The following is a 55,700-nucleotide window of genomic DNA, read 5'->3' as shown; positions in this document are numbered from 1 at the left end:
GCCATCAGCCGGGAGAGGGTCAGGAAGGCCATGGCGCGCTCGGTGACGGTCTCGTACCGACGCAGGATCCGAAGGGTCTCGTCCCAGGTCGCGTCGTAGTCGACGGCTGTCTCGTCCATGCTGCTCTCCGTACGGGCTCAGGGTTGTCCACCCAGTTTTCCACAGTCTCGGAGCCCCTGGGGACGCTCCGGGCGTGAGCATGCACATCGCCGGGAGCGACCGGTCGTCGTCCCGTCACCGGACCGTCATGGGAGCGTCGCCGGGACGCCCCGGGATCCCTCGCATCCGGTGAGAATCGCACCACAATCGGGCTGACCAGCGCCGCGTCCGTTGACCCCCCGTGTGCCCGAGCCTAGGATCGTGCAGTCGTCGCTGTGCCGCCCCCTGGGTCGGCGGAGTCGCACGGATCCGGGCCCCACGTCGGCCCCGGACACCGGAAGCGCCCGCCCCCGTGATCGCGCAGCGGCCCCAGAGCCACCGCGAGAGGCACGCCCCTGTGCCGCGATCGAGGAGAACCGATGACCAAGCGTACGTTCCAGCCGAACAACCGCCGCCGCGCCCGCAAGCACGGCTTCCGCGCCCGCATGCGCACCCGCGCCGGCCGCGCCATCATCAACGCGCGCCGTTCGAAGGGCCGCTCCGAGCTCTCGGCCTGAGCCTCGGCTCGACCGGTGATCTCGGAGGCAGGGCCATGAGCTGGTCCCGCCACCGGCTGCACACGGCGCAGCAGTTCCGCACGGCCACCCGCCGAGGAGCCCGCGCCGCACGATCCCACGTGGTCGCCCACCTGGTCCTCCGCACGGAGGAGGCCCAGGAGGCCCGCGTGGGATTCGTCGTCTCCACGAAGGTGGGCAACTCGGTGGTGCGCCATCGGGTGGCCCGTCGTCTGCGGGAGATCGTGCGCAGCCACCTGACCGAGATCCCCGAGCGCTCCGACCTGGTGCTGCGGACCCTCCCCGGGGTGCAGGACGTCCCCTTCGCCGACCTCGAGGAGCAGGTGACGGGCGCGATCGCGAGCGCCCGCCGCAAGCTCGAGAAGCGCTCGGCGCCGAGAGCCTCGGAGAGCACCGCGTCCGGGACGCCGACCACGGCGGTCGCGCCGTGATGACCCTGGCGGCGCTCCCGCGCCGGGTGCTCATGCTCCCGATCCGCGCCTACCAGGTGGGGATCTCGCCCTACACGCCGCCGGCGTGCCGCTTCGACCCCGTGTGCTCGCAGTACGGCATGGACGCCCTGCGCAGGCACGGAGCCGTCAAGGGACTGCTGCTGACCGCCTGGCGGATCGTGCGCTGCAATCCCTTCACCCGGGGCGGGATCGATCCCGTGCCGGCCCCCGGGATGTGGACGAACCCACGTCCCGGCCATCGCTCGCGAGGGCGGCGCCCAGCCCGATAGGGCCTACCCTTGTCCGAGACCCCGACCCGCAGCCGTCACACCGCATGAACGACATGCGCCTACGGACGGCAGGAAGATCAGGCCGATGCCCAACATCCTCTATCCCATCGAGTGGGCCGTCGCATGGATCATGGTGCTGTTCCACCGGTTCCTCGACCTCTTCATGGACGGCAGCTCCGGCTGGACCTGGCTGCTGTCCATCGTGGGACTCACGATCGTCGTCCGCACCCTGATCACGCCGCTGTTCATCCGGCAGATCCGCTCCTCGCGCGCCATGCAGGCGGTCTCGCCGCAGCTCAAGGCCGTGCAGAAGAAGTACAAGGGCAAGACCGACCAGGCGTCCCGGCAGGCCATGAGCGAGGAGACCATGGCCATCTACCGGGAGGCCGGGGCGAACCCGCTCTCCTCGTGCCTGCCGCTCGTGCTGCAGATGCCGATCTTCTTCGCACTGTTCCGGGTGCTGTTCTACAAGCTCAAGGATGCGGCGAACGGGGAGGCCTTCGGCCCCCTGACGCATGACCTGGCCTCCAACGCGTACCACGCGACCCTCTTCGGCCACGTCACCATCGCGGACAGCTTCCTGAACTCCGGCGCGGGCGGCATCGGCACCAAGATCGTCGCGGGCGTCATCATCGCGCTGATGTGTCTGGGCAACTTCATCACCCAGAAGGAGCTGACGATGCGGAACATGCCGCCGTCGGCCCTCGAGGGCCCGATGGCGAGCACCCAGAAGATGATGATCTACATGCTCCCGTTCATCTACGTGATCACGGGACCGGGCCTGCCGATCGGCGTGCTCACCTACATGCTGACCACCACCTTCTGGACCATGGCGCAGCAGGCGATCGTGGTCTACACGTACCCGACGCCCGGCTCGCCCGCCGAGGCCTCGCACCAGAAGCGAATCAACGCCAAGCGCGAGAAGAACGGCCTCGAGCCCCTCGACTTCACGCCCAAGAAGCCCGTGGTCGTCGACGACGACGCCCCCATCCGGGTCCAGCCCAAGGCCAACAAGGGCGGGAAGAAGATGACCGACGCCGAGCGCCTCGAGGCGGCTCGCGAGGCGCGCCGCAAGGCCCAGGAGGAGCGGCGGGCGCGCGGCCAGGCCGGTGGCGAGCAGGCCCCCGATCTGTCCGGCAAGAAGCCTTCCAACGCCCTGAACAAGGGCAAGAAGCGCAAGCGCTGAGTCGTTCCCCGCACGATCCCGCAGGGGCGGATCGCCCCGCCCCTGCGGATCCGATGCACGGCCCACGGCCTTATCCATCCCCCGAGGAGAGCACCATGACCGAACCCAGCACCTCCGACGACGCGGTCGAGACGCCCGAGGTCCCCACGAGCACCCCGGTCGTCGAGACCGGCGACGCCCCCGAGGCCCGCGCGCCCGAGGCCGAGGCTCCCGCGGCCGACGCCGCGGCGAGCACGGCCCCCGAGACCGAGGAGCGGTCGTCCGACGCGTCCGCAGCCGATGAGGGCACGGCCGACGAAGACGGCGCCGGCGCGGATGCCGCAGACGAGGCCCCGGCGCAGGAGCGCGCCGCATCCGAGGACTCCGACGAAGAGCCCGCTGCGCCCCGTGATCCGGCCGAGCGCGTCCGCGAGCTCGAGGAGGAGGGCGACATCGCCGCCGACTACCTCGAGGAGCTTCTCGACATCGCCGATCTCGACGGCGACATCGACATCGATGTGGACGGGGACCGCGCGTCGGTCGAGATCCGCGGCGCCGACCGCCTCGCGCAGCTCAACGGCTCGCGCGGCGAGCTGCTCGACGCCCTGCAGGAGCTCGCCCGCCTCGCCGTGCAGTCCCGGACCGGCAACCGCTCGCGTCTCATGCTCGACATCGGCGGCTTCCGCGCGCAGCGCAAGGACGACCTCGAGCACCTCGCCGAGGATGCCGTCTCGACCGCCCGCGAGAACGGCCGTCCGGTGCCGCTGCGGCCGATGAACCCCTTCGAGCGCAAGGTCGTCCACGACGTCGCGAAGCAGGCGGGCTTGCGCTCCGAGTCCGACGGGGACGGCAAGGACCGCCACGTCGTCATCTACCCGGCGTCCTGATGGGCGTCGGTCCCGCGGGCCCCGAGGGCGCCGTCGGCAGCGATGACACGGCGCCGGCGCTGCCCGAGCACCTGCGGCCCGTCGCCGAGCGGCTGCTCGGTGACCGGCTGGGCCTGGCCGAGCGCTTCGTCGGCATGCTCGCCACCGACGGTCTCGAGCGCGGCCTCATCGGCCCGCGCGAGGTGGACCGGCTCTGGGAGCGCCACCTGGTCAACTGCGCGCTTCTCGCCGACGCGATCGACGAGGGGACGCGCACGCTGGCCGACGTGGGCTCCGGTGCGGGGCTGCCCGGTGTGGTCCTCGCCATCGCCCGGCCGGATCTGCGGATCACCCTCATCGAGACCATGCAGCGTCGGGCGAGCTGGCTCGAGGAGGTCGCCGAGGAGCTGGGGATCGAGGTCGAGGTGGTCCGTGCCCGCGCAGAGGATCTGCATGGGGAGCGGACCTTCGACGCGGTGACGGCGCGGGCCGTGGCGGCCCTCGAGAAGCTCGCGAAGTGGACCCTGCCGCTCGTCGCCCCCGAGGGGGAGCTGCTGGCGCTCAAGGGGAGCTCCGCGGCCGAGGAGATCGAGCGCGCGCAGACGGTGCTTCGTCGCCTGGGCGGAGTCGATCCCCAGGTGCTGGAGCTCGGAGTGGGAGAGGTCGAGGTTCCCACTACAGTGGTCAGGGTGCGCCGCGCCCCGCAGGGCGGGAGCGCGAGCACTGCACGGACGAGGAAGGGAGAGGCACGTGGCTGACGGCCGCAGCCGTTCCACCGGTCCCACCGGGAGCATGGACGACACCCCTCTCATGCGCCAGCTCGCCCGGGACCATGCTCGTCGACGGGAATTGGAGGGACTCGTGTTCGACGCTCCCGAGAGCACGCGCGTGATCACGGTGGCCAACCAGAAGGGCGGCGTGGGCAAGACGTCCACGACCGTGAATCTCGCGGCCGCCCTGGCCATGGGCGGGCTGAAGGTCCTGGTCATCGACATGGACCCGCAGGGCAACGCCTCGACGGCGCTGGGCGTGGACCATCAGTCCGAGGTCGCGAGCATGTACGACGTCCTCGTGGAGTCGACCCCTCTGGACGATGTCGTGCAGGAGGTCGACGAGGTCGACGGCATGCTGTGCGCCCCGGCCACCATCGACCTCTCCGGTGCGGAGATCGAGCTGGTCTCGATGGTCGCCCGCGAGAACCGTCTGCGCGGCTCGATCCGGGACTATCTCGCCGCTCGCGAGTCCTCGGGACGCGAGCGCCTGGACTACGTGCTCATCGACTGCCCGCCGAGCCTGGGCCTGCTGACCGTGAACTCGCTGGTCGCCGCCCGCGAGGTGCTCATCCCCATCCAGGCCGAGTACTACGCGCTCGAGGGCCTCACGCTGCTGCTGAAGAACATCGATCTGCTGCGTCAGCACCTGAACCCGGAGCTCGTGGTCTCCTCGATCCTGCTGACGATGTACGACGCCCGCACCCGGCTCGCGGCGCAGGTCGCGGAGGACGTCCGCACGCACTTCCCGGATCAGACCTTCGGGACGACGATCCCGCGCTCCGTGAGGATCTCGGAGGCGCCGAGCTACGGCCAGACCGTGCTGTCGTACGATCCGACGAGCAGCGGCGCGCTTGCCTATCGGTCGGCCGCGCACGAGCTCACCACACGAAGCGTCCCCTGACCTGCAGCGGGACGCCGCACAAGACCCTGAACCCATGAACGGCTCGAGAGGCGAGGACGCCCCGGAGGCCCGCACGATCACTGAGCAGTGAGGACGGACATGACGCAGAAGCGAGGACTCGGACGCGGTCTGGGTGCGCTGATCCCCGGGGGGTCCACGCCTCCCGCCGAGCAGCCTCTGCGCACGCGCAGCCATCCGCGCACGTCCGCCGAGCCCGGGGAGAGCGGAGCCTCCACGCGCCCCGTCGACATGTTCTTCTCCGGCGAGCCGACGGACGGTCAGTCCTCCGAGCGCACCCGCGCCGCGCGCGGGGACATCGCCGGCGACATGGCACGCGATGCGCGTGAGCGCCGCGCCGCCTCCCGCACCCCCCGCTCCTCCCGCGCCCGCGGCGGTGTGGCAGCTCGCAGCGTCGCCTCCCCCTCGGAGACGCCGGTGCAGGAGGCTCCGGTGCAGGACTCTCCCGCGGCGACGGACGGCGCCGACGAGTCGACCGAGGCGGTGGCGTCCTCGGCCCCTGCATCGAGCGTGGAGTCGTCGTCCGAGAAGTCGTCCACCACGAAGTCCACGTCCAAGGCGCCTGCGGCCAAGAAGTCCACGGCCAAGAAGCCTTCGGCGTCGAAGGCCGCAGCGTCGAAGTCCTCTTCCTCGAAGGCCTCCTCTTCGAAGAGCAGCTCGTCCAAGAGCTCCTCCGCGAAGGATGCCGCGTCCACCTCCGGATCCACCAGCGGAGCTGCGAAGCCGGCGTCGGATGCGTCCGCGACGAGTTCTGCGGAGAGTGCTTCCGCGCAGCCGAAGAGCGCACCATCCACGCGGTCCGCAGCGTCGGCGAAGCGGTCCGGCGCTCCCACGAAGTCCCCCGTGGCCTCCACGTCCACGGACCATGCCGACCAGGAGAAGCCGCAGCAGAGCGCTGAGGACGGCGCGCAGCCGACCTCAAAGGTCAGCACCCCTGCGCACGAGGAGAGCGTCCCGCTGGACAGCACCGCTGCGGGGGCCGTCGGGCCGCGGCGCGAGGACAGTCCGGTCGTGGACGTCGAGCCCGGCCACCGATTCCCCGCTCACGAGGAGACCGTGGAGACGTCGCCACAGCGCGAAGACCCCACGGACGTCTCCGCCGGCCCGACAGCGGGCACCGATGACGGGCTCGAGCCCGACGACGCGGAGGACGACTCCCTCGACGGCGGCGACGCGGACGACCAGAGGGGACTCATGCCGGTCCCCGGTGCCGAATTCGCCGAGATCCCGATCCACGAGGTCCGGGAGAACCCGCGCAACCCCCGTACGGACTTCGACGATGACCAGCTCGACGAGCTCGCGTTCTCCCTGCGCGAGGTCGGCGTGCTGCAGCCGGTCGTGGTGCGCCCCATCCCCGTCACCGACGATGGCGAATCCTTCGAGCTCGTCATGGGTGAGCGGCGTTGGCGTGCCGCCCGTCGCGCCGGGCTCGCGACGATCCCCGCGATCATCCGTGCCACCAGCGACGATGACCTGCTGCGGGACGCTCTGCTGGAGAACCTCCACCGGTCGCAGCTGAATCCTCTGGAAGAGGCTGCGGCGTATCAGCAGCTCCTCGAGGACTTCGGCTGCACTCAGGACGAGCTCGCCGATCGCATCGGGCGCTCTCGTCCCCAGATCTCGAACACGCTGCGTCTGATGCGCCTTCCGGCCCTCGTGCAGCGGCGCCTGGCCAGCGGTGCGCTCTCCGCGGGCCACGCGCGTGCTCTCCTCGCGGTCGAGGATCCGCGCCTGCAGGAGGAGCTCGCGCAGCGCGTCGTCGCAGACGGGCTCTCCGTGCGGGAGACCGAGCGCCTCGCCTCGCGCGGGACCGAGCCGGCGGCGAACCGCCCCGCTCCCCGACGCACGAGCTACAACCCGCGCGTGGTCGACCTGACAAGTCGACTGTCGAACCGTCTGGAAGCCCCTGTGAAGATCGACGTGGGCAAGCGCAAGGGTCGGATCACGATGGAGTTCTCGAACCTCGACGACCTCGAGCGCCTCGCGGCGAAGATCGGACTGGACCTCGGCGAGGCCTTCGGCTCGCAGGAGAGCTGAAGGCCTCCGCGCCTTCTCTACGAAGAAGCCCTCCCCGCGTCGAGCGGGGAGGGCTTCTTCGTTCCTTCTGTGAAACGTGCAGAGACGTGCGGTGCACCCGAGCTTGGGGTTGGCTGCGGCTCCCAGGGCCGACCGGTGGGAGGCGTCCGGACAGGCCACGACGTGAACGCCCGTGGTATCACAAGAGTCACTCACGTCTTGTGACGTGAGCGGCGGGCGACCCAAGGCCTATGGTCTTCCGGGCAGCGCTCGCAACGGTATGTATCACATGAGCGTAATACAAACAGGCAATGCCTGGAGTGAGAGCGCATCCGCTGTGCCCAGAGCAGGTTCCCGTGGGCTTCCACATCTGTGGACGTGGCTGTGGAAGAAGGCCCAGCATTGGGTCTCGTGCAGTGGTTGGGTACCAGGCTTCGTGTTCCACGTGGAACGGGATCAGCACACCGTCGGCGTCCAAGGTGCAGTGCTACTGATGCTTCGCCGCACCGCGCCGTCTTCACCCCGAAGAAGCATCGAAACTCAGCCGCCCGCTACCCCGGGCGGGGTCGGATGGGCATGTGAACGGCACGTTTCCCGTGAAACGCCTGCACTGCACTAGCCATTGCCCCGGGCTCTCCTAGGACATGGAGCTCAACCTGCGCTTGGGACGCCGCATGCACTGCTTCACGTGAAACCTGCGGGTGGTTCCAACTGTTGACTGCTACGGATGCGGAATGCGGTGCCGCGAGGTTCCATGTGAAACCCGGTGCAGTGACAGCCCGTTGAAGGGACGCGCACGAATGGCGTCGCTGCTCTTCGCGGCTTCGGGCCACGGCTGGGGTCTCTGGCGACCGTACGGGACTGTCGAACGCGCCCTGGACCTGGAAACGCAGCCGCGCGAGAACGTGCCGTTGCACGTGGAACCTACGCACGTGGCAGAGCTGAGCTGGATCTTCGATTGCCGAACGCTGAACTTCGCTCGGTACGAGTAGACGCGTTGCACGTGAAACCTGTGCAAGCGGAAGGAGCTGCGCCAGGAGATGGCCTGCCGAGCCCGAGTTCCGATTGATGGGAGTAGACGCGTTGCACGTGGAACCTACTGCCTCGCAGTCTGGAGCGACCCGTCGTGGACGGTACGACGGCGCGACTGACTGGGACCGGGGCGCACGTTTCACGTGCAACAGTCGTGGTGCCCGAAGCGTTGGCCGTTGAGTTCGGTGCTGGCGGGAATGTCTCCTCCTTGCGGCACAGATCATTCCGATCCTTGCGGGAGACTCTCGTGGGTGCGCTATGCGAGCGATGACGCGAAGAGGAGTGTATGGTCGAGGGCCTCCGTGCTCACATGGCTTCTGTACTGCCCGGGACAGACATGTTTCCCGTGAAACGCTCTCACCAAAGGTCCGTTGGGTAGGAGGAGATGCCGTCGCTTTCGCGCATTGCCGCGGCAGATCGTCGCGAACACCCCCGATGTTCCACGTGGAACGGGAAGCATCGCTCCGAGAGACTGTATTCGCCTCCTTCTCGCCACTGCCCCCAGGATCATGCACAGACTGCACGTCGGAGTCGTTCCACGTGGAACGCAGCCCAGGAAGAGCGTTGTGACCTGCGTGTTTGTCTACCTGTCACCGACTTGATGGGTGCGAGAAGGATGGCGTCTGAGGGATGACGCGGCCTGGGGCGGCGCCAAGCACCTCCACTCCCGGTGCGATCTGGCTGCCGAGGTTCGAGAGGCGGAACGGCGTGGACGAGCACATGCGCCGCTTCACGTGAAACAAGAAGGCTCGGCCAAGGATGGCGGCCTCTTCGGCTACTGCCAGTGGCCGCGCGCCTCCTCGGGCGTAGACGCTGCCTGCAGAAGACTCCCGGGCGAGGCAGAGCGCATCGGGCGGGCGCCTTGAGGGGGCAGCGACGGAAGTTCACGTCGGCGACACGGACTCCGGGCTCTCAGAAGGACAGGCCAGTCGGAGCCACCCCGACGGTCCATGTTTCGCGTGGAACGCGAACTGACGAGCCAGTGCACGCTGGCGTGAGGGCAGCAAGCCCACGACAGCACTGGACCGGGAAGACGTGAGGGTGCGGTCGGAGTTTCGCGTGGAAATGCACACTGTGCACGAGCATGTGGACAAGGCGCCTCCAGCAGCGCACACCGGTGGACGTGCGGGTGGACAAGCGCTCGAGGCAGAATGGGAGCTGCGTCACAGCGGGTGACACGCCGACATAAACCCACAGGTCAGAAACCTAAAGCTCCTTCACCGCAGGTCGCGGCGGGAGACGGTGTGGCAGCGCCACGCCGACGGCCACTGTGGATAACTCTGTGGAGAAGTGCGCGCGTGGCTGTGGACAACGATGTGGACATGTGTGGATCGGGGCATGGGTCTCGGCATCAGCGCTCGTGAGCTCGGCGTGGCGATGCACGAGTCCCGGAATTGTTCGGTGCCGTGAATCGGGCGCGCCGATGGGGCACCTTCGTGAAACACACACTCTCCGACCGATCGCCGCCCATGAGATCGGCGGAAGCTCACCGGGTCAGTTGTCGTGAGACCGCCTGTGAGGTGCATCAGAAGTGCCCGTCGGGCTCACGGCGGCAGCCCGATCAGCGTCGTCGGCGCTCGCACCGCTGAGGTGACCACCACTGTGCGCCGCGCCGCCGTCGGATCCGAGAGCGTCTGCAGAGGATGCCGTGCTCTCAGGCGCGTCGGAGTGGTCCACGAGGGCGAGGATCTCGAGCTTCGGTACAGCTCCGACGCGACGCGCGACCTCGCGCCAGTCCCCGCCCAGCACCAGTCCCCGGCCATCCAGACTCTCCCCCGCGAGCGCGCCGGCGGGGACGGCGCTGTCATCTGGAGCATCCGGCATGACCTGGACGTGGGGCGCCGGCTCGCCTTTTCGGGCCTCGGGGTGCAGAAGGATCCAGGTGGGCAGCTGCTCCACCGCAAGACGTGCCAGCACAGGAACGCCCGCATGGCCCTCCGACGTACCGACCACTGCATCGTCGAGGGTCTCGTCCCCTGTATCGCGGGTGTTCTCGGAGGTGCCGTCGGACGTGTTGACGACGGTGCTGTGCGTCGGCTCCGCATCGGCGTCGAGGACCAGGGGAAGGACCCGGTCTCCCCACCTTCGCTGCAGCTCCTGAAGCAGGGTGCGTGCGGGACGGCACGGGAGACACCACGAGGCCGTCACCAGGACGATGACGGCCTCGGGGTGAAGCGTGCGGGCCTCAGGCCTCGCGGGCACCGGCGGTCGCGAGCTGCTCGGGCTCGTCATCCTGCAGGGCGAGCCAGCGCTCGGCATCGAGGGCCGCCTGGCATCCGCTGCCCGCAGCCGTGATGGCCTGGCGGTAGGTGTGGTCCACGACGTCGCCCGCCGCGAACACGCCCTCGACCGAGGTGTGCGTCGAACGACCCTGGACCACGATGTAGCCCTGCTCGTCGAGCTCGATCTTGTCGCGGAAGAGCGCGGAGCGCGGCTCGTGGCCGATCGCCTCGAACACGGCGGAGGTCGGCAGGGTGCGCTCCTCCCCGGTCGCGGTGTCCTTGACCGTCACGGACTCGACCTGCTCCTGGCCGTTGATGCCGACGACCTGAGCATTCCACTCGAAGTCGAGCTTGGGATCGTTCTCGGCCCGTCGGGCCATGATCTTCGAGGCGCGCAGGGCGTCGCGGCGGTGCACGAGCGTCACCTTCGTGGCGTAGCGGGTGAGGAACGTGGCCTCCTCGACCGCGCTGTCACCGCCGCCGACGACCACGATCTCCTTGTCCTTGAAGAAGAAGCCGTCGCAGGTCGCGCACCAGCTGACGCCCTTGCCGGAGAGGCGCTTCTCGTCCTCGATGCCGAGCTCGCGGTACGCCGAGCCCGTCGCGATGATCAGCGAGCGGCCCCGGTAGACGGTGCCGTCCTCCAGGGTGACGGTCTTGACCGGGCCCTCGAGCTGCACGTCGATCGCGTCCTCGAAGAGGATCTCCGCGCCGAAGCGCTCGGCCTGCTCCTGCATGGTCCCCATCAGCTCGGGGCCCATGATGCCGGTCGCGAAGCCCGGGTAGTTCTCGACATCGGTCGTCGTCATGAGGGCGCCGCCCGCATCGAGCGCGCCCGCGATGACGACGGGGTGCATCTCGGCGCGCGCCGCGTAGATCGCCGCGGTGTAGCCGGCGGGGCCGGAGCCGACGACGAGGACCTCGTGGACGGTGTCATCGCCCGAGGAGCCGCCGGTCGGAGGGGCGGCCGGCGCCGTGGTGTTCGCGGCGGGCGCGGTGGATCCGGCGCCGCCGAGGATGTTGAGGGCCTGGATGGGCTGGGTCATGGATGGGTCCTTCCGATGTGGAGCAGGCGTCGAGGACGGGCAGCGACGCGGAGGTCAGACGGGAGCGGGGAGGCCCGCAGGGCGGTGGACGGGGCGATCAGACGCTGCCGATGTTCGTCGACCCGTTCCACACCAGCGTCCCCGCGGCATCGGCGTTCTCGGTGCCGCAGGTGGGACGGACCACGGTGATCTGCACGATCCCACCGTTCGCCCGCAGGGAATCGCGCTGGTAGGGGCCGTGCACGATCATCCAGTACTGACCGGAGTCCGCTCCCCATTCGATCTCCTCCATCACGATCGGCGCGTCCGTGACGCCCTGCTGCTCGAGGCACCGGTTGAGGTCGAAGGTCGCCGGCGCCTGGAACGTGCCGCCCGAGGCGACCAGCCGCTGCGCCTCGCTCCCCAAGGTGCTCTCTGTGAGAACGGGCAGACCCGAGGAATTCTTCCCGGGTGCGTTGCCCGTCTCAGGAGACGCCGCCGCGCTGCCGCGCGCCACCTCGGTGGTCGACTGCTGGAGGGCCTCGGAGAGCATGAGCCCGACGAGCGACGCGAGCACGAGCGCGAGAACCACCACCCAGGTCTTCACGCCCTGGCCGGACGTCGGCCCGGGCCCGGCACCAGGGCGCCGATGGCGGATCCCGGGCGCGGTCATTCCGCCTTGATCTCCTGGATGCGGGCACGGAAGCCGTCGCCGGTGGTGCTGTTGGGCAGCTCGGCGATCCACAGCTCCACACCGTCGGCCTGGACGGGCTCATCCAGGGTGAACTCGACGTCCCCGCCGTCGGTGAACTCGCCGTCCCCGAGCTTGTCGCCGCGGCTGCCGTCCTCCTTCAGGGCGTACAGCTCCATCGAGCCGCCCTCGGTATCGGCCGTGCTCACGGTGATCTTCTTCAGCGTCGAGGTCTTCTCGAAGGGCAGCTTGATGCCGATGCCGTCCTTCAGACCCGAGTAATCCGCGCTCTGATAGATCTTCGAGGACCAGTAGGAGTCCTTCGACCCGTCCGTCAGGCGGCTCGAATCCTCGGAGTGGTCCGCGTTGCCGTTGCCGCCCTCGGCGAAGACCTCGGGCTCGCCGAAGGTGGGAGGCGGACCCTCGGTCGCCGACTCCGTGGTCTCCGTGGGCTGGACCTGCGCGTTCGTCTTCGATTCGGTGGGCGCGGGCTGCGTCGTGGCCTTCTCGTTCGGACCCGTTGCCGCCTCGCGCAGCCCCGAGGTGACACTCGTGATCGCGAAGACCAGGGCGATGATCACGACGAGAGCGGCGCCGATGAGGATCCACTGCGTCTGCCGGGAGCGCTGCTCGTCGGGCTCCGCCGTGGTGGTGTACACGTTCGAGCTGTCCTCGGCGCTCATCGCGACACCCACGACGTCGCGCACGAGCGCGCTGCCCCGGTGAGGCGTCGCCGCCCAGGCGTCCTGGTCCTCGTCGCCGTAGGTGACAGGGCGCCCGCGCACGATGATCGGCCCGGGTGAGGCGTCCTCCTCCTCCACGGGAGTCTGTGCGACGGAGTCCGTCCACGAGGCCTCGTCCGCATCGCGGGAGGTGCCGGGCAGCACGGCTCCGCGGCCCGCCGCCGCCGGCGGGATCGTGGCCGCGGCCAGCGGGTTCTCCTTCTCCTGGACATCCAGGTGCCCGGGGAAGGCGGCCTTGTTGCGGGTCTCGGAGAGGTGCAGGTCGCGCACGAACTCCGCGGCTTCGGTGCCCGTGGTGTCCTCGGGCGGGGCCTCGGCGGTGGCCGCGTCCTGCGAGCCGGGCGCTGCCGACGGAGAGGCACCGGGATCCGCCGACGACGCACCGGTCGTGCTCGGCTCGGAGCTGTTCTTCGTGGTCGCAGCCGTGTCGGCGGGCGTCGCGCCCTTCGTGTCGGCGCCTGCGCTCGCGTCGCCGGTGGTCCTATCCGCACCGTCGGACGCCGCGCCCGCGCGGCCTTCGGTCGCACCGGCCTCGGCAGAGGCCGCGCCTGCGTCGCTGGACGCCGCGCTCGCGTCGCCGGAGGTCGAGTCCGATCCGCCGGCCGCCGCTCCCGTGGCGCCTGCTGCGGCACCGGTGGCCGCTCCCGCGGCAGTCGCAGCGGCCGCGCGGCGGGCGGTGCGGCTCGTGTGCACCTTCTCGATGTCGGCGCGCGGCTCCTGGTCGAGGTCGAGGCGTCCCGCGGAGCCCTCGTGCGCGGATCGGGCTCCCGCATCGCCGCAGGCGCCCGGAGAGGGCGTGCTCGAATCCTTCGCCGGATCCTGCTCAGCGGACGCCGAGGAGGAGGTGTCCTCGGCTCCGGTCGACGGTCTCGCCGCGTCGGCACCGTTCGGGGCCGCGACGGGGGCGGCCTGTGCAGCTGCCGCGGCGTCACGTGCGTCGGCGGTGGTCGACTGCGCGTCCTGGGAGGTGCGCGAGGGGTCCTGGGGGTCGTAGGCCTCGAGCGTGACGGGGATGGACTGCCAGGGCTCGAGCTCGGCGATGAGGTCGCGCGTGGTCTCCGGCACGGGCTGATCGCCCTCGGTGAGCACGAGCTCGCACAGAATGTCGAGATCCTGCGGGATGTTCCGCGTGCTGATCCGCGACGGGCGGGCCAGGGGCCCGTCGGCGGCCGACGGGGAGGCGCCCGTGAGCGCCCGGTACAGCAGGGCGACCAGCGCGGTCACGTCCAGGAACGAGGCGAGGCGGCCGTCGTGCTCGGAGTCGTGATGGGCGGCGGCCTCGACGCCCGCGCCCAGCACCGCCACCTCCCCGCTCGCGGTGTCCACGAAGACTCGGTTGGAGTCGAGGTGCTGATGGCGCAGCCCGCGGCGGCGGGCGGCCTCGAGCCCCGATGCGGCCTCGCCGATGATCGACCGTGCAGTCTCCGGGCGCAGCGCACCCTGGGCGAACAGCGCGGCGAGGGGCGGTGCCGGCGGGGCCGGGTACTCGACGACGGTCAGCGGAGCGCCCCCGTTCGCCGCCCCGAAGCCCTCACCGGAAGCCCCCTGGGACGCATCGCCGGAGGCGCCGTCGGCCGATCCCTCGCCGGTCCCGCGCGGATCCCCGAACACGGTCACGTCCAGCACCGGGAGCAGGCGCGGGTTCTCCACGAGATAGGCGCGGCGCGCGGCGTCGGCGACCTCGAGGGCGAGGTCCCCGTGGACCATGAACAGGGTGACGAGCTCACCGGAGCGCACGGAGCGGGCGCGATGCCAGGACGCGCCCTCGGCGACTCCCGACAGCGGGATCTTCGCCTCGACGCTCCAGCGCTCGCGCACCGCGTGCTCGTGGTGTCGTTCGTTCACCTGTGTCCGTCCCTCTCCGACATCCTGATGCCCTGCGGCCTGTCACATGCTACGGGTGCCCGCTGACCGGCGGCCGCCACCGGGCATCCGCGCGCGCACCATCGCCATCAGCGATCGCAGCTCCTCGACGCGCAGCGCCCACGCGACCGCCACGAACACGGCGCTCGCCACCGCCCCGACGACCAGACCGAGGACGACGGTGAGCACGCGGTTTGTCCACATCGCCCCGCCCATCAGCGAGACCAGACCGTCGCCCACCAGGAAGGCCACCACGGCCGCCACGAGCAGCCGGCCCAGCAGCAGCATCGCCTTCGCGCCGCCGTCCAGCGAGGCCCCGAGCTCACGCGCTCGCCGCCGCAGCATCCACTGCCCGTACGCCCAGCCGACGACGTTGCCGAGCGACACCACGAGCGCCGCTGTCGCCGCCTGCCAGTGCGGATCCACGAACAGCAGCACCGGCGCCACGCCCAGCAGAGGCAGAGCCGAGGTCGGGATCTGCATCCAGAAGGGGGCGCGAGCATCCTCGTACGCGTAGAAAGCGCGCTTGGTCAGGTAGTTCGCGGAGAACGGCACCAGTCCCAGCATGTACGCGGCGAGGACCCACGCGCTCGCCTGCGCCCCGGCGACGCTCGAACCGCCGTCGATGACCCACATGATCGGGCCGGCCAGGGCGATGAACACGGCGGCGCACAGCATCATCGGCACCGCGAGGATCCGGTTGGTCTGCTGATACCGGTGCAGGGCGCGCTCGTGGTCGCCCTCGGAGGCGCTCCGCGAGATCGAGGGGAACGCGGCGGTGACCAGGGTGACTGCGAGGATCCCCTGCGGGATCATGAAGACCGTGTAGGCCCAGTCCATCGTGCCCAGGCCCGGGTAGAGCCTCGAGGCGTCGGTGCCCTGGCTGGTCTCGGCCGCCTCCACGGCGCCGCCCACGCTCCAGCGCCCGGCGTACAGCGCGAGCTGGCCGACGATCAGCATCCCGAGGCTCCACATGCCGATGCGGCTGAGCTTGCCCAGGCCCAGACCGCGGAACCCCCACTTCGGGCGCAGCGTCAGCCCGAGCTTGTGCACGAAGTAGGCCAGGAAGACGACCTGGATCGCGGAGCCGCCCACGTTCATCGCGGCCAGGGCCACGACCATCGGCACGGTCCAGGCCGTCGGATCGCCCTGGCCGCCCCAGATCGCGAGGAAGATCAGCGCGCCGACGATCGCGACCAGGTTGTTGAGCACGGGGGCCCACTGGTAGGGCCCGAAGGAGTCGTGCGCGTTCAGCAGCTGGCCGAGCATCAGGTAGAGCGCCGAGAACAGGATCTGCGGCATCATCCAGTACACGAGCTGCACGGCCAGGGCGTAGGTGTCCGGCGGCAGCGAGCCGTTGGTGAGCACCATGAGCAGCGGCGCGAGCGCCATCGCGAGCAGGGTCACCCCGCCCGCGCCGACCGTGACCAGGGTGAACAGGCGCGAGGTGAAGTCGCTGCCGCGGTCGGGACGCTTCGCGGCCCGCACGATCGCGGGCACCAGGATCGCGTTGAGCGTGCCGCCGCCGATCATGATCCAGATCGTGTTGGGCACGACGTTCGCGGAGCTGAACGCGCTGCCCACGGAGCTGCTGATGCCGACGAACATGGCGCCGAACAGGAAGTTGCGGACGAACCCGAGCGCGCGGGAGACCGTCGAGCCCAGGGCCATCACGGCGGTCGCGCGCATGAGCCGCGCGCGGGTGCTGGTGAGCTTCGGGGCCGGTGCGTCGGCCGTGTCGTCCGCACCGTCGGTCGTGCCGTGCGCACCGTCAGCGGGGCCGCCAGCACCGTCGGTCGGGCCGTCACCGCTGCCGCCGTCCAGGCTCCTGCCGCTCTCCGCCTCGGGGCCGGCGGGCGTGCCGGAGCGCCTCCTCGCGCCGGCTGCGGAGCCGGTGGCGATCTGCTCGGTGATCGGGTCGAGCGACCCCGTCGTCTCGTCGAGGGTGGCGACCGCTCGTTCGAGGTCGGCCGCGTGCGCAGCGGCCGCATCGTCGGAGACCGGCGCGGTGCGGCGCGCGGGAGGCGGAGTGCGTGAGGAGAAGACCTCCGCCGAGTCGGAGCTCGGGGCGGCGGGCGTCGGCCGTTCGGGGGCCGACGGCGCGGGGCCCGACGGTGCAGGGTCCGAGGGGACGGTCGACGCGGGCGTCGACGCGGGAGCCGGCGTGGCCTGCGCGGCGGGTCGTGCCGGGGCCGGGCGGGGCCGGGCCCGGGCCCGGGGCGGGCCCGGACGCAGATGCCGCGGCCGGTGCTGGATGCGTCGTGGTGCGCTCATGGTTTCTCCTCGTCGGCCGCATCCCCTGCGGCCTCCCCCTCACCGTCGTCCGTCAGCTCTGCCGCGGCGGCGCGGCGGCGCGAGCCCGTGCGCCGGGCCCGCAGCACGCCCACCACCACGAGCACGCCCATGGCGCCCACCAGCACCATGGTCGTCCAGTTCTCCCATGCCGGGTTCACGCTCAGCGGGACCGACACGGGTGCGGCGAGCTCCTCCCCGTCCTCGGAGCGGACGGTGGAGGTGAGGGTCACGGTCCCGTTCGCGATCGCGTCGATCGGGACCGTTACCTCCTTCTTCTGCCGCGCGGGCACCTCGACCGTGGTGGGCTCGCCCACCCGCACGATCGGTCGGTCCGTGCTCACCTCGACCTTCACCGTGATCGGGCTGTCCAGGTCGTTGGTCACCGTGATCGGCACGCCCGCCGAGTCGGAGACCAGGTTGTAGCCGGAGGCGGGCACCACGTGGATGGCCTCGCGCATCGCCGCGACGTCCTTCTGCGCCGTCTTCGCGCGACGGGACGCCTCGTCATGGTCCTTCGCGAGCGTCGTCGAGGTCGTGGTGAGGATCAGCGTGCGCGTCGCGGAGAACGGGGCGTCGTCCTCGGCGACCGCGGCGACGGTGCTCATCGAGCGCAGCGAGCGCTGCAGGGACTCCAGGGTGCCCGTGTCGACCTCGTCGCGGGAGCGGGCGCGCGGCAGGTGCGCCCAGGTGCCGTCCTCGCCGGGGCCCGACGGGCGCACGTCGTCCGCATCGAGCTCGCCGAGCGCGTAGAGGCCGTCGCCCTCGGTCCCCGTGTCGGTCACCATGTCGCCGCCCTCCGCCGCGTCCAGCAGGTCGGAGACGGGCGCCTGCGTCATCCAGGGCGCGTCGTCGAGGGCGTCGAGGGTCGAAGAGACGGCCCCCGCGTCCATGTCCTCCCCGAGCTGCGGGGCGATGAGCACCTGGCGCTGCGTGCTCGACTGCTCCGAGGCGATCACGGCGGTCTCCGCGAGGATCCGCTGGCGCACCTGCTGCACGTCCTCGCCGGTGCGCAGCTCGGAGACCTCGTCCGACAGCGTCGGGTCCGGCGCCAGCACGGGCACGGTCCGGTCGCCCGCGGTGAAGGTGCCGACGGACGACGGCGTCACCGTCCCCGCCGGGTCGGCGCGCAGGGACGAGGAGGGCACCACGAGGAGATCGGCGCCGCTGGTCACGGCCTGCGAGAGGGTCTTCCCGCTCGCCTCCTTGCCCGGGATCGACACGGCCTCGCCGAGCGGGTCGATGTGCGCGTCCTCCCACACCTTCTCGCTGCGCGCCGCGAGCGCGTCGGAGAGGTCCGTGGTGCCGGCCTGCTCGAGCCCGATCGTGTCCGACTGGGCGTACGGGAGCCCGATCACGTCGCGGTCCTCCGCCCCCGAGGTGAGGGTGTCGGCCAGGTGCTTCGTGGCGTCCGGTGTCGTGAAGCGCGCGGGCGGGGTCTGCGCGGAGTCGCCGTCGTCCCCGCCGTCGTCCCCGTCCTCCGCGTCCGCCGAGGAGTCGGAGCCAGACGACCCCGAGCCCGCGGAGTCGCCGGCGTCGGCGTCCGAGAGCGCCGGCGGATCCAGCAGCGCGGGATCCAGCATCCAGTCCACGTCGTCGCGCGCGGCGAGGCCCTCGAGATCCTTGAGGCGGCCGCTCTCTGCCGACGCCTTATAGGCATCGGGATCGCTGACGGCGGCGCCGGGGTCGCTCGCGGACAGCGGCAGCAGCACGCTCCCGGCGATCTTCGCGTCGGCGTCGTCGGGCCGCCACACGGTGAAGGAGCGCAGGGAGGCCAGGGGACCGTCGGCATCGGTGGCCGTCACCGACAGGCGCCGTGCGCCCCACAGGTAGGAGGCGGTGGAGAGGCCCAGGTCATCGGCGTCGACCGAGAGGGTGAACTCGGCGGAGTCGCCCGCGTCGAGGCTCGCCGGGCCCTCCTCGGTGGCGGCCGGGACGCCGTAGGTGTCCGGGCCGTCCTGCTGCTGCCACTGCGCGAGCGTGCGCCGGTCCGTGACGCGATCGGTGCGCACCCGCAGCTCCAGGGCGGGATCCTCGATCGCCGTGGTGCCGCGGTTGGTCAGCCGCACCGTGAGCGTGAGCTTCCCCCCGGGCTTGAGGGTGATGTCCCCGCCGTCGACCAGGTCGAGGCTCACTCCGCCGGTCGCCTCGGGCTCCGCCGGCTGCGGGGCCGAGGGCCGGGCGCTCGCGGACGAGGCAGAGGCCGACGAGGCGGTGGCCCGGGTGCTCGAGGTCTGCCCGGTCGTCACGGACTGCGAGCCGGCCGATGCGGACTTCGAGCCTGTGACCTGGGCGATCGCGGGCCCCGTGGGCATCAGGAGCGCCGGGGCGAGGGCGAGCATCGCCACCAGCAGGAGCCGCGGGGCGGCCGTTGCGAGGGCCCTGGGTCCGGGGAGCGGCGCGCGCGGGCGCACGGACGGGCTCGGCTCGGACATGGGGACACTGTATGCGGCCGATACGGTAGAGCCCGGCAGGTGACCGGGCCTGCCGCGAGATCTCCACAGGGCATCCCTCACGGCCGTCGGCCCCTCGGAGCCCTCGCCCCGGGATCTCGGCTCCCTGCGCCCCTGACATGACAGGACTTCCGTGACCGACCTGCAGCACCCCGACGAGCGCGCCGCTCGTCTCACGGCCGCGCGCACCCGCGCGGCCTCGATGTTCCAGGCTCTGCCTGCACCCATCCACGAGCTCGGACGCCTCTTCGAGGAGGCCGGGCAGGAGCTCGCGCTCGTCGGCGGTCCCGTGAGGGACGCTGTGCTGGGCCGCTCGAGCGCCGACCTGGACTTCACGACCTCCGCGCGGCCCGACGAGACGGAGGCCGTGCTGCGGCGCTGGACGCACGGCGGTGCGATCTGGGACATGGGCCGTGAGTTCGGGACGCTCGGCGCGACCCGCGACGGCGTCAAGGTCGAGATCACGACCTATCGCACCGAGTCCTACGACCCCACCAGCCGCAAGCCCGAGGTGGCCTTCGGCGACACCCTCGCGGGCGACCTCTCGCGCCGCGACTTCACGGTCAATGCGATGGCCGTGCGCCTGCCCTCCCTCGAGTTCGTGGACCCCTTCGACGGCCTGCACGACCTCGCCGGCGAGCTGCTGCGCACGCCCGCCCCGCCCACCCAGTCCTTCGACGACGACCCGCTGCGGATGATGCGCGCCGTGCGCTTCGTCTCGCAGCTCGGCTTCACCATCGAGGACCGGACCGCCGCGGCGATCCGGGAGCTCGCCGGGCGCATCGAGATCGTCTCCGCCGAGAGGACCCGCGACGAGCTCGTGAAGCTCCTGGTGGGGGCGCACCCGCGTCGCGGCCTCGAGCTCATGGTCGACCTGGGCCTCGCCGAGCACGTGCTCCCCGAGCTGCCCGCCCTGCGCCTCGAGCGGGACGAGCACCACCATCACAAGGACGTCTACGAGCACACGCTCACCGTGCTCGACCAGGCCATCGACCTCGAGAGCCCCGAGGGGTCGGGCGGTCCCTGCGAGAGCCCCGACCTGGTGCTGCGGCTCTCGGCGATCATGCACGACGTGGGCAAGCCCGCGACCCGGCGCTTCGAGCCCGGCGGGCTGGTGACCTTCCGCTTCCACGAGACCGTGGGCGCCCGCATGACCGCCAAGCGCATGAAGGAGCTCGCCTTCGACAAGGACACGACGAAGGCCGTCGCCCGACTGGTCGAGCTCCATCTGCGCTTCCACGGCTACGCGGACTCCGGCTGGACCGATTCGGCCGTGCGCCGCTACGTCACCGACGCCGGTCCGCTGCTGCAGCACCTGCACCGCCTCACCCGCGCCGACGTCACCACCCGCAACCGTCGCAAGGCCCGGGCGCTCGCCCGCGCCTACGACGACCTCGAGGAGCGCATCGACGACCTCGCCGCCCGCGAGGAGATCGAGAAGATCCGCCCAGACCTCGACGGCAACCGGATCATGCAGGTCCTGGGGATCCCGCCGGGGCGCGAGGTCGGCGAGGCCTACGCCTTCCTCCTCGAGGAGCGCATGGAGCACGGCCCCCTCGGTGAGGACGAGGCCGAACGCCGGCTGCGCGCCTGGTGGGAGGATCGCGGGTGAACACTGCGAGCGAGCGCTGAGCGAGGCCGCACCGACGGTGACGTGACGCCGGCCGGGACCCCGCTCCGAGCGGCTGTGGCATGGGCCACCCGCACCTCTCCTCACCTGGACGGGCGGGGTGAAGGGCGTGTGATGGTCACCGCCGGGGCGTTCCCATCCGCGCGTGCTCGTGCGGATACTGGAGGACTGCGACGCCGTGCCCATCGGCGCCTCGCCCCCGGACGCCTGCCCCAGGCGCGCCGGGATGCCCTGGAGTCGAGCCGTCAGGAGCAGCTGTGAGCGATTCTCGTGGACCCTCGCGTCCGTCGTCCGGATCCGGACGCGACGGCGGTTCCGGCACCGGCCGGTCCCGCGGCGCCGGCGACGGCGCCTCCTCGGCGCGCAAGCAGTTCCCGGGCGCTCAGGGCCGCAGCCGTACGAACGGTGCGGGCGCGGGCAAGGGCGCGGGGAAGTCCTCGGGCAGGAGCGCCGGTGCGGGCTCGGCCGCCGGCCGATCCGCGAACGAGGGCTCGCCCAAGGGCACCAGCCGCACCGCGCGCCGCGCCGGCACCGCCGGGGCTGGCGCCGCGGGCGCGAGCGGCGCAGCGAAGAGCGGCGCAGCGAAGAACGGGACCGCGAAGCGCAGCACCTCGGCCGCGGCCGGCTCGGGCCGCGGCGGACGTGGGGGTCGTGGGACGGCCAAGCGCACCGGTCTGGCCGCCGCGCTGAACTACCCGCGCGCCGGCAAGAAGGGCCCGCTGCGCTGGCTCCCCTCGCTGCGCATGTTCGGCGGCGCCATCGCGCTGATCGTGCTGCTGGGTCTGGGCGGAGCCGTCTGGCTCTACAACTCGACCGACGTCCCCCAGGCCGACGACGTCGCCGTCGCCCAGACCACGCGCGTCTACTTCTCCGACGGCAAGACCGAGATGGGGCAGTTCTCCGAGGTCAACCGCACGATCCTGCCCAATGACGAGATCCCGCAGACGGTGAAGGACGCGGTCGTCGCGAGCGAGGACACCACCTTCTACGAGAACCGCGGCGTGTCCCCGAAGGGCATCGTGCGCGCACTCTGGAACAACCTGAAGGGCGGCTCCCGCCAGGGCGGATCGACCATCACCCAGCAGTACGTGGAGCGGTACTACACGGGCACCACCACCTCCTACACCGGCAAGGTGAAGGAGATGATCATGGCGCTCAAGGCCGACCAGGAGCTCAGCAAGGACGAGATCCTCTCCCGCTACCTCAACACCATCTACTTCGGGCGCGGCGCCTACGGCATCCAGGCCGCCTCCGAGGCCTACTTCGGCAAGGATGCGAAGGACCTCGACGAGTCCGAGGCGGCGCTGCTGGTCGCCGTGATCCCGGCGCCCTCGGCCTACGACCCCGCGAACGACAAGGAGGCGTCGGCCAAGAAGTGGGACCGCGTGATCACCCGCGAGGTGAACATGACCGGCTCCCTCACCGAGGAGCAGGCCGACAAGCTCGAGTTCCCCGAGACCTCGAAGAACAAGCAGCAGAACTACCTCGAGGGCACCAACGGCTACCTGCTGATGATGGTGCGCAGCGAGCTCGAGCGCGAGGGCTTCACCGAGGAGGAGATCAACACCGGCGGGTACAAGATCGTCTCCACGGTCTCCAAGAAGGACCAGGACATCACCGTCGACACCATCGACGGGCTGAAGGACGAGGGCCGGCCCGACGCCAACCGCGTGGGCACGATGTCGATCGACCCCGATTCCGGCGCGATCACCGCGATGTACGGCGGCCCCGACTTCGTGAAGCAGTCGATCAACGACGCCACCCAGTCGCGCATGCAGGCCGGCTCGATCTTCAAGAGCTTCGCCCTGATCGCGGGCCTCGAGAACGGTTACGGCCTGAACTCGACCTGGGACGGCAACTCGCCGCGGACCTTCGGCAGCTGGACGGTGAACAACTTCGGCCACACCTCCTACGGCCCGATCAGCCTCCGACAGGCGACCACGAACTCGGTGAACACCGCCTACGCCGGGCTGAACGTCGCCATGGGGCCCGAGAAGACCCGCAAGGCCGCCGTGCAGCTCGGCATCCCCGAGAAGACCCCGGGCCTGAACGACGACGCCTCCAACGTGCTGGGCAGCGCCTCGCCGACGGTCCGCGAGATGGCCGAGGCGTACGCGACGATCGCCGCCAAGGGCGTCCACCACCAGTCCTACATCGTGGACTCGGTGTCCAACCCCGACGGCTCCGACGAGTACGAGCACAAGGACAGCTCGAAGCGCGTGCTCGACGAGAAGGTCGCGATCAACGCGACCGTGGCCCTGCAAGGCCCGCCGTCCACGGGCTCGGCCCGCAGCGTCGCCGGCGTGATGGGCGGTCGCCCCGTCGCTGGCAAGACCGGCACCTCCGAGAGCTTCAAGTCGGCCTGGTTCGTGGGCTTCACCCCGCAGATGGTGACCGCGGTCGGCATGTTCCAGCCCTCCGAGGACGGCAAGAGCGAGGAGCAGCTCACCCCGTTCGGCGGCGTCTCCAGCATGACCGGCGGCTCGTGGCCCGCGACGATCTGGGGCCGCATCATGTCCCAGACCCTCGAGGGCGAGCCCATCGAGCAGTTCGACGGCGAGGTCGTCCTGGACAACCAGAAGTCCTCCGCGGGCAACGCCACCAAGGCGCCCGTCACGCAGGCCCCGCAGACGAAGGCCCCGACCACCACGCAGGCACCCACCACGGAGGAGCCCAGCAAGGAGCCGTCCGAGGAGCCCAGCGACGAGGAGTCCTCGAAGACCGAGACGCCGACCGAGGAGGAGTCCTCGAAGTCCGAGAAGCCCACTGAGGAGGAGTCCTCGAAGACCGAGAAGCCCACGGACAAGGAGTCCGACAAGGACGACTCGGACAAGGGCAAGGACGACTCGAAGGACTCCGACAAGGACAAGGGCGGCGACTCCGACAAGAGCAAGGACGACTCGGACGACTCGAAGGACTCCGGCGACAAGGGCGGGGACTCCGGGGACGACACGCAGGACTCCGGCGAGAGCAAGGGCGGCTCGGGCAAGGGCAAGGACTCCGGCTCGAAGGACACGAAGAACGCCACCAAGGACGACGGCGAGTGAGCCGAGGGGCCTGAGGGCCCGGCCCCGTCGGCCCGTCGCTGTGATCCCCCGCGCACGCCGTGCATCGGCCTGGCGGGCCTGCGCACGCCCGGGTAGTCTTGGCTGGTCTGTGCCGCGATCCGAGTGGCCCGGACAGCATGGAACCCTCCTGCCACGGAAGTCCCGTGGCCGCTGAGACCACAGGAGGTGGGTACTCGAACATGCGCAAGTACGAGATGGTCGTCATCCTCGACCCTTCGATCGACGAGCGGACCGTCGGCACCACTTTTGAGAAGCTCGTGCAGGTCATCCCTGCCGAAGGCGGAACCGTCGACGAGGTGGACGTCTGGGGCAAGCGGAAGTTCGCCTACGAGATCCAGAAGAAGTCCGAGGGCGTGTACGTCGTCCTGTCCTTCACCGCGAAGTCGGAGACCGCCAAGGAGCTCGACCGCCAGCTCGGACTCAACGAGTCCGTCCTGCGCACGAAGCTCATGCGTCTCGACGCGAAGTGATCCGCGAGAGCTGACCGGCCCGTCGGCCGCGGAATCCTCGGACCCCGCAGACAGGGGCCCCGGGCCCGCAGCCGCATGACGGAGCCGACGTCGGCTCGCCGCACCCCACCCCCGCACGAGAGCACCCGGAGATCAGGAGCAGAGCATGGCCAATGACACGATCATCACGGTGGTCGGGAACCTGACGGCCGATCCCGAGCTGCGCTTCACGCAGTCCGGCGTCGCCGTGGCCTCCTTCACCATCGCCTCCACCCCCCGCACGTTCAACCGCCAGTCGAACCAGTGGGAGGACGGCGAGGCTCTGTTCCTGCGCTGCTCGCTGTGGCGCGACGCCGCCGAGAACGCGGCGGAGTCCCTCGAGAAGGGCACCCGCGTGGTCGCGCAGGGTCGCCTCAAGCAGCGCTCCTTCACCGACCGCGAGGGCAACAACCGCACCTCGATCGAGCTGGACGTCGACGAGATCGGCCCGTCCCTGCGCTATGCCACCGCGAAGGCCAACAAGGTCCAGCGCGGCGGCGGCGGAGGCTTCAACGGCGGCGGTCAGCGCGGCGGCCAGGGCGGCCAGGGCAACCAGGGCGGCGGCTTCGGCGGCCCCCAGGGCGGCCAGGGCGGCGGCTTCTCCGGAGGCGGCCAGGGCGGCTTTGGCGGGAACCAGGGCGGCGGCGCCGACCAGGACCCGTGGGCCGGCGGCAACCAGGGCGGGTACGACGACCCGCCGTTCTGATCCCGAGGGATCCGCGCTGATCACCCGAGGGTGACCGGAGGCGGGACCGAGGGGTCGACGGACGGACGCGTCCCCGACCACTGCAGGGCAGGCGCCCTGCGCACACACCATTCACCCATCCCGGGGAGACCCGGGCTCCGCACCAAGGAACTAGGAGCACCACGATGGCCAAGCCTGTTCTTCGCAAGCCGAAGAAGAAGCAGAACCCGCTGAAGGCAGCGGGCGTCGAGTCGATCGACTACAAGGACGCAGCCCTGCTGCGCAAGTTCATCTCCGACCGCGGCAAGATCCGCGCGCGTCGGGTCACCGGCGTGTCCGTGCAGGAGCAGCGCAAGATCGCGAAGGCCGTGAAGAACGCCCGCGAGATCGCCCTGCTGCCCTACTCGACCTCCGGTCGCTGAGCGAGGAAGGCACACACATGACCACCAAGCTCATCCTCACCAACGAGGTCACCGGCCTCGGCACCGCGGGCGACGTCGTCGACGTCAAGGACGGCTACGCGCGCAACTTCCTGCTGCCGCGCAAGCTCGCCACCCCGTGGACCGACGGCGGCCAGCGCCAGCTCGACCAGATCCGCTCCGCGCGCAGCAAGCGCGCCGTGGCGAGCCTGGAGGAGGCGCAGTCGCTCAAGGCCGTGCTCGAGTCGAAGCCCGTCGTCGTCTCCGAGCGCGCCGGCACCAACGGCCGTCTCTTCGGCGCCGTGACCTCCAAGGAGGTCGCCGACGCCGTGAAGACCGCGTTCGACCGCGACATCGACCGCCGCTCCGTCGAGTTCACGACTCCCATCAAGTCGCTCGGCGAGTACAAGGCGACCGTGCGTCTGCACGAGGACGTCTTCGCGAACCTGGTCGTCCAGGCCGTCGCCGCCAAGGGCGCCGCGAAGTGACCCCCTCCCTCGCGGCCTGAGCCGCGACGTGCGAAGCGCCCCGCCTCCGAGCATTCGGAGGCGGGGCGCTTCACGTCGTGGGGAGGGCCAGGGCGCAGGCGGTGGCCGAGTCCGCGGAGCGCGCGATCGACGACTACCCTCGTGCGGGTGAACACCTCCTCCTCGACGCCCCCTCCCCGTGCGTCCGATGACCCGGGACCGGTGAGCAGCGGCGCCCCGTCGGCATCCGGCGGGGATCCCGCTCCGCAGCTCGCCCGCTCGCTCGGCCACGGCCAGATCGCCATGATCGCCATGGGTTCCGCGCTGGGCACCGGCCTGTTCCTCGGGTCTGGCGAGGCCATCGGCTACGCGGGCCCCGCCGTGATCATCGCGTTCGCCATCGGCTCACTCATCGCGGCGACGATCGCACTCGCGATGGGCGAGATGGCCTCCCGCCACCCGGTGCGCGGCGGCTTCGGCACGCTGGCCGCCCACTACCTCTCCCCGTACTGGGGCTACCTCAGCCGCTGGCTGTACTGGATCGTGACGGTCGCCGTCACCGCGACCGAGCTCGTGGCCTGCGCGCTCTACCTCGCCTACTGGTTCCCGGCGATCCCCGTGCCCGTGGGCATCGTGCTCTTCGCGGCGGTCATCCTGGCCATCAACCTCACCACCGTCGGCTCCTTCGGCGCGGTCGAGTTCGTGCTCTCGAGCATCAAGGTGATCGCGGTGGTCGTGTTCATGCTCGTCGGCCTGTTCCTGGTGTTCCTGGGCACGGGCGCGCACCCTGCGCCGGGTCTCTCCGGGCTCACGGCCGACGGGGGCTTCGCCCCGAACGGCTGGGCGGCGGTCTGGATCGCCCTCAGCGTGGTGATGTTCAGCTTCGGCGGCATCGAGCTGCTGTCGATCACGGCGGCCGAGGCCAAGGAGCCCGCACGCTCGATCCGCACCGCGGCCCGCACCACGATCGTGCGCCTGGCCCTGTTCTACGTGGTGAGCATCGGGATCGTCGTGGCGCTGGTGCCGTGGAGGCAGGCGTCGGCGACCGGCGAGGCCGTGGAGACCTCCCCGTTCGTGACCGTCTTCGACTCCATCGGCGTGCCCGCCGCCGCGAGCATCACGAACCTGCTGGTGCTCATCGCCGCCCTCAGCGCCGCCAACGCGAACCTGTATGCGGGAAGCCGCATCATGCACTCCCTCGCGGAGGACCGCCTGGCACCGCGGGTCTTCTCCCGCGTCACGCGGCGCAGGGTGCCCGCGCCCGCGATCGCCGTGAGCTGCGTGGGGATCCTCGCCGCCGCCGTGCTGCAGATGAGCGGCGTCGCCGCCTTCGGCTACCTGATGAGCGTCGTGGTGTTCGCCGTGCTGCTGGTGTGGATGCTGATCCTCGTGACCTACCTGCGCTTCCGCGCCCGCCGCGTCGAGGGCGCGACCTTCCGGATGCCCGGAGGACGGGTCTCCGCGAACGTCGGGATCATCGGCCTGCTCGCCGTGTTCGCGACCGTCGTGGTGCGCGCCGAGATGACGCTCGCCGCGATCGTCGGCATCATCGCCGTCGCGATCGCGACCGTGCTGTACGTGACGGTGGTGCGCCGACGCATCGACCCCGCCCACATCGGCGACGCCTTCACCGAGGCGGAGCTCGTGCGCGAGCGGCAGGCCGGATCCTCCCGCTGACGTGCGCGCCGGCGCCGCGTCGACGGAGTGGTGTTGCGCACCCCACGGTCGGCGGGGTTTGGGCGAGCGCCTGCGTACGAGTAGTCTGAGGGCACTTCGGTCTCGGTGAGCTGCGACTCCTGGTGCCGGAGACACGCGCGAGTGGCGGAATTGGTAGACGCGCACGGTTCAGGTCCGTGTGCTCGAGAGGGCGTGGGGGTTCGAGTCCCCCCTCGCGCACGTGAGACGAAGGCCCCCGGGAGAGATCCCGGGGGCCTTCTCGCATGGTCGGCCGGATCGGGCCGCGGGTCGGGCGGCGGGCGGTCCGAGCGCGGTTCAGGCGCCGGGCGCCACCAGCAGCAGCTCGACGTTGCGGTCCTGCGGCGTGCCCTCCTGCGAGAGGTCCGCGTGGATGTCATTGAACGACAGCTCGCGGTAGAGGGAGGCCAGTGCATCCCCCTGGTAGGGCGCGTCGGCCTCGATCAGCGTGCTCAGCAGTGACAGGGCCCCGTCGCGGTTGTCCACGATCTCGACCACGCGCGCCTGCTGCGGGAAGTCCACGTGCGAGGCGGTGTTGATGATCCAGTAGCGGCGCTCGGGCTTCGCGTGCCCGTGCAGGCTGATCTCGTTGGTGTGGGTGTGGCCGTTGACCCAGGCCAGCACGTTGGGGAAGCGCCCCAGCAGGTTCGCGACATCCCAGCCGGCGTGCCGCAGCTCGCCGTTGCCCGGCTCGAGCAGCAGGTTGTTCATCGAATCGGGCGTGTGGTGGCTGAAGACCACGAAGCGGGTGTCCTCGGCCTGGCTGCGCACGAGCCGTCCCAGTCCGTCGTAGTGCCGGCTGGAGCCGCGCTCGACGAGCCACCGGTACTGGGCGTGGCCGATCGAGCCGCCCGTGAAACCGGCGCGGTTCGTCGAGTCCAGCGCGATGCCGACGACGCCCTCGGCGATCTCGAAGGTGTAGTACCCGGTGTCCTCCTGGACGTTCTGCTCGGTGAAGCCGTTGCCGGCCGGCCCCACCGGCTGCGGGCGCTCGAGGTGCGCGCGGATGTACTCCTCGGTGGTGAAGGGCGCGCGGCGCTCGTCGGCCGTGACCGAGAAGTCCCGCTTCGACCGGGCGCTCCCGCTGCTGCGGCTCACCGAGCCGGAGAGCGCGCGGGTGCTCTCGGCGCGGCTCACCTGCTCGCGCAGCTGCTTATGGGCCGACGGGTCCTCGAAGCCGGTGAACTTCCAGCTGCCGGTGTAGAGGTCCGCGAGGCCCTTCCAGTCGGAGGGCAGGGTGCCGCTGATGGAGTCGTCGTGGTTGCCGAACACGCTGAACCAGGGCACCTGCAGACCGGGGCTGTGATGCGAGGAGGCCGCGCGCTCGAGCAGATCCGGGAGCTCCGGGAAGCCGACCTCCTTATAGCGGTCGCGCACGGGGTCGGCGGGGTTCCAGTAGCTCGCGTCGCCGCTGCTCTGCACGCCCTCCCACTGGTCCGGATCGCCGGTGGAGGCCGCGATCTCGCCGCCGTTCATGACGGCGAGGAACCAGTCCAGCTCGATGTGCTCGTGGTTGTCCGTGTTGTCCCCGGTGCTGACCAGGCAGTCGAAGGCGCGCCCGGTGTGCGGGCCGCGGCGCAGGGAGTTCACGCGCTCGACCAGGGCGACGGCGCCCTGCGTGGTCAGGGACTCCTGCGGACGGAACGCGGAGCCCGTGAGGTCGTGCAGGAACTCGAAGCGCATCGGCGACTGGGCATCCAGCACGTGGAGGTCCGTGAACTGCACGAACGACGCGAGAGACCGGCGGGTGTCGGCCCGGGAGGCCTTCGGAGCGTTCTCGAGGCCGTCCTCGCGCACCACGTGCTCGTAGCCCGGGCCGGCGACGAGCCGACGGTAGCCGTCCTCGGCGCCCTGCTCGGGCGTCGCGACGGCATCGAGCGTGGTGCCGTCGGCCCGCAGTCCGGAGTCCTCGGCGAAGGCACGACGGGCAGGTGCGGCCGCCGCTGCGGTCCCTGCGATCGCTGCGGCGGAGACCGTCAGGAGTCCTCTCCGCGTGAGCGGACGACGGGCGTCGACGGGCGAGCAGTGGGGATCAGGATGAGCCATGGGATCCAGCCCAGCACCGCCACATGGCGCGGACATGGCGTCCGAGGAAGGAGGACATGACGAGCATCCCTCGCGCTCCGTCGTGCGGGGATCCGCCCTCTGGCCTGGCCTCGTCGCGAACCCTGGGTGTTAGCGTGGTCACACATCCGCAATTCCCCGGCAGAGGAGCCTCCTCACCGTCCCCGGCCCACAACCCGTCGGACGGTCGGCTCCCGTGACCCACGGAGGTAGCCGTGAACTCACTGTCCAATGTCGACTGGGCGGGACTGGGATTGAAGGTCCTGGCCGCGATCGTCGTCCTCATCATCACCGCGATCCTCGCGGCCGTCCTCAAGAGCGCAGCCTCGAAGCTCGCGCAGAAGGTGCCGGCGCTGCGGCGCATCGGCCAGGACGGAGCGTCCCTCGGCAATGCAGTGGGCACGATCCTCTCGATGGTGATCTGGCTGCTGGGCCTGGTGATCGTGCTGGGGATCTTCCAGCTGAACCAGGTGCTCACGCCCGTCACCTCGATGCTCGAGCAGGGCCTCGGGTTCCTGCCCAACATCATCGGCGCCGTGTTCGTGTTCGTGATCGGCCTGGTCATCGCCAAGATCGTGCGAGCACTCATCACCACCGCCCTGCACGCCGTCGATTTCGGCAAGCTCCTGGGCACCGCCCAGTCGGGCATCCAGAGGGCCACCGGCGGCGCCATGGGGGATCAGCGCGGCACGCAGGGCGGCGCTTCCGCGCAGGGGACTGCCTCGGCGCAGGGCCAGACTCCCGGGCACACCCAGCCGCTTCCGCAGCAGGGCCAGGCCCCGCAGCAGGGTCAGCCCCAGCAGGATCAGCACCCGCAGGCACAGCCCCAGCAGGGACATCCCGGCCAGGGCGGTGGCAAGCCCGGCTCGAACATCCCCGAGATCATCGCCTCGGTCGTGTTCGCCCTGATCATGATCGTGGTGTCGATCGCCTCGCTGCAGATCCTCGGGATCGCCTCGATCTCCGATCCGGCCGCCTCGATGCTCACCACCGTGTTCACGGCGATCCCGAACATCATCGCCGCGGTCGCCCTGGTGGGGATCGGCGTGCTCATCGCGCGCTTCGTGACCGGGCTGTTCCGGCCGATCCTCGAGTCCACCGGGATCGACGACTGGCTGCAGAAGAACGACGTGATCTCCGAGGGCTCCTCGGCGACGCCCACCGTGCTGCGGATCATCGAGATCGCCGTGGTCCTGTTCTTCGCCGTGATGGCGGCGCAGGTGCTGGGCTTCCCCCAGATCACCGAGATCCTCAGCCAGATCCTGAACCTCGGCGGCAGCGTCCTGTTCGGCGCCGTCATCATCGCCGCCGGCTTCTTCATCGCCTCCGTGGTCTCCAAGCTCGTCTCGGGCACGGCCTCCACGGTCATCAAGTGGGCGATCATCATCCTGTTCGCCGCCATGGGCCTGCAGTCCATGGGCGTGGCCGACAGGATCATCGAGATCGCCTTCGGCGCGCTGGTGATCGGCCTCGCGGCCGCCGCCGTGCTCGCCTTCGGCCTGGGCGGCCGGGATGCCGCCGCCCGCCAGCTCGAGAAGATCGAGGAGAACAAGGGCAAGGCGGCGGCCTCCGGGAAGGCATCCGCGGCCGCAGGCGCGACCGGCACCTCCGGTCCCGCCTCCTCCGGTCCTGCCACCGGGGGACCCGCCTCGGCTCCCTCCACGGAGGGTCCGCAGGCCTGACGCCTGCTCCTTCCGAGTCCTGACCGACGGGGCGCTCCGCTGCGGCGGGGCGCCCCGTCGGCGCGCCATCGTCGCGATCCGCTTGGCACACTGGAGGCATGCCCTCCCTTCCTCTGCAGCCCACGCCGTCGTCGGACTCCGGTGCCGGGGCGCCCTCGTCCGACCCTGCGGATCCGACGGCCGCTTCGGATCGGACGCCCTCCATCGGCCCCGACGAGAACCTCTGGCACGCGGCCGTGCGCCGCGACCCCGGGCACGCCCGCCGCTACGCCGAGCGCTGGCGGCGCATCGCCGCCCAGGGCACCGACATCCTGGGCGAGGCGCGACTGATCGATGCGATGGCGCCCCGTCACGCACGCATCCTCGACGCCGGCTGCGGCACGGGCCGGCTCGCCGCCCACCTGCTGCCCGCCGGCCACGCGCTCGTGGGCGTCGACCTCGATCCCGAGCTGATCGCGGTGGCTCGGGAGGACCATCCGCAGGCGCGCTGGGAGGTCCAGAACCTCGCCGAGCTGGACCTGCGCGAGGCGCGCGGGGACCGCGCGACGCCTTCCGACGCCGGCGAGCGTCTCGTGTTCGATCTCGAGGTGAGCGCGGGGAACGTGCTCGCCTTCCTCTCGGCCGCCGAGCGTCGGCCCGCCCTCGAGCGCCTCGCCGCGCACCTCGCCCCCGAGGGTCGCCTCGTCGTCGGCTTCGGCGCGGGGCGCGGCTACGCCTTCGAGGACTTCGCGGCCGACGCCGAGGCCGCGGGCCTCGTCCTCCAGCAGCGCTTCTCGAGCTGGGACCTGCGGCCCGCCGCCGACGACTTCCTCGTCGCGATCCTGGCGCGGGCCTGACCGGAGACTGGCGACCGGAGGCCGGCGACAACCGGCCGGGGCGGCAATCATGCCGTCGTGCTCGTCGTCCCTGACGTCGGCCGAATGATCGAGCCCGATCCGGCGGGCCCTCTCAGCTGAGCCCGAAGACCCCGGCCACGAGGTTCACGGCCGCACCGAGGATGACCAGGCCGAACACGAACGAGACCAGACCGTGGCGCAGCACGATCTTGCGCATGCCGCGGTCCACCGCGCCGGTGTCGGTGACGCCGTAGGTCATGCCCACCGCGTAGGCCACGTAGAGGAAGTCCGAGTAGGCGGGCGGATCGTCGTCCCCGAAGTCGAGCCCGCCGCCGGTCGCGTAGTAGCGGTGGGCGTAGTGGACGGCGAAGGTCTGGTGGACGCACGCCCAGGCGCCGAACACCCCCACCAGGGTGATGACCGCGCCCAGAGTGGACGCCCCGCTGGGGCCCGCTGCGCCCAGGTGCAGGGCGACGACGGTGATCACCGCGAGGGCGGAGGCGCCCGCGGTGAGGGCCTCGTCGGCCGAGGGGCGCAGGTCCTCCCGGCCCACGCTGCGCCGCGTCTGCTCGGCGTCCATCGGCCACAGCGAGAGCCATGAGGTGACCAGGAAGACGGTCTCGCCCACGGTGATCGCGATCATCGTGGCGTGGACGCGATCGGTCGCGAGCCAGAGCAGGACCCCCAGGACACCGCCCACCACGACCGAGAGCAGCAGGCGCAGGCGCGTCGAGTCCTTCAGCCGGGTCATCAGAAGTCCATCGCGTGCGGCACCGGTCGGCCGCTGACGCGCTGCAGGTGGAAGCGGCGGGCCAGGCGGATCGCGGGGCGGATCGTCATCTGGATCGAGCCGATGAGGAACAGGACGGTGCCCGCCGTCATCATCGAGGCGAAGAAGAAGAAGATCGAACCCACGATGAACCAGATCCCGATCAGCACGTCGTTCGCGATGCTCGCGGCCTCGTAGCGCTGGCTGAGGACGAGCTCGTGATGGCCGATGCGCACGTCCAGGGAGTGATCCTCCTGGTGGGCACGAGTCTGCGCGATGCGCGGGGTGTTGTGAGGGGCGTCGTTCTGCATGGTGGGGCCAGCCCTCCTCGGATCGATGGCCGACGGTACGGCGTGCCGCGACGCTAGCAGAGGCGGACGGCGACGCCGGGCGGCGCGGCCACCGCTGCGCAGCGGTGGCCGCCGGCGGTGCAGCGGGTGGCCGCCCGGTCGGGGCGGGGTTACGCTCTCTGGCGCCACGCGTCCCACTCCGGGCGCACCGTCGAAGAAGGCGCCATGGTCGACCGCACGGTCCGCGGATTCCAGGACATCTCACGGGAGGACGTCGCGGAGGTGGGCGGCAAGGCCGCGAACCTTGGCGAGCTCACACAGGCGGGGATCCCCGTGCCACCGGGGTTCGTGCTCACCACCGCCGCCTACCGACGATTCGTCGGGACCGCAGGCATCCAGGAGCGGCTGCTCGACGCCGTCCGCGATCTCGACCCCGACGGAACCGAGGCCGCCGACCGGGCGAGCGCCGAGGTCGGAGCGCTGTTCGCGGGCGCCGAGATCCCCGAGGACCTGCGAGACGCGCTCCTCTCGGCGCGCGGGACGCTGGGCGAGGCACCGGTCGCGGTGCGCTCCTCGGCCACCGCGGAGGATCTCGAGGACGCGAGCTTCGCCGGACAGCAGGAGACGTACCTGCACGTCACCGGCGATGACGGCCTGCTGCGGGCCGTCCGCGACTGCTGGGCCTCCCTGTGGTCCGCCCGGGCGCTGGCCTATCGCGCGCGCCGCGGCATCGACCCGGCCGACGTCGCGCTCGCCGTGGTGGTCCAGGAGATGGTCGCGGCCGATTCCGCGGGCGTCATGTTCACCGCGAACCCGCAGAACGGCAGGCGCTCCGAGACGCTCATCAGCGCCGCCTGGGGCCTCGGCGAGGCCGTCGTCTCCGGGCAGGTCGACACCGACGATCTGGTGATCGACACCCTGCGCCGACGCGTCGCCTCCCGCTCGACGGCCGACAAGAAGGTGATGGTGGTGCCGGCCGCCCCGGACGACGCGGCCGCCCCGGCCGCGCGGGACGATGCGACGGCGGCCGACGGCGGCACCCTGACGGTCCCCGTCGGCCCCGCTGAGCGTCGCGCCCCCGTGCTCGACGACGACGCCGCGCTCGACCTCGCCGCCTGGGGCGCGCGGATCACCGACCACTACGGCGCCCCGCAGGACGTGGAGTGGGCGCGCGCGGGCACCGGCTTCGTCATCACCCAGGCGCGGCCCATCGTCGGCCTCCCCGCGCCGGCCGGACCCGCCCCGACATCGTGGCCCGTGCCCCGTCGCCACGCCGGCTACTTCCGCGCGAGCATCGTCGAGCAGATGCCCGACCCGCTCACGCCGCTGTTCGCGGACCTCACCTCCGCCCACGTCATCGAGCAGATGATCGCGACGGTGACGGACGCGAGCGGCAGCCGCGTCTTCCGCGACAAGGGCGTCGAGTTCACGACCATCAACGGCTACGCCTACTACGGGTACACGAACGCCGCGATGGCCGGGATGACGGCCCGGTCGGGGCTGCTCGTGCCCCGTCTGCTGCGCGGCGGCGTGGGCGGGCCGCGCTACTGGAGCACCACGGCGCTGCCGCGGTACCGGCGCGTGGTCGAGGAGGAGTCCGCGACGGACGCCGGCTCGACCGGGGCCGTGGCGCTGCTCGAGAGCGCGGAGCGCCTGGTCGCGGCCGGGTTCGCCTACTACACGGCGGTGCAGACCGTGATCCCGCCCGTCGTGATCGCCGAGACCGCCCTCACGGCCCTCTGCCGCCGCGTCGCTCGGCCCGGTGACCCGCGCCCGGAGACCCTCCTGTTCGGCTTCGAGAGCGAGCCGATCCGCGCCGAGCAGTCCCTCTACGACCTCGCCGCATGGGCGCGCGAGCACGAGAGCCTCGCCTCGGCCCTCGAGGCGTCCGACGCGGTCCCCGAGCACTGCCCGGAGGGCGTCGACGAGGAGGTGTGGACGCAGTGGCGCGAGCGCTTCGCCGCCCACCTGGACGCGCACGGCCACGCCACCTACACCCTGGACGTCGCGCAGCCCGTCGCCGCCGACACCCCCGAGCTGCTGTGGGACGTGCTGCGCATGTACCTGCGCGGGGACGGGACGGATCCGCGCGAGCGCCGCGAGAAGGCGGCGCGGGACCGCGAGGAGGGCGCCGCACGGATCTCCGCCCATCTCTCCTCACCGCTGCGCAGGCTGTTCGAGCGCCTGCTGCGCCGCGCCCAGGAGCTCGCGCCGGCTCGCGAGGACGCGCTCGCCGGCATCGGCCTGGGCTGGCCCGCGGCCCGGCGCGCCCTGCGGGAGATCGGCCGCCGCCTCGTCGCAGCGGGCGTGATCGCGCAGGCCGACGACGTGTTCTGGCTGCGCAGGGACGAGCTGCTCGACCTCGCCCGCGCGCTCGACGGCGGCGCGGAGCCCCTGCCCACACGGGCGGGGATCATCGAGGACCGCCAGGTGGCCTGGCGCGGCCAGAAGCTCGCGACGCCCCCGCAGCTGCTGCCCGAGCGCTCCATCTGGCACGGCTTCGACCGCTGGATGCCGTCGGTCGGCGAGGGCGGGGGCGGGCGCGACGGCGGTGGCGAGGGCGGTGGCGAGGGCGGTGCGGAAGGCCCCGTGCTCACCGGGATCGGCGGCAGCGGCGGCACGGTCACCGCACCCGTCCACGTCCTCTCCGGACCCGACGAGTTCCGCGACTTCCGTCCCGGCGAGATCCTGGTCGCCGCGATCACCACCCCGGCGTGGACGCCGCTGTTCGCCATGGCCGCGGGCGTGATCACCGACGTGGGCGGTCCGCTCAGTCACAGCTCCATCGTCGCCCGCGAGTACGGCATCCCCGCCGTGCTCGGCACCGGCACGGCCACCCGCCGCCTGCGCACCGGTCAGCGGGTGAGGATCGACGGCGGCGCCGGGACGGTGCGGGTGGTCGAGGAGGGGGACGAGCAGGGGCGGGGCGCAGGAGAGCGGTGAGGTGACGGACGAGGCGGGGCACGGGAGTAGCAGCGGGCCGAGCCGGCTGCGGCCCCGTGACGCGCCTCCGTGAGGGCCCATGCATACGAACAGTGCTGCGCAATGGTCGTTATGAGGGCTCATAACGACCATTGCGCAGCACTGAAAGTGCGTCGGGCGCCGGGCCGGGCCCGGCGGATGCCCGGAGCGGGCCTTCGGCCGGGGCGACGGGCGCTCAGGCCGACGGGCCGGTCCGGCCGACGGATGCCCAGGCCGACGCTCGGCCCGGCCGACGGGAGGGGCTCAGGCCTCCGTGCGGGCGGCGCGGGCGCGCCGGGCGACGGCGGAGAGCCCGCCGGCGAGGACCGCGACCAGGGCCGCGAGCGCGACCACGGCGAGCACGAGGCCCACGAAGAAGTCGTTCGTGGTGCCGACCGACCAGTCGGCCCCGCGCTTCTGCGTGTCGGTGAGGAACGGCGCGAGCATCATCCACAGGCCGCTCAGGGTGAGCAGCCCCAGGATGCCCATGCCGACCTTGTCGAGCACGCTGATCGGCTCGGCCTTCACGGCGGAGACGGACTCGGCGCGGTCGACCGAGCCGGTCGAGCCGACGGTGCCGACCGAGCCGGTCGAGCCGGCGGAACCGGCCGCGTCGGCGGTCTGGGGTGCGGCCTGCGGTGCGGCGGTCTGGGCGTGCGAGCCCGTGCCTGCGGGGGCGGTGTGCGAGATCTGGGTCATCAGGATTCTCCTTGAGGCGAGAATGCGCTGGCTGCGTGCGCGGGATGCGCGCGCCGGAGCGCTGGATACGGGGGAGCGCTCAGCGCTCGGCGGGGACGGAGGCCTGGGCACCGGTGTCGGTGCCGACGGCGGCGCGGCCGTACTCGCGGTGGTGCGGCGTCTCCGCGGCGGCGGAGGCGGTGTGCTCCTCGCGCTCGATGTCGCGGGCCAGGGCCGCGATCAGCGGCTCGAGCATCGCATCCATCTCACGCGAGCGCTCCGAGGCGGGGGCCGCCGGGGCGCCCTGCTGCGCGTAGCCCTGCTGCGGGGAGGACTGCTGCCCGTACTGCTGCTGGCCGTACTGCTGCTGGCCGTACTGCTGGGCGGGATCCTGCTGCCCGTACTGCGCCTGCTGGGGCGCGGGACGCGGGGTGACGAACCCGGCCTGGACCATGTGCTTGCTGAGCGCGGCCGCGAACACGATCACGCCGATCAGGCCGACGAGGGCCAGCGGGAGGCCGGTCCAGACGTCGGTGAGGGTCGCGTCGGTCCAGTCGGCGTCCTTCTTCTGGAAGCCCAGCGCGAAGGGGGAGAGCACGAGCCAGAGCCCGGCCATCATGGCGAGGAGCGAGGCGATCGCTCCGATCAGTCGACGAGTCATCAGAACTGTCCTTTCGGGGGCCGTCCCGGACGGGACGGCGAGGTGTGTCGAGTGCCGCTCAGGACTGGGCGGCGAGGTGCGGGGACATGAGGGGCGCGCTGCCGTCGGCCCGGTGGGGGTCGTGGCTCTCGTGCTCGGCCGCATCGGTGCCGTCGAGGTCGGCGGCGTGCGGCGCGCGGTGGCGGCCCCGGGAGGGGTCGGCGGCGTCGACGTCGGCCCCGGCTCCGCGCAGCAGGGCGATGGCCGCCGGCGTGACCAGCGAGCGCACGGCGAAGTCGGCGCGCTCGGCGGTGCTGCCGGGTCGGTCCCCGGCGAGGTGGGCGAGTGCCCGCGTGAGCTCGGAGTCCTCGTCGGCGCGATGGGCGCGCTGGATGACGAGGGAGAGCACGAGGCCCAGCCGCAGATCGTCCTCGCGCTCGGTGCGGGCCGCGAGCGCGGCGCCGCCGGCCGGGAGGCCGTTCGTCGGCGCACCGGTCGCGGGGAACCCGGTTCCGGGAGCGCTCGCCGCACCGGCCTCGCCCTCGGTCATCCCGGAGGCGCCCACGGTCGTGGCCAGCGGGACCTCCTTGATGAAGAAGACGATCACGAAGGCGACGCCGAGCAGCGGCACCAGCCACAGGAAGATCGGGGTGAGGGCGTCGGTGTAGGCGCCCACGACGATGTCCTGGATCTGCTGGGGCAGCTTGTCCACGACGGCCGGCGTCAGGGAGTTGGTGTCCCCGCTGCCGCCCATCTGCTGGGCCGCCTGCGCGGGCATGCGCTCGCTGAGCAGGTCCGTCAGCCGGCTCGTGAACACCGAGCCCACGATGGCCGAGCCCAGGGACGCGCCGATCTGCCGGAAGAAGTTGTTCGAGGCGGTCGCGGTGCCGACCTCGGCGGCGGGGAACGTGTTCTGCACGATCAGCACGAGGTTCTGCATGCCGATGCCCAGGCCCGCGCCGAGCACGAACATGTGGGACATGATCACCCAGGTCGCGGTGTCGGTGGTCATGGTCGACAGCAGGAACACGCCGAGCGCGGCGACCAGCATCGAGAGGATCGGCGCCCACTTGTAGCGGCCGGTCCGCGAGACGATCTGGCCCGAGGCGATCGAGGTGATCAGCAGCCCGCCGACCATCGGCAGCAGCATCAGACCGGACTCCGTGGCGGAGACGCCGGTGGACATCTGCAGGTAGGTGGGCATGTAGCCGATCGCGCCGAACATCGCGATCGCGATCACCAGGGCGGCGATCGTGGTGAGCACGAAGTTGCGCTTGCGGAACAGGTGCAGCGGGATGATCGGCTCGGCGGCGTAGCGCTCGGCGAGCACGAACAGGGCGCCGAACACGACGGTCGCGACGAACAGCAGGATGATCTGCCAGGAGACCCACTCGTAGGTGTTGCCGCCCCACGAGGTCGCGAGGATCAGCGAGGTCACGGCGATCGCCATGGTGAGGATGCCGAACACGTCCAGGCGGGCGCGCTGCGACTTCTTGGGCAGCTTCAGGAAGAACACGGCGGCCAGGATCGCGATCGCGCCCAGCGGGATGTTCAGCCAGAAGCCCCAGCGCCAGCTGAGCGACTCGGTGAACCAGCCGCCCAGCAGCGGGCCCACCACGGAGGACAGCCCGAACACGGCGCCCATCACGCCCATGTACTTGCCGCGCTCACGTGCGGGGACGACGTCGGCGATGATCGCCTGGGCGAGCAGCATGAGCCCGCCGCCGCCGATGCCCTGGATGGCGCGGCCGGTGATGAGCACGCCCATGTTGCCGGCGACGGCGCCCACGAGGGAGCCGACGACGAACACGGACAGCGCGAAGATCAGCAGGGGCTTGCGGCCGATGAGGTCGCCGAGCTTGCCGTAGATCGGCATCATGATCGTCGAGGCCAGCAGATACGCCGTGGTCACCCACAGCATCTGGTCGACGCCGTCCAGGTCGCCCACGATCGTGGGCAGGGCGGTGGAGAAGATGGTCTGGTCGAGGGCCGCGATGAACATCGCGATGAGAAGGCCCGCGAACAGCGGGACGAGTTTGGTGGACGGAGCCGTGCCGGAGGACGCGGACGGAGCGGCGGCCTGTCCGTGCGCTCCGCGCGCCGCGGGGGCTGCGGTCTGGGTGGCGGTCATAGCTCTGCTTCCTGGATGAGGGTCAACGTGTCGAGGAGCGACTCCATGAGCTCGCGGTCCTCGATGTCGGGGTTCTCGACGGTGATCTGGATGGCGTAGCGGGCGATGCCCCACCACATGGCGACGATGAAGCCCGTCTGCCGGGTGATGAGCGCTTCGACCGCCGGATCGGCTGCGGGAGTGCCTGCGCCGTCGGGGCCGGGCCCGGCGTCGGAGGCGGCGCCGGGCCCGGGTGGTGTGCCCGAGGCGCCGTAGCGCTTGCGGATCCTGCGGGTGACCAGGTCCTCGAGATCGCGGTTCTTCGCGGCGACCTTGTCGGCCATCGCCTTGGCGAGGGTCATGTCGCTGCGGATCAGCTCGAGGCGGGCTCGCCAGATCTTCTGGTCCACGTCGTGCGGCTTGGTGGTCATCATCGCCAGGAGCATGCGGACGAGATCCGCGAGGATGCTGCCGCGCGGGCCGTCGATGAAGGCTTCCTGGAGGTGCTCGGGGAGCGGGCCCGGATCGCGGCCGATGACGACCGCTTCCTTCGACCCGAAGTAGTTGAAGAACGTCCGCCGCGAGACGTCCGCGCTCTCGCAGATCATCTCCACGGTGACGTCGGCGAAGCCGTGCTCGATCATCAGCTCGAGGGCGGCGCGCTCGATGCGTCGGCGCAGCTCCTCGCGCTTGCGCTCGCGCAGCCCGGGCTTCTTCGTGGCGGCCGATCCGTCCGGGGTCGCCTCCGCGTCGCGCGGGGTCTGGGTGTCTGTCGGGGACATCGCACCTCTCCTGATGGTTCCGTGGGTCGGCCGACGGGGCATCGGGGTCCGCGGATCCCGCGCTGAGCGGGTTCCGGCGGCTCGGGAGTCCGTCGTCCGACGACGTGCATCAGAATATGCACCGAGTGCACGTTTGCATAGAGTGCACGGTGTCTGCTGAGTCACGGGAGGGCGCAGGACCGAGCGGTGCGTGCGGTGCGTGCGGGGTCGCGGACACAGCGATCCCCGCGGCCCATGGGGGTGCCGCGGGGATCGCGTGGTGCCGCCGGAGGTCTTCGGAGGTCCGGAGACCCGCCGAGGAGGACGCCTGCCCGGGAGCGGGGCCTCTGAGGAGTAGTCCCGCAGGAGTTCTGGCGCGGGGCCTCTGGCGTGGGGCCGCTCAGGAGGGATAGCCGCCGGCCCGCAGGTCCTCGAGCAGGCTGGGGTGAGTGGGCTCCCAGCCCAGGGCCGAGCGGGTCCCCCGGCTGCTCGCCGGCTGGTCCAGGGCGAAGATCTGGCCCAGGAACCCGAAGGTCTCCGCGTCGACGGACCGCACTGAGAGATCGAGGGTCTCGCCGATCGTGGCGGCGATGTCCCGCATCGCGTCCCCCTCGTCGGCGACGGCCTGCGCCTGGAATCCGGCGTCGGCGCGCTCGAGGGCGAGGCGGAAGAGCCGGGCGGCGTCCTTCACGTGCACCGCGGGCCAGCGCTGGCCGCCGTCGCCGACGAACCCGGAGACGCCGCTGCGCTGGGCCGCCTGGATGAGCATGGAGGCGAAGCCGTAGCGGACGTGCGCCTGGTGCACCGAGCGGGGCAGCCGGACCGCGACGGGTCGGACGCCGCGCGCGGCGAGGTCCATCACGTACTGGGCGGTGCGTGCGCGGGCCGCCATCGGGCCCTCGGCGAGGTAGGGGTCGTCCTCGGTGGACGCGCGGCCGGGTATCGCGGGCGTGCCGGAGGCGATCACGAAGGCCGGGCCCTCGTGCGGAGTGCGGGCAGGAGCGAGGGCGCGCTCGGCCAGCGCCTCGCCCATGGCGTGCACGGCGCGCGACTCCTCCTCGACCCCGGCCTCGACCGCGGTGAAGTCGTTGCTGAAGGCGAGGTGCACGACGGCGTCGCTCGCCGCGACCCCGCGGCGCAGCGCGTCGAGGTCCGTGAGATCGCCGGGGAGGGAGGAGGCTCCGAGCTCCTGGAGTCGAGCGGCCGAGCGCTCGGAGCGCGCGAGGCCGACCACCTCGTGCCCTGCGCTGATCAGCTCGGGGACGACGGCGGATCCGATGAACCCGGTGGCGCCGGTGACGAAGACCTTCATGGTGAGTCCTCTCGAGGATGCCGCCTGATGCGACATGTGTGCCGTCAACGTACACCTGATGGGGCTGGTGTCGCATCGGTTGATGGAACAGGTGATGTTCAGCGGTCCACATCACCCCTGCCAGCAGGAATGGCGGTCACGGGATGGTCGTCCCATGGCTCGGACCGCCGACGGGCGCGATCAACCGGCCGGGCGGTAGAGTCCCCTTCCATGCCCCGCTGGAAGCCCGATGCACGAGAGCGCCTGGTCGCCGCTGCGATCCGTCTGTTCTCGGAGCAGGGATACGACGCGACCACCGTGGCGCAGATCGCCGAGGCCGCGGACCTCACCCGCAGCACGTTCTTCCGCCACTTCGGCGACAAGCGCGACGTGCTCGCGGCCGGGCAGGAGTCCCTCTCGCAGCTGCTGCGCGAGGGGGTCGCGGCGGCGCCCGACGATGCCTCGCCGCTGACCGCGGTCGAGTCCGGACTGCTCCGCGCGAGCGAGGCGATGACCCCGGAGCGCCGGGAGATGGGGCCCCGACTGCGCGCGGTGATCGCGGCGAGCGCCGAGCTGCGCGAGCGCGACCAGCTCAAGCACGTGGGACTCGCGGCCGAGACCGCGCGTGCGCTCGAGGAGCGCGGCATCGCTCCCCGCACGGCCGCGCTCGCCGCGGAGATCGGACTGCTCGCCTTCAAGAACGCGTACGCGACCTGGACCGACGGCGACGGCAGCACGTCCTTCGCCGATGAGCTGTGCGACGAGCTCGACGCCCTGCGGGCGACGCTCCCCGACGTCGGCTGAATCGGCACGGCTGAACCGGAACGGATGAATCAGGAGCAGTCCATGAGCAGGCCCAACCCCTTCGGCTTCCCGCCCGTCGAGCGCATCGGCGAGGGACCCGCGCGGATCGACGAGAGCGCGGTGCGGTTCTTCCCGCACGCGCCGGGTCCGCAGGATCGTGTGGTGCTGCTCCTGCACGGACTGGGCAGCAACGAGCAGGATCTGCTGTCCCTCGCGCCGATGCTGCCGGGCGGGGTGGTCTATGCGGCGCTGCGGGGAGTCCTCGCCTGCGGGCCGGGCTTCGGCTGGCTGGCGCCGCCGCCGCTCGGCGCGGACGACCTCGGCCTGCTCGAGGAGTCCGCCGCGGCGCTCGAGGACTGGGCCTCGCGCGCAGTGCCGGGGCGGATCGTCGGCGCGATCGGCTTCTCGCAGGGCGCCGTGCTGTCCCTGCAGCTGCTGCGCCGCGATGCCGAGGCCCTCGACTGGGTGGTCGTGCTCTCGGGAGCGCCGTTCCCGGCGGACCTCCCGGGCGACGCCGCGCTCGCCGAGCAGGGCGTGCCCGCGCTCTGGGGCCACGGCGGACAGGATCCGCTGTTCGACCCGACGATGGAGGCGCAGGTCAGGGACTGGCTGCGTCGTCATACGCGGCTCACCGAGGAGCTCTCGCCGAGCCTCGGTCACGGCATCGACGAGCAGATCCTCGACGCGGTGGCGGCGTTCGTCCGTGCCCGCCTCGCGGAGGGCACGAGCAGCTGAGCAGCGAGGATGCAGGGCTTCAGCCGCTGATCTTCAGGCCGATCACGCCGCCGATGATCATCGCCAGGAACAGCACCTTCATCACCGAGACCGCCTCGGCGCCCGTGACCATCGCGAAGAGCACGGTGACGGTCGCGCCGATCCCGACCCACACCGCGTAGGCGGTGCCCGTGGGCAGGTCGCGCATCGCGAAGGCGAGGCCGGCCATGCTCAGCACCAGTCCCACGGCGAAGACGATGGACGGGGTGAGCCTGCTGAAGCCCTCCGAGCGGCCCAGGGCGGTGGCCCACACGGCTTCCATCAGGCCCGAGAGCACGAGAACGATCCACGACATGTCAGCCTCCTGCGGCCGTCTTGTCGCTGTCCGGGTACGGCACCCTCGTCCGGGGACCCTGTCGTCGGATCCGTTCTCACGGTCGCACGCGGGAGGGGCGGCGGCAAGGGCAGATGGGTCACCAGGTCACCAGGTCACCAGGTCACCGGGTCACCGGGTCTCTGGGTCTCGAGGTCACCGGGCCCAGGGGCGGGCAGTGCGGCTGCGCCGGTTCTCTGCTGGGCCGGGTGCGGCGTTCAGCTGGGCTCCCAGGCCAACACCTCGTCCCGCAGCTCCGTCACGGTGCGGGCGGCGTCCAGGCGCAGGACCGGCTGGCTCCGGGCGGCGAGCCAGGCCTCGTGCTGGTGGCGGCTCCGTCCCGTGAACGACGGGTCGTCGTAGGAGCGGGCCCAGTCGCGGAAGTCCCGCCAGGCGTCGTCGTCCATCGCCCCGCCCTCGCGGCGCCGGGACTCGCGCTCGCGCAGGCGCGACATGCGCACGTCGGGGTCGAGGGTGAGGAACACGATTGCGCTGCAGGTCTCCACGATCTGCTCTCCCCACCCGGTCATCGCCCCGGAGAGCACCCAGGCGTCGCGGGGCGCGAACATGTGGTCCATGAGGGCCAGGCGCTCGGCCGGTGTGCGCTTGATGGTGAACGGCGGGTCGGTGGGCACCCAGAAGTAGTCGTCGGCGTCGGCGTGGGGGACGGACCAGGCGTCGGCCACGGCGCGGCCCAGTGTCGTGGTCCCCGAGCCGCTCGCGCCGAGGACGTGGAGGCGGCAGCGGTGCATGGGTCCAGTCTCCCGTACCGCGGCGTCGGCGAAGCGCGGATTCGCGTGCTGGGCGACCTGCTCGACCACCTGTGATCCGGCCCTGACGCAGCTTCTCCTGGGAGTGAGGTGAGCTGCGCGCTCCGGTCCGTGGGATCCTTGGGGGACGGACGATCCGCCCCATCGCCCCGCGGGCGGACGACGAACGACAGGAGCGCACCCGTGACCGACACCCCCGCCCACGACCACACGCGACCGCAGGTCATCGACAAGATCGACGAGGCCCTGCACGAGGCGCCCGAGCGCTTCCCCTTCGTGGTCGTCGTCGGCGACGAGGACATGCACGTGCTCGCCGCTCCCGATGCGAGCAGCGACGAGCTCGGCACGGCGCGGGCGGCGCTCACGCACCTGCTCGAGCACTGGGAGCAGGTCGTCCAGCCCGCCGAGTGAGCGTCGGCATCCCAGCACCCTCGGATCCTGGCGCTACGCTCGCTCGGAGGAACGACCGCAGGTGCGGTGGGCACCGCAGGAAAGAGGGACGCATGACGGAGCGGCAGGACGCCGAGAGCGGGACCACGCAGGGGGCGACGGAGGACCGGAGCCAGACCTCGAAGGCGTCCATCGCCGACGGGCCGGAGTGGATGCACGACAAGGAGTTCCTCCTCCGTGCCGGTCAGGAACTGCTGGTCTCCCTCGGGGTCGACAGCTCGTGGGTGGACCGGTTGCCCGGTCTCGAGGGCCCGATCGAGCAGCTCCAGGAGCTCCAGGGCGAGGTCGACGCCGAGCACGGCCGGCTCGGGTCCGATGCGGAGCCCGAGGACGGTCGGAACGAGGGCGAGGCGCCCTCGATCGACGAGTACTCGCCCCAGCAGCGGCAGCGCCTGAACGCGCTCATCGACGAGATCCTGCCGATCGTGCTTCCCGTCGCCCGCCAGACGATGGACCGTCTGGACGAGCGCGGCATCCGCCCGGAGATCGCCGGCGGCAGCGCGCCCGCACTGCGCGCCGCCCTGCAGGACGTCGAGAGCCTGTACGAGTCGGGCTCATGGCGCACGGCGAACGGCGAGACCCTCGACGGTTACCTCCGCTGGTTCACCGACGAGCACAGTGCGCTCGGGGTCGAGGCGGTGCCGCCCACGCGAGCCGAGATACGCACCATCGTCACGGTCGTGCGGGGCATGCCACGGGCCACTGTGCGCAGGATCGCGAAGTTCCGCGGCCGCCTGTACCTGGGGATCGTGGTGCGGATCCTGCTCCGCCTCCTCCGTCACGAGTCCGCGGAGGGCACGGCGGACGCGGCGAGCGGTACCTCGCAGCACGGCACCTCGCAGCACCAGTCGCAGGAGTAGATCCGGGGGGCGAGCGGTCGGGTCGGTAGCGAGCTGACCGGACGCGAGCGGCGGCGGTCGACGGTCCGGTCAGAGCCCTTCGGGAAGGCCCGGTGGAGTGCGATCCCGCCGCCGTCTCAGCGTCCCGGTCCCACCCGGTACCTCGTGAACTGCGGGACGAGCACGCCGCAGGCGGCTACCCCGAGCACCACGAGCGCTCCGCCGAGGACGACGGTCAGCGGCGCGCCGAGCACGTCGGCCGCCGCGCCGTGGGCGACGTCGGCGAAGCGCGGGCCGCCCGCGACGACCACCAGGAACACACCCTGGAGGCGACCTCGCACCGCGTCGGAGGCGGCGCCCTGCAACATGGTCTGGCGGAAGACCATCGAGATCATGTCGGCGATGCCGCCCGCGGCCATGAACGCGACGGCCACGGCGAGCCAGGGCATCGCCCGGCCCCCGGCCAGCCACGTCGCGCCGCCGAAGCCCATCACCACCAGGCCCCAGACGCCGACGGCGATCAGCACGGCGAGGCCCACCCGATGCACGCGGCCCAGCCACCCGGAGAAGATCCCGCCCAGCAGCGCGCCGAGGGCCATCGCGACCGAGAGCGCCGCGAACTCCATCCCGCCCTGCGCGGGACCGCCGAAGCTCTGGTCGGCCAGCTGCGGATAGAGCGCGCGCGGCATGCCGAAGACCATCGCGATGAGGTCCACCGCGAAGCTGACCAGCAGAATCTTGTGCTTCCAGGTGTAGACGAAGCCGTCGAGGATGCTGCGCAGTCCGGGCCGAGCGATGGCGCCCTCGGGCTTCAGCGCCGGCAGCCGCAGCACCGCCCAGAGCGTCGCCAGCAGGCAGACCGTGTCGATGAGATAGAGCAGCGAGAAGCCCAGGAAGGGCAGCAGTGCTCCTCCGACGAGAGGTCCCGCGATCGCCCCGAACTGGCCGACGGTCATGTTCAGGGCGTTCGCCGCGGGCAGCTGATCGCGCGGCACAAGGGACGGGATCAGCGCGGTGCGGGCCGGCTGGTTGACCGCGAAGAACGCCTGCTGGGCGGCGAAGATCCCCAGGATCACCCACACGTTGCGGACCTGCAGCAGCGCCTGCGCGGCGAACAGCCCGCTGGTGAGGATGAGGCCGAGCGTGGTGACCAGCAGGATCCTGCGGCGGTCGAAGGCGTCGGCGATCGCCCCGCCCCACAGCCCGAGCACCACGAGCGGCACCAGGCCGAACAGGCCCGTCAGCCCCACGTACAGCGAGCTGCCGGTGAGCGCCCAGAGCTGGGCGGGCACGGTGATGATCGTGATCTGCGCGCCGATGACGGTGATGATGTTCGCCTGCCACAGCCGCTTGAAGTGCAGGTTCTGCAGGGGGCGGGTGTCGGCGAAGAGCCCGCGGGCGCGCGAGCGGAGAGTGCGCGGAGCGGACGGCGAGGAGGCCGGCTCCGGTGCGGGTGCGTCGGAAGCCGGGTCGAGCGCGGGCGTCTCGGAGGTCGGATCCGGCGGGTCGTGGGGGTCGACGGTGGGCGTGGCGGGTCCTTCGGAAGGGAATGGGTGGGAAGCGATGGGCGGGAGGCGGAGGGACGGTGCATGCGAGAGCCCCCGCGATCCGGGGATCACGGGGGCCGATGCTGCGGTCCTCGCACGATGCTAGTCGCGCCCTGCGACGGCGGGCGCCGCAGGGTCAGGCCTGCGACTCCTCCGGGGCGCTGATGTTCACCTGCCACACGATCCCGAAGCGATCGGTGAAGGAGCCGTAGAGGTCGCCCCACATCTGCTTCTCGAGGGGCATGGTCACCGTCCCGCCCACGGAGAGCTTCTCGTAGGCGCTGCGCAGCACCTGCTCGTCGTCCCCCATGAGTGAGAGGGTCACGTTGGTGCCCTGCTGGAACGGAGGGCCCATGCCCTCGATGGTGTCCGAGACGTAGAGGCGGATCAGCTCGGTGACCTCGAGGGATCCGTGCATGATCTTGTCGGCGTTCGGGTCGCCCTCGGGCACGGCGTGGAACTCGCCGAAGGTCGCGAACTGCGGGGTCGCACCGAGCGCCTTGCCGTAGAACTCGAAGGCCTCACGGGCGTTCCCCGCGAAGTTCAGGTAGGGGTGGAGTGCTGCGGGCATGGCGTCCTCCTCGACGTCGGCGCCGGCAGGATGCCGGTCACGCGAGGCAGCCTAGCGGCGCGCTCCGACGAAGGAACCGCCGCGCCGGGAGGAGGGGTTGACGTCAGCGGTCCCGGCGGCAACCATATGGTTGCATGGCACTGATGAGAGACGAGATCACCCGGAGCATCGACATCCAGGCTCCCCTCGAGGCGGTCTGGGCGCTGGTCTCCGAGCCCGGCTGGTGGATCAACGACGGAACTCTCGGCGGACACCGCACCGAGCGCGACGGCTCCACCTGCCGAGTCCACGACGCGACCCTGGGCACCTTCCCTGTCGGGATCGAGGTGCTCGACCCTCCGCACCGGGCCGTGTTCACCTGGCTCGCCGGGGAGCGGGACGACGGCGAGGGCGATGCCGGGATGCCCAGTACTCGCATCGAGTTCGTCCTGGCTGAGGAGCAGCCCGGAACCGTCACGCTCACCGTCACCGAGTCCGGGTTTTCCGCGATGACGACGGAGCAGCACGCGCGGAACTACGGGGACAACGTCTCGGGCTGGGAGCTCGAGATCTCCCTCGCCCGCGACGCGCTCGAGGCACGGGGCTCGCACGAGGGGCCGATCCCGCAGGAGGGTGCGGATGTCTGAGGGGACAGAGCAGCACGAGGCGCACGCCGCCTCCGCGGAGGTGCTCAAGGCGCTCGCCGACCCCGTGCGCCTGCAGATCATGGACAGACTCGCGGCGCGCCCCCGTGGCGTCACCGATCTCGCGCGCACACTTCCGATCACGCGCCAGGGCACCTCCAAGCACCTCGGAGTGCTGCGTCGGGCGGGCCTTGTGGAGACACGGCCGGGGCCGACGGGCGAGAGCTATCGCGTGATCCCGGCCCCCGTCGACAAGGCGTCGCGCATGCTCGCCCGCGCCGCTGATCGCTGGACGACGCAGCTCGAGCTCCTGAAGCGGGCCGCTGAGATCGCTGCGGACGGGAGCGGTGCCCCGGAGGCCGCCGATGAGGCCGACGGCGGTGTGCGGCCTGCCTCGCCCGACTCGACCTCTTGAGCGCTCAGCTCTCCCGCAGCGCGGCGACCCGCGCCTTCTCCAGGGCCTCTCGCTCGGAGATGTCGAGCTGCCGGGAGGCGGCCTGGACGTCGCGGAACTCGGGCTCTCGCCGCACCACGCGGCCGGAGGAGTCCCGCGCGATCTTCACGCGCACGGGCTGTCCGTCCACCTCGACCTGCTCGAAGGAGCGGGTGCGGATCGAGCGGTCGACGCCGAACCGGCGCACGCCGAGGCTGCCCGTCAGGTCCATGATCAGGGAGGATGCGGACTCCTCATCGCCCTCGCGCACGAGCGCGTGGACCGTGATCCCGGGCCGCCCCTGCTTCATCACGATCGGTGTCAGCCACGCGTCCAGCGCGCCCGATCCGAGCAGACTCGTGATCACGCCGGGCCACAGACGCGGATCGAGATCGTCGACGTTCGCCTCGAGCTGGATCGCCGCGCGGGGGGTCGCGTGCGCGTCGGCCGCGTCGGCGGTCGCAGCGCCGTCGGACTCGTCACCCGCGCCGACGGGAGCGCCCGCGGTGCCCACGCCGCCGGTCGTCGTTCCGTGTGCGCGCCCCGGTGCGGCGTCGCGGCCCACCATCACCCGCACCACGTTCGGGCGTCCCGGGGTGTCCTTGGTGCCGGCGCCGATGCCCACGGTCTCGACGGTCAGCGCGGGCTGGGGGCCCGCGGTCTGCGCGAGTGCCCGCACGAGGGCGACGCCGGTGGGCGTCGCGAGCTCGCCGATGCCGGGCGCGACGCCCGGGGGCACCGGTCGCGACGGGTGGGCGTGGGGCCCGCCGACGACGTGCGGCGCAAGCTGCTCGTCCGCGTCCGCGTCCGCGTCCGACCCGGTGCCGGTGCCGGCAGTCGGGTCGGTCGGAGCCTGGGCGTGGGGATCCGGATGGCCGGCGACGACGGCTTCCTGGATGGAGTGGGAATGGCCGACGCCGTCGCCGCTGACCACGTGCGGCAGGTGCCGGAGTCCGTAGGGATTCTCGTGGTGGTCCGAGCGACCGTGGTCGTGGTCGTGGTCGTGCCCGCTGTGTCCGTGGGGATGCTCATGCCCGTGCGAGTGGTCGTGGTCGTGGTCGTGCGCATGCGCGTGATCGCCGCCGTGGTCGTGGTCGTGACCCGGGCCGTGGCTGTGCCCGTGCGAGTGTCCGCGGGAGGGGAGCAGCTCGCCGGCGACCGTCGGCCAGCCCTGTGCGAGACGCACCACGGCCGGCACCGGCACCGGGATGTCGCCGTGGGCCGCGCGGATGCGCCCGGATCCGACGGCGATGACGCTGCCCACCGCTCCCGCGATCCCGAGCTGCCGCCACGCCTCGCAGGCGCCGATCACATCGGCCAGGGAGTCCAGAGCCCCTACCTCGTGGAAGTGGATCTGCTCGGGCGGGAGGCCGTGGGCGAGGCCCTCGGCGTCGGCCAGGCGCGAGAAGGCGTCCAGGGCGAGCTCGAGGGTGCGCACGGGCGCCGTGCCCTCCTCGCGCGCCGTCTCGAGCATCGTCCGGATCGATGACCAGGTGCGATGGGGCGGATCCTCGACCAGCAGTTCCACGTCGACCTTCGTGGCCTGTTGCCCGGAGCGGTCGACCGTGCGCCGATTGAAGCGGACGGAGCCGGGGATCAGCGCGTCGAGCACGGCCTGGACCGCGTCGAGGTCCGCCCCCGCGTCCACGAGCGCGCCCAGGAGCATGTCACCGGCGATGCCGGCGGTCGCGTCGATGTAAGCGGTCCTGCCGTCGACGGCGGGGCTGGTGGGGGGAAGGTCCGGCTGCGCGCTCATGTCGACCGATGCTAGTGGGCACGGCCGGGAAGAGCCCCCTCTGGTTCCTCGGGTTGCCTCGCCGTAGGGTGATGAGTCCGGAGCGAGGAGGCCCCGATGTCGTACCCCGTGCTCAGCTGCACCGCCCTCGATGCGCGCGACTGCCGCGCGCTCGCCGAGTTCTACCGCGAGCTGCTCGGCCTGCACTACCGCGAGGGCGACGACCCTCCGGCCGACGGCGCGGCCCCCGACGACTCGGACTGGCTCGTCCTGCTGGATGACCAGGACCGTCGCGTCCTCGCCGTGCAGGAGAAGACGGGCCTGCGGCCCTCGACATGGCCCAGCGAGGAGATCCCCATGCAGCTGCACATGGACTTCCGCGTGAGTGACACCGACGAGCTCGAGACCCAGCGCGCTCGCGCGGAGTCCCTCGGCGCGCGACTGCTCATGGACCGCTCCGACGATGCCGACGAGCCGCTGTACGTCATGGGCGACCCCGAGGGGCACCCGTTCTGCCTGCTCGTGGGCTGAGACCGAGGACCGACGAGAAGCACCTTGACCCTGCCACCGTGTCAGCCGCGAAGGTGAGCCCATGGCCGAGATCTCGCACCTGATGAGCATTGGGCAGTTCAGCTCCCTGAGCAGGCTGTCCGTGCGCATGCTGCGCCACTACGACGCCCACGGCGTCCTGGTGCCCGCAGAGACCGACGCCTGGACCGGGTACCGCCGCTACGCGCCGGCGCAGCTGGCCGACGCGGCGGACATCCGGATGCTCCGGGACGTCGGCTTCGGCGTCTCCGCCATCGGAGCCCTCCTCGCCGTCCGCGGCACCCCGGCCTGGTCCGACGCCCTGCGGCTGCAGCGCGAGACCCTCGTCGAGGAGCTGCGCGCGTCCCAGGGAAGGCTCTCCCTGATCACCCGCCTGCTCGACGAAGGAGAGCCCACCATGTCCATCACCCTGACCCGCACCACCGTCCCCGCCATCACCGTCGTCGCCCTGCGCGGCACCGTCCCGACCTACTCCGACGAGGGTCGGCTCTGGCAGCGGATGATGCCGGCGCTTTCCGCCCAGGGCATCGTGCCCGTCGGCCCCGGCGGCGTCATCGAGCACGACGACCAGTACATGGACCAGGATCCCGACCTGTCGATCTTCCTGCCCGTGCCCGCGGGCACGGAGGCCGCGGACGAGCTCGAGATCCTCGAACTGCCCGCGCGCGACTGCCTGGTCGCGCGCGTCACCGGCGCCTACGACCAGATCAGCGAGGCCCACGACCTCATCAATGAGCGCCTGGCCTCCGAAGGCCTCGCGGCGCGCGCGGACGGCACGCTCGCGGGCCACGCCTTCAATATCTACCTGACCTCGCCCGACCAGGTGAGCGAGGAGGGGCAGCTGACGGACGTCTGCCAGCCGCTGGCCTGAGCTCAGGCCGCTCCGGCCTCCGCACGGATGAGCGCGTGCGACTCGTCCAGGCGCTCCCAGACGTCGGGCCGCTGCGGGTCGACGACGATCGAGAGCGGTCCGGCGTAGCCGGCGTCGGCCATCAGGCGCAGGCAGGCCCGGTAGTCCTCGGCGTCGAGCGACTCGTCCTCGCCGAAGCCCGCCTTGGCCTGGCAGGCCTCGGCGAGCGGCGCGACGCGCGCCAGGTCGGCGTACTTGTGCTGGCCGGTCCAGTTCCCGAAGTCCGCGAGGAAGCCGATCGCACCCTCGCAGCGGTCGAGCAGCTCGAGCGTCGAGTCCGCGTCCAGGAGCAGGCCCTGCCAGTTCTCCACGAGCACGCGGATCCCGTCATGGTCCGCCGCGAGCGCGCGCAGCGATGCCGCGCTGCGGGCGATCGTCTCGGGCGAGGGCGACTGGTCCCCGGCGCTCACGCGCACCTTCGGGGCGCCGAGCTGCTCGGCCACGCCGATCCAGTCGTCGATCCAGGCGCGCCAGCGCTCGCCCTCGGCCGGATCGGCGAGGTCGCCGTGATCCACGAGGAAGCACTCGAGCGCGACCCCCGCGTCGGTGAAGGAACTGCGCAGGTCATCCAGGTATCCGCGGTCCGTCGAAGGCAGGGAGAAGTGGCAGATCTGTGCGCTCGCGAAGCCGTGCGAGGCGAGCAGCGCGGGCAGGTCCAGCAGGGCGACGGGGTCTGCCACCCCGTCGGTGCGGCCCTCGAGCGCAGGCATCGTCCCCGGTGCCGCGAAGCTCCCGAGGGTCCGGAACAGCGACCACGTGTGGATGGCCTTGGTGGGATCTGGGGTCATGTCCGCTCCTGGCTCGACTGCGCGTCCTCGTGCGCGGTCCAACCTATCCCGCCTATCCCGCGGTGGCGCCAGATCCCGGTCAGGATCGGGGGCCGGACTCGTGCGGGGAGCGCTTCGCGAGGGCGACCACGTAGCGGCAGTCGTCCTGGTCTTCGCTGCGGAACGAGGTGGGGGAGGGAGGGCCCAGGGTCAGGCAGTCCCCGGGGCCGAGCATGTGCTCCGAGGTCCCCTCGATGACGCGGAGCGTGCCCTCGAGCACCCATACCTGCTGGTCGAGGGCGCGGTAGGCGCCGGCCGGATAGTCGACGCGCGCCCCTTGCGGGAGCAGGACGTCGACCAGCTCCAGGCGGGAACCGCTGGGGGAGACGGCCCGACGCGCGTAGCCGGTCTCGGGGTCCGTCCAGGTCGGCTGCGCCTTGGCGCGGCGCACGCGGGATCCGTCGGTCTCGGCGCGCGCGATGAGCTCGGAGAGGGTGAGGCCGAGCCCGGTGGAGAGCCGGGCGAGGAGGGCGGCGGTGGGCTGCGCCTCGGCATGCTCGATGCGGGCGATCATCGCCCGGGACACCCCGGAATCCTCCGCCAGGCGCGCACGGGTCAGCCCCTGCTCCTCCCGCGCGGCGCGGACGATGCGTGCGAGGGCGACGGCGAGATCCTCGGCCATGGGACTCCTTGACACGATAGTGGTTTCGGAAGACTACTATGTGATCATGACGTCGGAGAGCGGACCCTCCCGCAGCGCGCAGAAGACCACGCCGCCGAAAGGCGCACAGCCGTGGAGGATCCGCCCCGCGGGCACAGAGGACGCCGCCGCCTGCGCGGAGATCTACGCCCACTACGTACGCACGACGGCCATCACCTTCGAGACCGAGCCGCCGGACGCGGCGCAGATGGCGCGGCGCATCGAGAGCGCGCGCGAGCGCTACGTCTGGCTCGTCCTCGAGGAGGAGGACGGCGTGGCGGGCTACGCCTACGCGGGAGCGTTCAACCCGCGCGAGGCCTATCGCTTCACGTGCGAGGTGAGCGTCTATCTCGCGCCCGACCAGCGCGGATCCGGTCGCGGTCGCGCGCTCTACGAGGCGCTGCTGCCGGCGCTGCGCGAGCGCGGGCTCCGCCGGGCGATCGCCCTGGTCGCGCAGCCGAATCCCGCGAGCGACCGCCTCCACGAGGCGTTCGGCTTCACGCCCGTGGGCACCTTCACGAAGGTCGGCTGGAAGCTTGGCGCCTGGCACGACGTCGCCTGGTCCGAACTGGACATGGCCCCGGAGGACGACGACATCGGGGAACCGCCCCCGCTGCGCTGAGCCCCGGCGGGTGTCGGCCGATGGCAACACACCGTCCCCACATGGCAACACCCGGACCTGTGCTTGTCCCCGCCGAGGCCACGGCGCATAGTGGAGCGATGAGCCAGAGCAGCACGGCGTCCCGGACCGACACCAGTCCCCGGACCAGTGCGTCCGCGCAGGACGGGGCGGCGCAGCCCACCATCCATCCGATCCCCGAGGGCCTGGCCGAGCGCGCCGCGCAGATCGGCGGCGCCGGCGGGATCCTCACCCAGGACCAGATCGACGCCTTCGTCGCCGACCAGCTCGCCGCGAGCGACCTCGACGGCAGGAGCGTCTGCCTGATCATCCCCGACGGCACCCGCTCCGTGCCCCTGCCCCGCGTGCTGCCCGCGATCCACCGCGCGCTCGCCGGACGCGCCCGCTCCGTCACCGTGCTCATCGCGCTCGGCACCCACGCCGCGATGAGCGACGAGGCCATCGGGCGGCTGCTCGGCTCCGAGCCCGGGCACCCCGAGCGCACCTACCCCGGCTGGGAGGTCGTCAACCACGCCTGGCACGACGAGTCCCAGATCGCCGACCTGGGCGAGATCCCCGCCGAGCGGATCTCCGAGCTCACCGGCGGGCTCCTCGAGGACACCCCGATGCGCGTGCAGATCAACCGCCTCGTCGTCGAGAGCGACGTCGACCTGATCGTCGGCCCGGTCTTCCCCCACGAGGTCGTCGGCTTCTCGGGCGGGAACAAGTACTTCTTCCCCGGCTGCTCGGTGCACGACGTCATCGACATCTCCCACTGGGTGGGCGCGCTGATCACCGCGAGCCGCATCATCGGCACCCTCGGCATCACCCCGGTGCGCCAGCTCGTCGACGCCGCGAGCGACCTCATCGAGACCGAGAAGCTGTGCTTCGCGATGGACGTCGCCGAAGGCGGCGCCGACCTGGGCGCCATGTCCTTCGGCGACCCGCAGGCCGCCTGGGCCGCGATGGCGAAGATCTCCGCGCGCACCCACATCACCTACGTCGAGAAGCCGTACCAGCGCATCGTCGCGATCGTCCCCGAGATGTACGAGGACATCTGGACCGGCGCGAAGGGCTCCTACAAGTCCGAGCCCGTGTGCGCCGACGGCGGCGAGGTGATCATCTATGCCCCGCACATCACCGAGGTTGCCGGCATGCACCCCGGTCTGCGCGACATCGGGTACCACAACATCGAGTACTTCACGAAGCAGTGGGACCGCTTCAAGGACCACCCCTGGGGCGAGCTCGCTCATTCCACGCACGTCACCGGCCTGGGCACCTTCGACCCGGAGACCGGCGAGGAGCGC

50 protein-coding genes, 1 tRNA gene and 1 riboswitch (2 of these 52 cut by a window edge) are annotated in these 55,700 nt (G+C 71.5%); of the genes, 29 read left to right on the top strand and 22 right to left on the bottom strand.

The features are described 5' to 3' along the window. On the bottom strand, positions 1-119 hold the beginning of the coding sequence (gene dnaA, locus ACFQ53_RS00525; protein ID WP_377853780.1) for a chromosomal replication initiator protein DnaA. It extends 1,681 nt beyond the left edge of the window; the window shows 119 of its 1,800 coding nt (coding positions 1-119); the start codon lies at positions 117-119; the stop codon falls past the left edge of the window. Positions 120-518: 399 nt separating this feature from the next. Here dnaA and rpmH point away from each other — a divergent pair, with 399 nt between their 5' ends. The 7 genes from rpmH (at position 519) to ACFQ53_RS00490 (ending at position 5,100) form a co-directional block, all read left to right on the top strand. Then, positions 519-656 (top strand): 50S ribosomal protein L34, encoded by a 138-nt coding sequence (gene rpmH / locus ACFQ53_RS00520; RefSeq protein ID WP_152353963.1) that lies wholly within the window; start codon positions 519-521, stop codon positions 654-656. Positions 657-691: 35 nt separating this feature from the next. Then, positions 692-1,105, top strand: coding sequence for a ribonuclease P protein component (gene rnpA, locus ACFQ53_RS00515; protein ID WP_377853777.1), 414 nt, complete (start codon positions 692-694; stop codon positions 1,103-1,105). Continuing rightward, complete coding sequence (gene yidD, locus ACFQ53_RS00510; RefSeq protein ID WP_249481148.1) at positions 1,105-1,395, top strand: membrane protein insertion efficiency factor YidD; 291 nt, start codon at positions 1,105-1,107, stop codon at positions 1,393-1,395. Before rnpA ends, yidD begins: the two co-directional genes overlap by 1 nt. Before the next feature lie 85 nt (positions 1,396-1,480). Continuing rightward, positions 1,481-2,581, top strand: a complete 1,101-nt coding sequence (gene yidC, locus ACFQ53_RS00505; RefSeq protein WP_377853774.1) for a membrane protein insertase YidC — start codon at positions 1,481-1,483, stop codon at positions 2,579-2,581. A gap of 95 nt (positions 2,582-2,676) precedes the next feature. Beyond that, positions 2,677-3,447: a protein jag gene (locus ACFQ53_RS00500; RefSeq protein WP_377853772.1), complete on the top strand. Its 771-nt coding sequence runs from the start codon at positions 2,677-2,679 to the stop codon at positions 3,445-3,447. Continuing rightward, entirely contained in the window at positions 3,447-4,184 is a 738-nt protein-coding gene (gene rsmG, locus ACFQ53_RS00495) for a 16S rRNA (guanine(527)-N(7))-methyltransferase RsmG (RefSeq protein WP_377853769.1), read from the top strand. The genes ACFQ53_RS00500 and rsmG overlap by 1 nt, the downstream gene beginning before the upstream one ends. Positions 4,185-4,218: 34 nt before the next feature. Continuing rightward, positions 4,219-5,100, top strand: coding sequence for a ParA family protein (locus ACFQ53_RS00490; protein WP_249477834.1), 882 nt, complete (start codon positions 4,219-4,221; stop codon positions 5,098-5,100). A 278-nt stretch (positions 5,101-5,378) separates the two neighbouring features. On the opposite strand, the gene ACFQ53_RS00485 is transcribed toward ACFQ53_RS00490, so the two are convergent. Next, complete coding sequence (locus ACFQ53_RS00485) at positions 5,379-5,978, bottom strand: hypothetical protein (RefSeq protein ID WP_377853765.1); 600 nt, start codon at positions 5,976-5,978, stop codon at positions 5,379-5,381. On the opposite strand from ACFQ53_RS00485, the gene ACFQ53_RS00480 reads away from it, so the two are divergent. Beyond that, positions 5,962-7,155, top strand: a complete 1,194-nt coding sequence (locus tag ACFQ53_RS00480) for a ParB/RepB/Spo0J family partition protein (protein WP_377853762.1) — start codon at positions 5,962-5,964, stop codon at positions 7,153-7,155. The two genes, ACFQ53_RS00485 and ACFQ53_RS00480, sit on opposite strands and share 17 nt — an antisense overlap. 3,196 nt (positions 7,156-10,351) lie before the next feature. Here the strand turns inward: ACFQ53_RS00480 and trxB are convergent. The 5 genes from trxB to ACFQ53_RS00455 form a co-directional block, all read right to left on the bottom strand. Continuing rightward, positions 10,352-11,434, bottom strand: coding sequence for a thioredoxin-disulfide reductase (gene trxB, locus ACFQ53_RS00475; protein WP_377853759.1), 1,083 nt, complete (start codon positions 11,432-11,434; stop codon positions 10,352-10,354). Positions 11,435-11,531: 97 nt separating this feature from the next. Continuing rightward, positions 11,532-12,086 carry a hypothetical protein gene (locus ACFQ53_RS00470; RefSeq protein ID WP_377853756.1) on the bottom strand — a complete coding sequence of 185 codons (555 nt, stop codon included), beginning with the start codon at positions 12,084-12,086 and terminating at the stop codon, positions 11,532-11,534. Continuing rightward, positions 12,083-14,692, bottom strand: a complete 2,610-nt coding sequence (locus tag ACFQ53_RS00465; RefSeq protein WP_377853753.1) for a hypothetical protein — start codon at positions 14,690-14,692, stop codon at positions 12,083-12,085. The genes ACFQ53_RS00470 and ACFQ53_RS00465 overlap by 4 nt, the downstream gene beginning before the upstream one ends. A gap of 42 nt (positions 14,693-14,734) precedes the next feature. Further along, the gene (locus ACFQ53_RS00460) at positions 14,735-16,984 is read right to left on the bottom strand and encodes a lipid II flippase MurJ (protein ID WP_377853750.1); all 2,250 of its coding nucleotides are present in this window, start codon (positions 16,982-16,984) and stop codon (positions 14,735-14,737) included. Continuing rightward, positions 16,981-19,437 (bottom strand): DUF6049 family protein, encoded by a 2,457-nt coding sequence (locus tag ACFQ53_RS00455; protein ID WP_377853747.1) that lies wholly within the window; start codon positions 19,435-19,437, stop codon positions 16,981-16,983. The genes ACFQ53_RS00460 and ACFQ53_RS00455 overlap by 4 nt, the downstream gene beginning before the upstream one ends. A gap of 220 nt (positions 19,438-19,657) precedes the next feature. Here ACFQ53_RS00455 and ACFQ53_RS00450 point away from each other — a divergent pair, with 220 nt between their 5' ends. The 8 genes from ACFQ53_RS00450 to ACFQ53_RS00415 all read left to right on the top strand — a co-directional run bounded on the left by ACFQ53_RS00450 (position 19,658) and on the right by ACFQ53_RS00415 (position 28,108). After that, positions 19,658-21,067 carry a CCA tRNA nucleotidyltransferase gene (locus tag ACFQ53_RS00450; RefSeq protein WP_377854476.1) on the top strand — a complete coding sequence of 470 codons (1,410 nt, stop codon included), beginning with the start codon at positions 19,658-19,660 and terminating at the stop codon, positions 21,065-21,067. A 275-nt stretch (positions 21,068-21,342) separates the two neighbouring features. Further along, complete coding sequence (locus ACFQ53_RS00445) at positions 21,343-24,132, top strand: transglycosylase domain-containing protein (RefSeq protein ID WP_377853744.1); 2,790 nt, start codon at positions 21,343-21,345, stop codon at positions 24,130-24,132. Positions 24,133-24,332: 200 nt separating this feature from the next. Then, positions 24,333-24,623, top strand: coding sequence for a 30S ribosomal protein S6 (gene rpsF / locus ACFQ53_RS00440; RefSeq protein WP_377854473.1), 291 nt, complete (start codon positions 24,333-24,335; stop codon positions 24,621-24,623). A gap of 145 nt (positions 24,624-24,768) precedes the next feature. Then, entirely contained in the window at positions 24,769-25,347 is a 579-nt protein-coding gene (locus tag ACFQ53_RS00435; RefSeq protein WP_377853741.1) for a single-stranded DNA-binding protein, read from the top strand. Between the two features lie 164 nt (positions 25,348-25,511). Further along, a complete protein-coding gene (gene rpsR / locus ACFQ53_RS00430; RefSeq protein WP_152353950.1) occupies positions 25,512-25,748 on the top strand; it encodes a 30S ribosomal protein S18 in 237 nt (78 codons plus the stop codon). Between the two features lie 17 nt (positions 25,749-25,765). After that, on the top strand, positions 25,766-26,233 hold the full coding sequence (rplI, locus tag ACFQ53_RS00425) for a 50S ribosomal protein L9 (RefSeq protein ID WP_152353949.1): 468 nt from the start codon (positions 25,766-25,768) through the stop codon (positions 26,231-26,233). A gap of 147 nt (positions 26,234-26,380) precedes the next feature. Continuing rightward, on the top strand, positions 26,381-27,889 hold the full coding sequence (locus tag ACFQ53_RS00420; protein WP_377853736.1) for an amino acid permease: 1,509 nt from the start codon (positions 26,381-26,383) through the stop codon (positions 27,887-27,889). Between the two features lie 135 nt (positions 27,890-28,024). Beyond that, a tRNA-Leu gene (locus tag ACFQ53_RS00415) sits at positions 28,025-28,108 on the top strand. A 96-nt stretch (positions 28,109-28,204) separates the two neighbouring features. On the opposite strand, the gene ACFQ53_RS00410 is transcribed toward ACFQ53_RS00415, so the two are convergent. Further along, positions 28,205-29,953 (bottom strand): TIGR03767 family metallophosphoesterase, encoded by a 1,749-nt coding sequence (locus ACFQ53_RS00410; protein ID WP_377853733.1) that lies wholly within the window; start codon positions 29,951-29,953, stop codon positions 28,205-28,207. A 233-nt stretch (positions 29,954-30,186) separates the two neighbouring features. On the opposite strand from ACFQ53_RS00410, the gene ACFQ53_RS00405 reads away from it, so the two are divergent. Next, positions 30,187-31,653: a mechanosensitive ion channel gene (locus ACFQ53_RS00405; RefSeq protein WP_377853729.1), complete on the top strand. Its 1,467-nt coding sequence runs from the start codon at positions 30,187-30,189 to the stop codon at positions 31,651-31,653. Positions 31,654-31,751: 98 nt separating this feature from the next. Then, complete coding sequence (locus ACFQ53_RS00400; RefSeq protein WP_377853726.1) at positions 31,752-32,489, top strand: class I SAM-dependent methyltransferase; 738 nt, start codon at positions 31,752-31,754, stop codon at positions 32,487-32,489. Between the two features lie 112 nt (positions 32,490-32,601). Here the strand turns inward: ACFQ53_RS00400 and ACFQ53_RS00395 are convergent, their stop codons facing one another. Both ACFQ53_RS00395 and ACFQ53_RS00390 read right to left on the bottom strand, forming a co-directional pair. Next, entirely contained in the window at positions 32,602-33,240 is a 639-nt protein-coding gene (locus ACFQ53_RS00395) for a DUF1345 domain-containing protein (RefSeq protein WP_377853723.1), read from the bottom strand. Beyond that, the gene (locus ACFQ53_RS00390; protein WP_377853721.1) at positions 33,240-33,569 is read right to left on the bottom strand and encodes a YrhK family protein; all 330 of its coding nucleotides are present in this window, start codon (positions 33,567-33,569) and stop codon (positions 33,240-33,242) included. Before ACFQ53_RS00390 ends, ACFQ53_RS00395 begins: the two co-directional genes overlap by 1 nt. 204 nt (positions 33,570-33,773) lie before the next feature. On the opposite strand from ACFQ53_RS00390, the gene ACFQ53_RS00385 reads away from it, so the two are divergent. After that, on the top strand, positions 33,774-36,491 hold the full coding sequence (locus ACFQ53_RS00385) for a PEP/pyruvate-binding domain-containing protein (protein ID WP_377853718.1): 2,718 nt from the start codon (positions 33,774-33,776) through the stop codon (positions 36,489-36,491). 282 nt (positions 36,492-36,773) lie between these two features. Here the strand turns inward: ACFQ53_RS00385 and ACFQ53_RS00380 are convergent, their stop codons facing one another. The 5 genes from ACFQ53_RS00380 to ACFQ53_RS00360 form a co-directional block, all read right to left on the bottom strand. Then, on the bottom strand, positions 36,774-37,208 hold the full coding sequence (locus tag ACFQ53_RS00380; RefSeq protein ID WP_377853715.1) for a hypothetical protein: 435 nt from the start codon (positions 37,206-37,208) through the stop codon (positions 36,774-36,776). Between the two features lie 79 nt (positions 37,209-37,287). Then, entirely contained in the window at positions 37,288-37,848 is a 561-nt protein-coding gene (locus tag ACFQ53_RS00375; protein WP_377853713.1) for a hypothetical protein, read from the bottom strand. A 58-nt stretch (positions 37,849-37,906) separates the two neighbouring features. Further along, positions 37,907-39,958 (bottom strand): MDR family MFS transporter, encoded by a 2,052-nt coding sequence (locus ACFQ53_RS00370; protein WP_377853710.1) that lies wholly within the window; start codon positions 39,956-39,958, stop codon positions 37,907-37,909. Further along, positions 39,955-40,719, bottom strand: coding sequence for a TetR/AcrR family transcriptional regulator (locus ACFQ53_RS00365; RefSeq protein ID WP_377853707.1), 765 nt, complete (start codon positions 40,717-40,719; stop codon positions 39,955-39,957). Before ACFQ53_RS00365 ends, ACFQ53_RS00370 begins: the two co-directional genes overlap by 4 nt. A 379-nt stretch (positions 40,720-41,098) precedes the next feature. Next, the gene (locus ACFQ53_RS00360) at positions 41,099-42,010 is read right to left on the bottom strand and encodes an SDR family oxidoreductase (protein WP_377853705.1); all 912 of its coding nucleotides are present in this window, start codon (positions 42,008-42,010) and stop codon (positions 41,099-41,101) included. A 210-nt stretch (positions 42,011-42,220) separates the two neighbouring features. Between ACFQ53_RS00360 and ACFQ53_RS00355 the strand changes: the two genes are divergently transcribed. Together ACFQ53_RS00355 and ACFQ53_RS00350 are read left to right on the top strand one after the other, a co-directional pair. After that, positions 42,221-42,793: a TetR/AcrR family transcriptional regulator gene (locus ACFQ53_RS00355; protein ID WP_377853702.1), complete on the top strand. Its 573-nt coding sequence runs from the start codon at positions 42,221-42,223 to the stop codon at positions 42,791-42,793. A gap of 42 nt (positions 42,794-42,835) precedes the next feature. Continuing rightward, complete coding sequence (locus ACFQ53_RS00350) at positions 42,836-43,528, top strand: alpha/beta hydrolase (RefSeq protein WP_377853699.1); 693 nt, start codon at positions 42,836-42,838, stop codon at positions 43,526-43,528. Between the two features lie 19 nt (positions 43,529-43,547). Here ACFQ53_RS00350 and ACFQ53_RS00345 read toward each other — a convergent pair whose 3' ends face one another. Both ACFQ53_RS00345 and ACFQ53_RS00340 read right to left on the bottom strand, forming a co-directional pair. Further along, positions 43,548-43,862, bottom strand: a complete 315-nt coding sequence (locus ACFQ53_RS00345) for a multidrug efflux SMR transporter (RefSeq protein WP_200501961.1) — start codon at positions 43,860-43,862, stop codon at positions 43,548-43,550. An 8-nt stretch (positions 43,863-43,870) separates the two neighbouring features. Continuing rightward, a riboswitch (guanidine-III (ykkC-III) riboswitch) is annotated at positions 43,871-43,937 on the bottom strand. Positions 43,938-44,098: 161 nt separating this feature from the next. Continuing rightward, on the bottom strand, positions 44,099-44,632 hold the full coding sequence (locus tag ACFQ53_RS00340; RefSeq protein WP_377853695.1) for a hypothetical protein: 534 nt from the start codon (positions 44,630-44,632) through the stop codon (positions 44,099-44,101). A gap of 201 nt (positions 44,633-44,833) precedes the next feature. On the opposite strand from ACFQ53_RS00340, the gene ACFQ53_RS00335 reads away from it, so the two are divergent. Together ACFQ53_RS00335 and ACFQ53_RS00330 are read left to right on the top strand one after the other, a co-directional pair. Then, entirely contained in the window at positions 44,834-45,061 is a 228-nt protein-coding gene (locus ACFQ53_RS00335) for a hypothetical protein (protein ID WP_200501958.1), read from the top strand. A 92-nt stretch (positions 45,062-45,153) separates the two neighbouring features. Further along, positions 45,154-45,960, top strand: coding sequence for a hypothetical protein (locus tag ACFQ53_RS00330; RefSeq protein WP_377853692.1), 807 nt, complete (start codon positions 45,154-45,156; stop codon positions 45,958-45,960). Between the two features lie 116 nt (positions 45,961-46,076). On the opposite strand, the gene ACFQ53_RS00325 is transcribed toward ACFQ53_RS00330, so the two are convergent. Continuing rightward, entirely contained in the window at positions 46,077-47,558 is a 1,482-nt protein-coding gene (locus ACFQ53_RS00325) for an MFS transporter (protein ID WP_377853689.1), read from the bottom strand. A 64-nt stretch (positions 47,559-47,622) separates the two neighbouring features. After that, positions 47,623-48,057 (bottom strand): VOC family protein, encoded by a 435-nt coding sequence (locus tag ACFQ53_RS00320; RefSeq protein WP_377853686.1) that lies wholly within the window; start codon positions 48,055-48,057, stop codon positions 47,623-47,625. A gap of 134 nt (positions 48,058-48,191) precedes the next feature. Between ACFQ53_RS00320 and ACFQ53_RS00315 the strand changes: the two genes are divergently transcribed. Next, entirely contained in the window at positions 48,192-48,683 is a 492-nt protein-coding gene (locus ACFQ53_RS00315) for an SRPBCC domain-containing protein (RefSeq protein WP_377853683.1), read from the top strand. Beyond that, positions 48,676-49,095, top strand: a complete 420-nt coding sequence (locus tag ACFQ53_RS00310) for an ArsR/SmtB family transcription factor (RefSeq protein ID WP_377853680.1) — start codon at positions 48,676-48,678, stop codon at positions 49,093-49,095. The genes ACFQ53_RS00315 and ACFQ53_RS00310 overlap by 8 nt, the downstream gene beginning before the upstream one ends. Before the next feature lie 4 nt (positions 49,096-49,099). Here the strand turns inward: ACFQ53_RS00310 and ACFQ53_RS00305 are convergent, their stop codons facing one another. Further along, positions 49,100-50,869, bottom strand: a complete 1,770-nt coding sequence (locus ACFQ53_RS00305) for a LarC family nickel insertion protein (RefSeq protein ID WP_377853677.1) — start codon at positions 50,867-50,869, stop codon at positions 49,100-49,102. A gap of 96 nt (positions 50,870-50,965) precedes the next feature. Between ACFQ53_RS00305 and ACFQ53_RS00300 the strand changes: the two genes are divergently transcribed. Then, the gene (locus ACFQ53_RS00300) at positions 50,966-51,379 is read left to right on the top strand and encodes a VOC family protein (RefSeq protein WP_377853674.1); all 414 of its coding nucleotides are present in this window, start codon (positions 50,966-50,968) and stop codon (positions 51,377-51,379) included. A 61-nt stretch (positions 51,380-51,440) separates the two neighbouring features. Continuing rightward, on the top strand, positions 51,441-52,268 hold the full coding sequence (locus ACFQ53_RS00295; protein ID WP_377853672.1) for a MerR family transcriptional regulator: 828 nt from the start codon (positions 51,441-51,443) through the stop codon (positions 52,266-52,268). Between the two features lie 2 nt (positions 52,269-52,270). On the opposite strand, the gene ACFQ53_RS00290 is transcribed toward ACFQ53_RS00295, so the two are convergent. Continuing rightward, the gene (locus ACFQ53_RS00290; protein WP_377853669.1) at positions 52,271-53,095 is read right to left on the bottom strand and encodes a sugar phosphate isomerase/epimerase family protein; all 825 of its coding nucleotides are present in this window, start codon (positions 53,093-53,095) and stop codon (positions 52,271-52,273) included. Positions 53,096-53,174: 79 nt separating this feature from the next. Further along, positions 53,175-53,756: a helix-turn-helix domain-containing protein gene (locus ACFQ53_RS00285; protein ID WP_377853666.1), complete on the bottom strand. Its 582-nt coding sequence runs from the start codon at positions 53,754-53,756 to the stop codon at positions 53,175-53,177. A gap of 46 nt (positions 53,757-53,802) precedes the next feature. On the opposite strand from ACFQ53_RS00285, the gene ACFQ53_RS00280 reads away from it, so the two are divergent. Together ACFQ53_RS00280 and ACFQ53_RS00275 are read left to right on the top strand one after the other, a co-directional pair. Beyond that, positions 53,803-54,396 (top strand): GNAT family N-acetyltransferase, encoded by a 594-nt coding sequence (locus ACFQ53_RS00280; RefSeq protein ID WP_377853663.1) that lies wholly within the window; start codon positions 53,803-53,805, stop codon positions 54,394-54,396. 98 nt (positions 54,397-54,494) lie between these two features. Then, a protein-coding gene (locus ACFQ53_RS00275; RefSeq protein WP_377853660.1) for a lactate racemase domain-containing protein crosses the window boundary here: on the top strand, positions 54,495-55,700 show its 5' portion. 183 nt of this gene lie beyond the right edge of the window; the window shows 1,206 of its 1,389 coding nt (coding positions 1-1,206); its start codon is at positions 54,495-54,497; its stop codon lies beyond the right edge, outside the window.

Origin of the sequence: Brachybacterium sp. NPDC056505 (genome assembly GCF_042794925.1) — a bacterium.
Lineage (GTDB): Bacteria > Actinomycetota > Actinomycetes > Actinomycetales > Dermabacteraceae > Brachybacterium > Brachybacterium kimchii.
The sequence above is the reverse complement of the archived record's forward strand: the minus strand, read 5'-3'. Positions and strand labels throughout refer to the sequence as shown.

What these genes read in the sequence shown, in the direction of transcription:
- ACFQ53_RS00455 (WP_377853747.1), bottom strand. Translation starts at nt 19,437, where the DNA reads ATGTCCGAGCCGAGCCCGTCCGTGCGCCCGCGCGCGCCGCTCCCCGGA.
- ACFQ53_RS00320 (WP_377853686.1), bottom strand. Translation starts at nt 48,057, where the DNA reads ATGCCCGCAGCACTCCACCCCTACCTGAACTTCGCGGGGAACGCCCGT.
- ACFQ53_RS00355 (WP_377853702.1), top strand. Translation starts at nt 42,221, where the DNA reads ATGCCCCGCTGGAAGCCCGATGCACGAGAGCGCCTGGTCGCCGCTGCG.
- ACFQ53_RS00490 (WP_249477834.1), top strand. Translation starts at nt 4,219, where the DNA reads ATGGACGACACCCCTCTCATGCGCCAGCTCGCCCGGGACCATGCTCGT.
- ACFQ53_RS00435 (WP_377853741.1), top strand. Translation starts at nt 24,769, where the DNA reads ATGGCCAATGACACGATCATCACGGTGGTCGGGAACCTGACGGCCGAT.
- rpmH (WP_152353963.1), top strand. Translation starts at nt 519, where the DNA reads ATGACCAAGCGTACGTTCCAGCCGAACAACCGCCGCCGCGCCCGCAAG.
- ACFQ53_RS00360 (WP_377853705.1), bottom strand. Translation starts at nt 42,010, where the DNA reads ATGAAGGTCTTCGTCACCGGCGCCACCGGGTTCATCGGATCCGCCGTC.
- ACFQ53_RS00460 (WP_377853750.1), bottom strand. Translation starts at nt 16,984, where the DNA reads ATGAGCGCACCACGACGCATCCAGCACCGGCCGCGGCATCTGCGTCCG.
- yidD (WP_249481148.1), top strand. Translation starts at nt 1,105, where the DNA reads ATGACCCTGGCGGCGCTCCCGCGCCGGGTGCTCATGCTCCCGATCCGC.
- ACFQ53_RS00470 (WP_377853756.1), bottom strand. Translation starts at nt 12,086, where the DNA reads ATGACCGCGCCCGGGATCCGCCATCGGCGCCCTGGTGCCGGGCCCGGG.
- ACFQ53_RS00310 (WP_377853680.1), top strand. Translation starts at nt 48,676, where the DNA reads ATGTCTGAGGGGACAGAGCAGCACGAGGCGCACGCCGCCTCCGCGGAG.
- yidC (WP_377853774.1), top strand. Translation starts at nt 1,481, where the DNA reads ATGCCCAACATCCTCTATCCCATCGAGTGGGCCGTCGCATGGATCATG.
- ACFQ53_RS00375 (WP_377853713.1), bottom strand. Translation starts at nt 37,848, where the DNA reads ATGACTCGTCGACTGATCGGAGCGATCGCCTCGCTCCTCGCCATGATG.
- ACFQ53_RS00385 (WP_377853718.1), top strand. Translation starts at nt 33,774, where the DNA reads ATGGTCGACCGCACGGTCCGCGGATTCCAGGACATCTCACGGGAGGAC.
- ACFQ53_RS00365 (WP_377853707.1), bottom strand. Translation starts at nt 40,719, where the DNA reads ATGTCCCCGACAGACACCCAGACCCCGCGCGACGCGGAGGCGACCCCG.
- ACFQ53_RS00380 (WP_377853715.1), bottom strand. Translation starts at nt 37,208, where the DNA reads ATGACCCAGATCTCGCACACCGCCCCCGCAGGCACGGGCTCGCACGCC.
- rnpA (WP_377853777.1), top strand. Translation starts at nt 692, where the DNA reads ATGAGCTGGTCCCGCCACCGGCTGCACACGGCGCAGCAGTTCCGCACG.
- ACFQ53_RS00400 (WP_377853726.1), top strand. Translation starts at nt 31,752, where the DNA reads ATGCCCTCCCTTCCTCTGCAGCCCACGCCGTCGTCGGACTCCGGTGCC.
- ACFQ53_RS00315 (WP_377853683.1), top strand. Translation starts at nt 48,192, where the DNA reads ATGGCACTGATGAGAGACGAGATCACCCGGAGCATCGACATCCAGGCT.
- rsmG (WP_377853769.1), top strand. Translation starts at nt 3,447, where the DNA reads ATGGGCGTCGGTCCCGCGGGCCCCGAGGGCGCCGTCGGCAGCGATGAC.
- ACFQ53_RS00340 (WP_377853695.1), bottom strand. Translation starts at nt 44,632, where the DNA reads ATGCACCGCTGCCGCCTCCACGTCCTCGGCGCGAGCGGCTCGGGGACC.
- ACFQ53_RS00350 (WP_377853699.1), top strand. Translation starts at nt 42,836, where the DNA reads ATGAGCAGGCCCAACCCCTTCGGCTTCCCGCCCGTCGAGCGCATCGGC.
- ACFQ53_RS00370 (WP_377853710.1), bottom strand. Translation starts at nt 39,958, where the DNA reads ATGACCGCCACCCAGACCGCAGCCCCCGCGGCGCGCGGAGCGCACGGA.
- rpsR (WP_152353950.1), top strand. Translation starts at nt 25,512, where the DNA reads ATGGCCAAGCCTGTTCTTCGCAAGCCGAAGAAGAAGCAGAACCCGCTG.
- ACFQ53_RS00280 (WP_377853663.1), top strand. Translation starts at nt 53,803, where the DNA reads ATGACGTCGGAGAGCGGACCCTCCCGCAGCGCGCAGAAGACCACGCCG.
- ACFQ53_RS00395 (WP_377853723.1), bottom strand. Translation starts at nt 33,240, where the DNA reads ATGACCCGGCTGAAGGACTCGACGCGCCTGCGCCTGCTGCTCTCGGTC.
- ACFQ53_RS00390 (WP_377853721.1), bottom strand. Translation starts at nt 33,569, where the DNA reads ATGCAGAACGACGCCCCTCACAACACCCCGCGCATCGCGCAGACTCGT.
- trxB (WP_377853759.1), bottom strand. Translation starts at nt 11,434, where the DNA reads ATGACCCAGCCCATCCAGGCCCTCAACATCCTCGGCGGCGCCGGATCC.
- ACFQ53_RS00305 (WP_377853677.1), bottom strand. Translation starts at nt 50,869, where the DNA reads ATGAGCGCGCAGCCGGACCTTCCCCCCACCAGCCCCGCCGTCGACGGC.
- ACFQ53_RS00410 (WP_377853733.1), bottom strand. Translation starts at nt 29,953, where the DNA reads ATGGCTCATCCTGATCCCCACTGCTCGCCCGTCGACGCCCGTCGTCCG.
- ACFQ53_RS00295 (WP_377853672.1), top strand. Translation starts at nt 51,441, where the DNA reads ATGGCCGAGATCTCGCACCTGATGAGCATTGGGCAGTTCAGCTCCCTG.
- ACFQ53_RS00300 (WP_377853674.1), top strand. Translation starts at nt 50,966, where the DNA reads ATGTCGTACCCCGTGCTCAGCTGCACCGCCCTCGATGCGCGCGACTGC.
- rplI (WP_152353949.1), top strand. Translation starts at nt 25,766, where the DNA reads ATGACCACCAAGCTCATCCTCACCAACGAGGTCACCGGCCTCGGCACC.
- ACFQ53_RS00290 (WP_377853669.1), bottom strand. Translation starts at nt 53,095, where the DNA reads ATGACCCCAGATCCCACCAAGGCCATCCACACGTGGTCGCTGTTCCGG.
- rpsF (WP_377854473.1), top strand. Translation starts at nt 24,333, where the DNA reads ATGCGCAAGTACGAGATGGTCGTCATCCTCGACCCTTCGATCGACGAG.
- ACFQ53_RS00450 (WP_377854476.1), top strand. Translation starts at nt 19,658, where the DNA reads ATGTTCCAGGCTCTGCCTGCACCCATCCACGAGCTCGGACGCCTCTTC.
- ACFQ53_RS00285 (WP_377853666.1), bottom strand. Translation starts at nt 53,756, where the DNA reads ATGGCCGAGGATCTCGCCGTCGCCCTCGCACGCATCGTCCGCGCCGCG.
- ACFQ53_RS00330 (WP_377853692.1), top strand. Translation starts at nt 45,154, where the DNA reads ATGACGGAGCGGCAGGACGCCGAGAGCGGGACCACGCAGGGGGCGACG.
- ACFQ53_RS00345 (WP_200501961.1), bottom strand. Translation starts at nt 43,862, where the DNA reads ATGTCGTGGATCGTTCTCGTGCTCTCGGGCCTGATGGAAGCCGTGTGG.
- ACFQ53_RS00500 (WP_377853772.1), top strand. Translation starts at nt 2,677, where the DNA reads ATGACCGAACCCAGCACCTCCGACGACGCGGTCGAGACGCCCGAGGTC.